Origin of the sequence: Acinetobacter sp. NEB149 (genome assembly GCF_012516415.1) — a bacterium.
Classification (GTDB): Bacteria; Pseudomonadota; Gammaproteobacteria; order Pseudomonadales; family Moraxellaceae; genus Acinetobacter; species Acinetobacter lwoffii_V.
In genome coordinates this window covers 3,056,584-3,114,254 of record NZ_CP051208.1, presented here as the reverse complement: position 1 = coordinate 3,114,254, position 57,671 = coordinate 3,056,584, and the positions used below count along the sequence as shown (strand labels likewise).

Here is a 57,671-nt window from a genome sequence, read left to right as displayed (position 1 = left end):
ACAGAACACAATAAAACCCAAAGAGAGAAGATGTTTGGGGGCGTAGGTAAAAGTATTGAACAATCAGAAAAAGTTCTGAGTCCAGTGCTAGGGCGTTTAAATTTATTTAAAAAATATCAACCTGCTGATACAAATGACTGGAAAAGTCAGGTACAAGAAGTAACTCAATCACAAAAGCCAATTCAGGCAAGAGTCATTCTTTATGTGATTGTAGTGTTGTTTATCTGTTTAATTATTTGGGCAGGTTTTGCTAAAGTCGATGAAATTACTCGTGGTGAAGGAAAAGTGATTCCATCTCAACAGATGCAAGTGATTCAATCGGTTGATGGTGGCGTGGTTGAAAAGGTGTATGTGCAGGAAGGTGAGCACGTCAAAAAAGGCGATCTATTGATTCGTATTGACCCGACACGGTTCACCTCAAATTTGAATGAAGTTAATGCCAAGATTTTTGCCTTGCAAACCAAAGTTAGACGTTTAAGTGCACAATTAAATGGCTCGGGCTATACCTCAGGCAGTGTCCCTGCGGGGGTTTCACCTGATGCAGCTGCAAACATTATGGCGCAAGAAAGCCAGTATTATGCGGAAAGTTTGCGCGAACTGAGCCAAAGAACGATGACCAATCAAGGTACGGTTTCGACTCGTCAACAGGAATCGCAACGTGCTCAAGCTGCACTCGGACAAGCTGAAAGAGCCTATCAACTTGCAGTGCGTGAACTCAATACCACACGACCTTTGTTAAAGACGGGTGCGGTGTCGGAAATGGACATTTTGCGCCTTGAACGTGACGTATCGAATGCCGATGGTGAACGTAAGCAGGCGGCAGCGAATTTAAGAGCTACGCAGGCATCTATTGGGGAAGCGCAATCACGCACTTCTGAGGCTGCGGTGAGTTTAAAAAATCAATGGCGCAATGAACTGGCAGAAGCGCAAGCTCAGCTAGTGAGTTTAAAAGAAAGTATTTCAGGCGTAGCAGACCGAGTGAAAACCACCGATATTCGTTCACCGACCAATGGTATCGTGCAGAAAATTTTCTTTAATACCATTGGTGGGGTTGTGAAACCAAGCGATCAAGTCGCGGAAATTGTGCCTTTAGATGGACAATTGATTGTTGAAGCAAAAGTGTCTCCGAAAGATATTGCTTTTGTACGACCAGATTTGCCTGCGGTAATTAAATTTACCGCCTATGATTTTTCAATCTATGGCGGAATGAATGCGAAAGTAAAACATATTAGCCCAGACACATTTACCGATGAGAAAGGCAATATGTTTTATATTGTCCGTGCAGTGACTGATAAACCAACGTTTGGTAAAGGATTATCCGTGATTCCCGGCATGACCGTTCAATTGGATATTATGACAGGGAAGAAAACTATTCTTTCTTATCTGCTTAAACCAATTCTTAAAGCGAAAAACAATGCCTTAACCGAGCGTTAAGTCGAATAAAAACCGAAATCTCTTAAAATCCCTCTTTTGAAAAGAGGGATTTTTAATTTATAAAGCAGATTTTATAAGTGTTAATTTCAGTTTTTACCCGATCAAATAAAGATCTTGTACTCGGTTTTAGTTTTTCCCGCTACCAAAGTGTTGCACCCAGTATGTTCGATGGGTTGTAGGATTTCGGCTACATGCGATCGCATAATCTTTAAATTGCGGTTTCATTAAGTTATCGCAATGTCCGGGACTGAGCGCCAGCCAATTTTCTAAAACTTGTTTTAGGTTGCTTTGACCTGTTGCTAAATTTTCCCCACCACCACCTTTGTATCCTGTTTTTTTAATACGAGCTCTCAGATTTTCACCACTTCGACCGACATGACTTAAAATCTGACGTTGCGAAATATCCAGCGCATGTGCAGTTGAACTTGTTTGTAATTGATTATTCCATTTTAGCGAGTGGGTAGCCGAGTAAGCTATTTTTCCACATTGTTGCGGTTGATGCCGAATCACGTTAATGGCATTTAAAACGGCTTGCTGATATTGTGGATTTTGAATGTCATCACAAGAGATTTTGTCAAAAGAGGCTAAAGTCTGTTGAGGATTTTTTTGAGTGGGTATCGTTGTTGATTTTGCAATGGTTTTACGCGGATTCAAATACCAAGTGCGACACATTTGTATTTAGTTGAAAAAGTTAGGTGTATTAGAATCATTAGACTTTTTCAACTCGCAATTGGAAAGCACACAATGAAGCAATACACCCAACTTTCTCAAGAAGAAAGATACGAAATTTATGCTGCTTTGAAAAGTAAATCTTCAATCTCCACCCTTGCCAAGGAGCTTGGACGTTCCCGATCAACCATTTATCATGAGATCAAAAGGAATACAGGACAACGTGGTTATCGGGCTAAACAGGCTGAGCATCTCTCAAGCCAACGACGCTACCGCTGTTTATCTCAGATGAATGACTTTGCTATATCTTACATCCGTTATCTGATTACTCTGGATTGGTCTCCTGAACAGATTGCCGGTGCTTTAAAGCATCGAGGGTGGCTCAATGTTCCATCGCATGAATGGATCTATCAGTACGTTTACCAGAATAAAGCGAAGGGTGGAGATCTGCATCGGCATTTAAGACATCAGGAAAAATATCGCAAACGAGGCTATAAAAATACAGACCGTAGAGGTCAACTCGTTGATAAGACAAGTATTCATTGTCGTGATGAGGTCATTGAGAAACGTCAACGCCTAGGTGATTTTGAAGGTGATACTGTAATAGGCAAGAATCATAAGGGGGCATTCTTAACCCTGGTTGAACGCAAGAGTCTGTATGTACATATCGTTCATTTGGGGCAAACGAGAACCACAGCTAAAACGATCTCGTGTGCTTTAGTATGTTTGCGTAGTAGTCATGCTTAGAGTGTGACCTTTGATAATGGTAAGGAATTTTCAGAGCATAGGCGGATAACGGAAGCAGGCATAGAGACTTACTTTGCAGATCCGTACAAGTCTATTCAACGAGCCAGAAATGAAAATACGAATGGTCTGGTCAGACAATATCTGCCAAAATCCCCATCGTTTGATCATGTTTCAAAAGAGCGGATAGAACAGATAGAGACTGCTCTAAATAATCGTCTTAGAAAGACACTGGGCTGGTATACACCCAGTGATATTATGGCTGGTTTTTATACTGTTGCACTTGCCGCTTGAATCCGCCAGATTAGATTAAAGTACAAAGCGCATTTAAGGGCTAATAGCTTATGGAGTAATCACCCCAGGTTAATTAACCCGAATCGCGGATAAGAAATAAACTTGAAAAATAAGAGGACTAGAGCCATCAGTTGAGTTACCAAACCTAAAGCTTTAGCCCCGATGTTCAATAGTAACGAATTATTCTGCGTAATTGATGATTTCTTTCTGAAATTTGAAGCAACTTATTGGAAATTTTCTAAATAAAGTCATCAGTCTATAAGAATTCGAATAGCCCAACTCAGCCTCTCAGAAATTAGTTTTATCGTCATTTGGTATATTTAGGACTTGGAAAAATTAGGCTTCATAGAAATGTCATAATTTAGAGATATTAATGTCATCGAACTGGATTAAAAAAGAACAAAAAACCCACAATAGAAAGCTGTTATGACTAAAAAAATATCCAGACGTGAACTGCTTAAGACCTCCATTGCAGGCTTCGGTGCTTTGTCTTTACCCATATCTTTGACCGCTTGTGGCAGTGATGAGGATGCTTCAGATCAAGCTCAGGCACATCCTAAAGTCGCTTTTAAACATGGGGTGGCCAGTGGTGATCCCTTACAGGATCGGATAATTCTATGGACACGCTTAAGTCCGGAAGATGAAAACCTGCGTTATCAGGTGCAGTGGGAAATTGCTGCCGATCAGGATTTTCGCCAGATAATCAATACTGGACAAGTTGAAACCAGTCGGTCGCAAGATTTCACGGTTAAAGTCGATGCGGATCGTCTATCGGCAGGGCAAACTTATTTTTACCGTTTTAAGTGTGCATCGGTATATTCATCTGTCGGTCAAACCAAAACTTTAGCCACGCAAAGCAAGCTGGTGCAATTTGCCGTTTGTTCATGTTCCAATTATCCAGCCGGATATTTTCATATCTATCAGGAAATTGCCCAGCAAGACCTAGATGTGGTGATTCATTTAGGGGATTACATTTATGAGTACGGGATGGGTGGTTATGCGACTGAACAGGCTGCAGCATTAGGCCGAAGTCTGGCTGCAGATAATGCTGAGGAAATCATTAAACTGGAAGACTACCGCAAGCGTTATGCCTTGTATCGAACTGATGCGGACTTACAAGCAGCACATCAGCGTCATCCATTTATTGTGGTCTGGGATGATCATGAGCTGACCAATGATACCTGGGAGCAGGGTGCGGAAAATCATGATGTTTCAGAAGGTGATTTTTTTGCACGTAAGCTGGCTGCTTTGCAGGCCTATTTTGAATGGATGCCGATTCGTCCAGTGTCTGAAACAGATCATTTGAATATTTATCGCCAGTTTAATTTTGGTGATCTGGTTCAGCTGAATATGCTGGATACTCGTATTTTGGCGCGTAACAAGCAATTGCAATATGCTGACTATCTTACCGCGACAGGACTAGATGCCAATAAATTTCAGACAGATTTGCTCAATCCGACGCGTACCTTGTTAGGACATACACAACGTGAATGGATACTGAAACAACTCAGCCAATCGAATGCCGTCTGGAATGTGCTGGGTCAGCAGGTGCTGATGAGCAAGATGCTAATTCCGGCCGAAATTCTGGCTGTTTTGGGGCAGATCACCAGTGGTCAGGCCACTGCAGATGTGTTGCTACAAGTGCGTCAGATGCTGACAGAACTGGTAGGCCTAAAAATACGCTATCTGCAAAATGATCCAACTTTGACAAAGGCAGAATTAGCCAGAATACTGACTGTTGTGCCTTATAATCTTGATGCCTGGGATGGGTACGTCGTGGAGCGTGAGGTGATTTATACGGCTTGTAAACAGCTGAATAAAAAACTGATTGTACTTGCAGGAGATACCCATAATGCCTGGAACTCCACTTTGAGAGATCAAGCCGGCAGTACAGTCGGGGTAGAACTAGCGACCAGTTCAGTTTCATCACCGGGTATGGAGAAGTATTTGCAGATTCCCTTAGCCCAGTTACAGGAATTTGAAATGGCATTTACTACGCTAATTGATGAGCTGAATTATTGTAATTTGAATCAACGCGGATACTTGAGTGTTGCATTTACCCCGGATCAGGTACAGGCGAACTGGATTTTTATCGATAGCATCCAGAATCGTAGTTATCAGGTTGATCAAAGCCGTGCGTATCAGCTTCAATTAGATCATGAATTAAATGAAATCAAACCGTTAAAGCAAACTGCCTAAGCTGCTTAGAGTTTAAATATCCGGGCCAATGCCCGGATATTTTTTTATAACATTTCATCCCTATAGCTATCAATATCCAGATGTTTGATCGTATTTGCAATACTGATGCTCATATTTTAGTAGCCGCGTATATAATCCGGCAAAGTGAATTAATTGCTGTTTTAGTTCGGCATACCGAGGATCATGGCTTGAATAAAAACGTAATTTTAGTCGTAGCAGGCAGGTTTTTTATAAGCCCAAAAACAGATTTTATGTAATGGGAACAAAAATCATGGCAGCCAAGGCCCAAGGAATTAAGAGCTTGGCTTTGTCCCTGATTCCGCGGATTTTAATTTGGGGATTTACGCATTGTTATGTGCATATCAACTCACCCATCAAAATAAGCCAAAAATTCTAATTATAGAATCAGTGGCTTAAACAGGATTCGGGTTAATTAAGATGTATGGTTTAATAAGTGCTGTTGTGCGATATACATGGGCTTATCCAAACTTGGTGTACATTGAATCCATGTTCCATCTGCTTGAAGCTCCCATGCACGGCGGTTATCTTGAAGATAATTCATTAAGCCATCTTGCAGAATTTGTTTACGAAGTTTTTTATCTTCGATTGGGAAACAGGTCTCGATGCGAGAGAATAAATTACGCCCCATCCAATCTGCACTGGCGCAATAAAGCTTGTTTTCGCCCTGATGGTAAAAATAATAAACCCGGGTATGTTCTAAAAAACGTCCCACAATTGAGCGGACTCGAATATTTTCAGAAAGCCCTTTCACTTGTGGGCGTAAGCAGCAAATTGAACGGACAATCAAATCGATTTGAACGCCCGCTTTAGATGCCCTATATAGGGCATCAATTAGTTGAGGTTCAGTTAAGGCATTTACTTTAATAATAATCTGCGCTTTTTTGCCTGCTTTGCTATTTTCAGTTTCAGTTTCGATGAGTTCAATCAATTGAGAATGCAGAGTAAATGGTGCATGAAAAAGTTTTTTCAATTTGACCATTTTCCCCATGCCTGTGAGCTCCTGAAAGACTTTATGGACATCTTCACAAATATCAGCATCACTGGTCAGTAGTCCATAATCAGTATAGATTTTGGCATTCATTGCATGATAGTTACCTGTGCCTAAATGAACATAACGTTTAATTTTGTCTATTTCACGACGCACGATCAGAATCATTTTGGCGTGGGTTTTATAGCCAACGATCCCATATACAACAACCGCCCCAGCTTCTTGTAATAGATTGGCAACTTCGATATTTGACTCTTCATCAAAGCGAGCACGTAATTCAATCACTGCTGTGACTTCCTTACCATTTCGTGCCGCTTCAGCAAGGACTTGCACAATTTCAGAATGTACACCACTCCGATAAAGGGTTTGTTTTATGGCTAACACATGTGGATCATGGGCTGCCTCTTTCAGTAGCTTAATGACCGGAGCGAAAGAGTGAAAAGGGTGATGTAATAAAACATCTCCGGTTTTTAATACCTCAAATATGGATTTTTTCCCATACAACACTTTCGGTAATTTTTGTACATGGGGAGGAAAACGTAACTCTGGCAAATTGAAGTTCGATATAAAGCGCGCCAGATTAAGCGGGCCGTCAATACGATAGAGTTGCTCTTGCTTAAGATCAAATTGTCCAAGTAAATAATCAATAATATTTTCAGGGCAATTTTTAGTCACCTCAAGTCTTACAGCCCGACCAAAGCGCCGTGAGGATAGTTCATCTTTTAAGGCAATTGCTAAGTCTTCAACATCTTCTGAGATAGTTAAATCTGCATTACGTGTGACCCGAAATTGATAACATCCAGTGGTGGTTACCCCTGGAAATAACTCATGAAGATGTTGCTGAATAATGGCTGAAAGTAGAATGTAGTGTTCATCCTCGCCAGAAATACTATTAGGTAACTTTACTAATCTAGGTAATGATCGTGGTGCGGGAACAATCGCCAAATCAATTTTTCGTCCAAATGCATCTTTACCTTCTAGGGTTACAATGAAATTTAGACTTTTATTCACTAGCCGAGGAAAGGGGTGGGCTGGATCTAAACTGATAGGTGTGACCACAGGTCGAACTTCATTATGGAAATAGTCCTTAATCCATTCTTTATGTTTTTCGAGGATGTCACCATACTGAATGAAATGAACACCATGTCCTTGCAGTTGTGGTAAGAGATTATAATTAAGTATTTTATACTGTTCTTCGACAGCTTCGTGTGCAAGTTTGGAAATGGTGGTGACTATATCTGAGAGGAGTGAGTTATCTGGACGAGCTCTAGCATGATCTGAAAGTTCAATTTGTTGCATTAAACTGGCAACTCGTATTTCAAAAAACTCATCCAGATTACTTGAAAAAATAATTAAAAAATTTAATCGTTCAAGTAAAGGGTATTCAGTATCTTTCGCCTGTGCCAACACCCGCTTATGAAACTCAAATAGTGAGAGCTCTCTATTTATATACTTTTTTAACGGATGTGATGAAGAGTTTGAAGACACATTTAAGGTAGTCATTTATGGCTCTTATAAAGTCAGATTGCAGCGCTGAAGGAAGCTAATAGAAAATTCTTTAAAGCCTTTGAAAGAGGTTAATTGACTCTTTGTAAATAAAAAAATGACTAATTCTGTAGAAAGGCTAAGAATTAAACTTTATTCAACTAAGCATTCTGTGACTGTTTCATGACATATTTATGACATCGTACTGTATTGTTATTTCATCTGGGTAATATTCAGACTTTTATCTGAATTTAGAAGAAAAGGGGCAACGTTGATTTAAACCGGGACAACTTGGGGGCTTAATGAGAAAAATTCTAGAAAAGCGATTTCACTAAAACTGTCATCAGTTATTCATAGTGATGTCATGTATAAAAACTAAGCTATTTTGAATTTTAACAACTGTTCAAAATCATTATGAATATAAAACCAAAAATATTGAGTTTAAGTTTAATACTTATGGGGTGCTCGTTTTCTGCACATGCACAATTAATGTTTAGTCAGTATATAGATGGTACATCTAATAAAAAGGGTTTGGAAATCTATAACCCTGACAGTTTAACAGGGCTTTGTTGCACAAACCTATCTGTAAAGGCTTTTTCAGCGATATAATTTTCAAATGAAGAAGCCTACACACAAAATCTACCGCACAACCAATTGGCCCGCATATAACCGAGCACTCATGAGTCGCGGAAATATTGCCATTTGGTTTGATCCTGCTACGCAATGGTATGCTCCATCAAAAGGCAAACAAGGGCGAAATCAAACCTACTCCGACGCAGCTATCCAATGCTGCTTAATGATTAAATCCTTATTCCGTCTATCTTTACGTATGGTCACTGGCTTTGTGCAAAGTCTGATTAAACTTTGCGGATTAAATTGGACCGCACCAGATTACAGTACGCTTTGTAGAAGACAAAAGCATATTGATATTGCAATCAGCTACCAAAAAAGTAGCGATGGGCTGCATCTACTCGTAGACTCTACAGGCATGAAGTTTCTAGGTGAGGGCGAATGGAAACGCAAGAAACATGGAGCTGAATATCGTCGCCAATGGCGTAAACTACATATTGGTATAGATGCCAAAACCCTACAAATACGCGCTATTCAGCTCACAACCAATAATGTCAGTGATTCACAGGTGCTTGGTGATTTACTTAATCAGATTCCACAAGATGAGCAGATTGACTCTGTTTATACCGATGGAGCTTATGACACCAAGCAATGCCGTCAGGTCATTGCAGATCGGCAAGCACATGCGGTGATTCCACCTAGAAAAAATGCGAAACCATGGAAAGATACAAAGAGTAGCTCGCTAGAGCGAAATGAATTACTTCGAACAGTTAAACGTTTAGGCAGGACATTATGGAAAAAATGGTCAGGCTATCATCGCCGCAGTTTGGTGGAAACCAAGATGCATTGCATCAAATTATTAGGCGATAAATTAATGGCAAGAAGCTTTCCTAGTCAGGTGAATGAAATTCATGCACGTGTAGCAGTCCTTAACAGATTTACGGAATTAGGTCGACCACTTACCCAAGTTACGCCTTAAATTTGGCTCAATTAGGGGCGCTTTGCATTTCAAATCTTTGTGCAACAAAGCCGTTTAACAGTGAACTTAGCTGATTATGAGATTCAACAATTTACTAATGGTTCAACCACGAAATCTGCGACTTTTCAATTAGAAGGTTCATTGGCAAGTAAAGCAAAATACATTATTGGTCGAACAGAGTTGCAGGCAGTAATTGGTAATAAAGTCAATCAAGTGGCAGGACTTGCATTTAATGGAGATGATACCTTGGTCCTGTTTTATAAAGGTACTCCAATAGACCGTTTTGGTCGTGTGGGAGAGGATCCAGGTACTGGTTGGGGAGTGGGTTTTAGTAGTTATCAAAATAGTTTGTCACGTACTAAAACTTCAAATAATGTAACTTCAATTGATCCTGCAACAGCATTTGAGTTAGAAAGCGAATGGTTTAAATGGTCTGATCGAAATGAGTTTTCCCAGTATTTAGATACAAGCGCGCCTATAACCTCCCCCGTTACTCCTATCAGTTGTAATACAGCAGATACGGCGATTGCGGACCTACAATCTGCCGCAGAAAATCAACCATATGTTGTTCGTGGTGTTATTACCGCAGACTACCGTTATGACAATGGTTTTTCTGGTTTTTATATACAAACGCCCGATAGTAAAGCCAAATCCAATTTAAGTAATGCTATTTTTGTCTATCTTCCTGCAAGTAGTAAAATCACTGGAGGAAAAGTAGGTGAAGAGGTTATTTTAAAAGGTCGTTTAACCTCATATCAAAACCAACTCCAAATAGATCAACTTGATCAAAATATTCAAACCTGTCATACACAAGCATCCAATACAGTCACGGCACAGGCACTTAATTTACCGTTTACCAGTTTGACGGAGATAGCAGGAAATGTACCTAAACGCTATCAAGGGATGCTGGTTAAAATCCCACAAACTTTAACGATAAGTGAAAATTACAATTACGGTCGTTATGGTGAGCTATCTTTAAGTTTAGGTCGCTTGTATATTCCAACTAATCTATATCCTGCAAAATCTGCTGAAGCAGTTGCATTAGCCCAGCAAAATCTGCTTTCTAAAATTATCTTGGATGATGGCTATAATAATCAAAATAGAACACCATTACTTCCGCAAAACTTCAATGCCATAAATACATTAAGAACAGGTTCTGAACTGAAAAATGTTGAGGGGATTTTAGAATATCGTTTTAATGCATGGCGAATTCAACCGATACAGGGGAAGGTACAACCTGAAATTATCAAGGATACTAATTTACGTCCTTCAACGGTGATTCCAAAAGATGTTAAACAAATTCGCGCTGCGGCTTTTAATGTCTTAAATTATGATAATGGTTCAGAAAAAGGTTTCCCAACAGAACGTGGTGCAAGCTCAGAAACTGAGTTTAAGAAGCAACATCAAAAAATTGTCAGTGCTTTAAAAACAATTGATGCCGATGTGTATGGGTTAATGGAAATCGCAAATAATGGTTTTGATGATAAAAGTGCAGTGGCATACTTATCGCAAGCCTTAGGTGCAGACTGGAAATATGTCATTCCAACCCAAATGACAAAATTAGGTACAGATGCAATTGCAGTTGCGATTATCTATAACAGTAAGCGCGTAAAACCTGTAGGTGAGCCTGCAGTTTATGATGATCAGACTGAAAAGAACCGTGTCACCATGGCGCAAAGTTTCCAATCTGTAAATGGTGGAAAAATATTTACGATAGTACCCAATCACTTAAAGTCGAAAGGCAGTTGTCCTACCGATAAAACTCTGGCCGATGCTGATCAGGGTGATGGTCAAGGTTGCTGGAATGCAACACGTTTAACTGCAGTACAAGAACTTATGCAGTGGATTGCAAAAAATCCAACACAAGTGGCTAAACCAAATTATTTGCTGGTCGGTGATATGAATAGTTATGCTAAAGAAGATCCGATTTTAGCATTAGAAAAAGCCAATTATAAAGTCTTGCTCAATGACGAAAAAATTGGACAAGGTAAAACAGCCTATAGTTATGTATTTGGTGTTGCAAGTGATGCCAATGGCAATGGGGGCGCAGGAAACCTAGACCATGCAATTGCTGATGCAGACTTATATCCAATGGTGAAACGCGCTTTTGCTTGGCACATCAATGCTGATGAGCCGACGGCCTTAGACTATAACGAAGAATATAAAACAGATGAGCAAATTGCAGCATTCTATAGCGATGATGCATTCCGTTCTTCCGATCATGATCCTGTAATTGTTGATATGGATTTAAACGAAAATATATCGAGTAATCCTGATACAGGAAAAATAAGCGGTGGCAGCATGGGGATCTGGTCAATGTTAACCTTAACGGGCCTCGTTTTAGTTTCCATGATACGCAGACGTAAATTTTGATATGAGTTCATCGACTGTAAATTAAGAAAACTGACGAAATAAATTTAATCTATAAGGGGAAATTTCATATTTCTCCTTATTTTATTGAGTGCTTAAAAAATTAGCCAAGCAATAATCAAACATATGCTTATTCAAAATTTATAATTTAAGCTTGGGGCATGAAATGAAAAGTTCCCTAATGGGATAACTTAACCATTTGTTAAAAAACAATTAGAAAAAATAGTGAATGTCATGAATTTTAAACAGCAGACCTACATGATGTTTGTTTAAATTATAATCAGGTGGGGTGGTCATGTCTTTTAATAATAAACTAACTAGGTATTCGGGTTTTACATGCAGTTTATTAGTTTCTAGTATGTTTTTAACTGGGTGTAATAATGATAGTAAAGAAAATACGAATATAACGCCTGTTATTCCTCCTAAACCGCTGGAAGTCAATTTAGTACATATTAATGACAGTCATTCACATTTGGATGAGGAAAGTACTATATTAACCTGAGTTCGATGAAATATTTTAGCTTTTTAGCAAGTTTTGGAAAGTTGGCTTATTTGGATTTAAGCAATAAGCCACTATAGCAGCCATAATATTCACCATAAAGTTATTCACCGAACGATGACGTGAATGGTCAATTTGATGTAAGTTTTTTAACTGATCATTCACTGTTTCGATCAATCCTCTTCTGCAAAGCAATTGTTTTTCTTCTTCAGTTTGGATGGGTTTATTTTTCATATTCTTGCGTGACGGGGTTAATAGTCTGAGCCCCCTTGCTGCTAAAGCTTCAGTTTTTGCTTTACTCAGATAGCCTTTATCGCCCAGTAAAATACCTTTTAACTCTTGGGTTAAAGATTCAAGTACAGCAACATCATGAACACTTCCCGATGTAATCTTGAGATTAATAATTTCACCCAAGTTGTTGATAACAATATGGACTTTAAATCCATAAAACCAACCTGTGCTACTTTTACCACGACCAGCTAAGCCTTTAAATACACGATGTCTTTTAATTCTAAGATTATGGCAAACGACCAATTTAGTCGAATCAATAATACAAATTCCGGTATCTTCTCCTTTAACTTGATGGAAGAAACTACTCAAAGCTTGCAAACAACGCGGCATAATTTCAATAAAACGATTGTAACTAAGAAGCTTGGGAAAAGCTGATTTCCAAAATGGGATGATCATATGACAATAAAAATATTTGAAAAATCTAAACCCGGATTTATGAAATAAAATGACAATGGTCATGACTTCAGACAAGCTTAAAGCTGACTTTTTCATTGTTGTTTTTTGATCAGAAATTAGAGCTTTCTCTAAAGATTCATTAAACTTTTTGCAGAAATCATCCAAGATACAAAATAATTCGGTAATATAGTCCATGAAAAAGCCTTGCTCTGAAATGTTTTGTCTTCGTAACCAAGATATTACAGATGCTAAGGCTTTTTTTTATTTATTTTTTATGTCGAACTCAGGTTATATTAATGCTTGAAACTTCGATGGGTAAACGTGAAGAAATACAAGTCTCTAATGGTGGTTTTGCACGCGTTGCTGCGTTGATGAATACTTTGGCAAGCACTGAGAAGAATCCAATAAAAATTCATTCAGGTGATGCCATTACTGGGGACCTCTATTTTACTTTGAAAGAAGGTGAAGCAGAGGCAGATCTCATGAATAGTGTTTGTTTCGATACGTTAACGCTAGGTAATCATGAATTCGATAATACGGATGATGGCTTAAAAAAATTTATTGGATTCTTAAATGATAAAGGTAATTGTGAAAATAAAACCCAAGTCTTGAGTGCAAATGTCGAGTTTGGAAAAACTTCAGCACTATACCAAACTAACCTTGTTAAACCTTATACAGTTATGGAAAAAGAAGGGCAGAAAATTGCTTTAATTGGTTTAACGATTGCCAATAAAACTAAAAATGCTTCTCGACCAAATCAAGATACTGTATTTAATGATGAAGTAGTTACTGCACAAAAATATATTGATGAGCTAAAACAGCAAGGCATCAATAAAATTATTGTTCAATCTCATTTAGGGTACGGGTTAGAAAAAGATTTAGCCACTAAATTGTCAGGCGTTGATGTCATTGTTGGCGGAGATTCTCATACCTTGCTGGCAGATGCGAAACTTAAAAGTTACGGTATAAGCCCAGAGGGTGACTATCCCACTGTATTAAAAAATAAAGATGGTGATCAGGTCTGTGTTGTACAGGCATGGCAATATAGTTATGTCGTCGGACAACTCAAAGTCAACTTTGATGCCGATGGTAAAATTGAAGCATGTGCAGGAAAAGCCAATGTATTGATTGGCGATGATTTTAAACGTACAGCTAAAGATGCTCCAGCATTGATGAGTACGGAACTAGATTCTATTAAGCGAGATATTGAAAATAGTAACTCCTTACGTATTGTACAGCCTGATGCTATAGCTTTAAGTATTTTAGAACCGTATAAAGTCGCTAAAAACTTATTAGGCAAAGAAAAAGTTGCCATTGCTAATGATAATTTATGCTTACGTCGTGTTCCAGGAATGACCAAAGATACATCACGTTCTAGTTTAGGTGATGTCTGCAATAAAGCAGATTTTATTAATCAGCATGGGGGTGATGTACAGCAGCTGGTTGCCGAAGCATTTCTACAGCAAGGTAAAAAATATTTTAATGCAGATATTTCAATCCAAAACGGAGGAGGGGTAAGGGTAGATCTGCCTCAAGGTGATATTACGGTAGAAAAAATTTATACAGTGCTGCCATTCAAAAATACCTTAGTACAATTAAATGCAACTGGCCAAGAAATTAAAGCAGTGCTGGAAGATGCCATGGATGCTGTTACGAGTAATAACACAGGCAGTTATCCATATGCGGGTGGACTACAATGGGATGTAGATTTAACTAAGGCAAAGGGTCAGCGTTTATCCAATTTAAAGGTTCGAAATGCACAAGGTCAATATCAGCCATTAAATATGAATCAGACCTATCAAGTAATTACCATCAACTTTCTGGCTGATGGTCAGGACTTTTACACAAGCTTTAAAGACATTACTGGTGAGCGTCGTATAGATGTGGGATTAGATTATGCAGAAGCATTTTTGCAGTATGTAGAAGGGTTACCTGGTGAAAAAGGGCAAAAGGCCTTGTCCCGATTGCCAGTTGAGCAATACAGCACGCAAAATTATAAAGAATAAAAAGGATTTATTGATAAAAGATAAAAATTTTGGCTCAGACCGATCCATAGTTTTAAAAAAAAGAAGCTCCATTGAGCTTCTTTTTTTTAAAACTATGGATTAGAGAAATATTACTTTTTAAATTTTCATTCAAATTAATTTAAAAGGGGAAATAACTATTCCGATTCGTAAAGCGTATATTTGGTCTATATAGTACAATGGAAGTTGATTACATAGTTTTTGCTGGAAAATCTAAGGTTTGTCGTAATTTTTTGAAAGACGTTAAGTGATATTTAAGAATCAAATAAACTATTTTCATCATAGTGAAATAATTTGATTTTATATTTAGTGCAAATAAATAATACTGAATAATTAGTGATACAGCGCAAATTGATCTGTTTAATTTGGGAGAGTTAAAGAGGTGGATCAGGAAATTTGAACAACACCTATAAGTGATATTTTGCTCCCCAAATGATGTTATAAACATCAATATATGGAGTATTTTATGACACGTAGACCAAGAAGAAATCATTCAAATGACTTTAAAGCTAAGGTAGCACTTGCTGCGATTAAAGCAGAAAAAACACTTGCTGAATTGAGTGCTGAATTTGATGTTCATCAAAACCAAATTATTGACTGGAAAAATCAATTGATTTCGGCTTCCTCGCAAGCCTTCGATCAATCAAAAGCTCCAGCAGAACCACCCATTGATCTAAAAAAACTACATGCAAAAATCGGTGAGCAGGCATTAGAAATTGATTTTTTAGAAGGTGTGTTGAAGAAACTGGGCCGCTTCAACCACAAAAGTTAATCGACGACTCACTTCAGATTTCAGTATCTAAGCAAGCTAAGCTACTGAAAGTCTCCCGTGGTTGTTATTACTATCGCCCAAAACCTGTGAGTGCATCAGATCTGAAGCTGATGCGCTGTATTGATGAATTACATATGCAATACCCTTTTGCAGGTAGCCGTATGATGCGTGATTTATTGAACCGTCAAGGACATCATATAGGACGACGTCATACACGTACTTTAATGAAAAAAATGGGCATTAATGCGTTATATCGTAAACCAAATCTAAGTCAGGCCAATCAAGCTCACCGTAAATATCCATATCTGCTCAAAGGATTGAATATTCAACGGAGTAATCAAGTGTGGGCAACGGATATAACATATATCCCTATGGCAAAAGGCTTTGTCTACTTATGTGCTGTGATTGATTGGTACAGCCGTAAGGTGCTTGCCCATAGCGTATCGATTAGTATGGAGGTTGCATTTTGTATAGAAACATTAAATGAAGCTATTGAAAAATATGGTCGACCTGAAATCTTTAATACAGACCAAGGCAGTCAATTTACCAGTGATGCGTTTATTGAAGTGTTAAAATCAAATGACATCCAAATCAGCATGGACGGTAAAGGTCGTTGGGTCGATAATGTGATGATTGAACGATTATGGCGGAGCGTTAAATATGAGGAGGTTTATCTCAAAGCCTACAGCAATGTTTTGGATGCGAAGAAGCAATTAAACGCATATTTTGAATTTTATAATTTGAAACGACCTCATTCGAGTCTGGACAAAATGACTCCAGATGAGTTTTACTATGACCAGCTACCACAACAAAATAAGGTAGCTTAACTAGAGCAGAATATCACTTATAAATAAGCTTTTAGTTGTTCAAACAAGTGGGACCACCTCTTTAAACAGATTTTTTTCTTGAAAAAAATATCTAATCCCTAGCCGAAATTGTTACGGCACTAACAGCCCCGTCAAGTTATTGAGCGGGGTTTTTCTTTTCTTATTGGTGGTACACATGGATGCAGTCAATGCAAAGAGAACCTTAAATAAATTACACAATGAGTGAAAGAGATATGAAAACTTTGAACCGACATTTATAAACAGCTAACAGGTGATCACTATTGATGATAATGATGCCTAGTATTTACATGCCTATGAAGAATATTTAATCCAATATTAACCAGGAATATCTATTTAAATACAAATAGAACAGTGGGTTAATTTTTTAAAAAAGTCGCTCTTGGTGTAATACAGTCATAGGCTTATGTAGGGTAGCAGGTGATATGTCATCTAACTCATTAAGCTGAACAGATCGTGGGCGGCCAATACACGCTAAGCAAAACTAAAATTGCAGAGCATGACCATCTTTTACTGAATAGAGCTGCAGACGAGGAAAATCCTCTAGAGTCGATGGATATTTATCTATTGATGATTTTACTAATTTGAAAAGTTGAGGCTGTTGTTTAACATCTAACTTTTTTGCAAATCTTGTCCAAGTAATTGCCAAAATTTGGCAGGAAATAAATCATTCAAATTATTTCACATTCAATAATTGATCCCACTTGAAGTAGTTTTGAGTTAGCCGATCTCTTGACATGTTCCAGGTTCTATTCGGTAACGTACTTGCTCCTAAAGCCAGCTTGGTTTTGCCAAACTTATGATGGATTTCCTCAAGTGAATCCATCAGGTTATTGTCTAAGCTTATTTGCTTCATGTCAGTGAACAGGTCATAAATATGGGAAGCTTTAGGCTCCAGGCACGTCAAGATCACGCCACATTTCTTAAAGGCAATATCTTTGGTATACAAGTCATCAATCATCGTGGTAGCAATTTTAGAGAACACTAACAGGTTGTCAGTAGGTTCTTGTAAAGTCACTGCAGCTGACTTGCTGTAATAAGGTCTATACGTGTCAAACGGGTTAGATTGTACGAAGCCAATTATATAACCACACAATAAATTTTCACCTCTTAAACGAGTAACTGCATCTTGCACATAGAGGCTCATAGCTTCTTTTAAGTCGTCAATATGGTAAATCTTTTGTCCAAAAGAACGGCTTGCAACAATCTGCTTTTTTGGTGCCCGCGTATGCTCTAGCTCTATACATGAAACACCCTGCAATTCCAGTAATGTCCTATGCATGACGATAGAAAACTGATCTCTGATCATCAGAGGCGAAGCCATAATGAAATCCATGACTGAGTGTATCCCCATGCTGTTGAGCTTTTGGCTGTGCTTCCTGCCAACTCCCCAGATTTCACTCACTTCTATAGCTTGGTACAGATCTTCAGCAGAGCAAGGATCCATTGAAACTAGGTTGCATACACCGTTCAGATAAACATTCTTTTTCGCAATGTGGTTTGCTAGTTTTGCTTCTGTCTTAGATCTGCCAATGCCAATACATACTGGTAAACCAAGCCAAGAAAAAATACGCTGACGAATGTGCTGGGTATAGTCAGTTAAGTCGTAATTTCCCGCATGGGCTGTCAGATCGAGAAAACATTCATCAATAGAGTAAATCTCCTGTTCTTTAGGAGAAACAAAGTCGGACAGGACTTTCATGAATCTGCGTGACATCTCTGCATACAGGGCATAATTGCTAGAAAGCACTTGGACCTGATGCTGTTCAACGATGTCCTTGATCTGAAATAGAGGAACACCCATCTTAATGCCTAGGTCCTTGGCCTCTTGAGAGCGGGCTACAGCGCAGCCATCATTATTAGACAGGACAATTACTGGTTTATCTTTTAGACCAGGGTTAAAGATGCGCTCACAACTCACATAGCAATTATTAATGTCTACTAAAGCGTAGATTTTCTGAGAATATATGGTCATTGGGCAGGAAACCAATAAAGAAATTAACGATTTCTAAATGACTTAATGACAAAAGTAACCACACCCCAAATCACCATTTCCTGGCCATCTTGCAGATGAATGTCTGAGCAATCTGGATTTTCAGCTTTAAGCCAACGATAATTATTTTCGATCATTAAGCGTTTTACAGTGAAATCATTGTCGATCAGTGCAATCACGATGTCTTCATGTTTGGCGTCAATACTTCGGTCTACAATCAGTTCATCATCAATCTCAATACCTGCATCTCGCATAGAAAGTGAAGCGACTTTCACCACAAAGGTTGCTGCTTCATTTCTAATCAAGTGTTCATTCATGTCTAGAGTTTTATCTACATAGTCTTGGGCAGGGGATGGAAAGCCAGCAGCGATTTTCTCAGCGGCTAAAGGAATTTTCATGTAGGTGGATGACTCTACAACAGAGATTGAAGCAATATCATTAAAGCACGGGTTTTCTGTCTTATTGAGATAGTTTTTAATCTCTATAATCTTAGAGAGGGGCACTCTTAATGTTTTTGTAGGCTCGTTATATTTCAGTTTTCTACCTGCACCTTCTCTGATTCCACCACGATTATTGTTCATAATCTACCTACTATTTGATTTTGTGACAAAATCAAATATTAACTTTAACTCTATGTAAAAACAATATAATTTGGATGAATGGTTAAGGTGAAATTATAAATTCCCGGAACTTATAGGCCTTATCTTTTGTTAATTCGCGGCATACTGAGTAACTTCTATTGAAGTTTAAGAGATCGTGGTCTGCCAATACAGGCTAGATGTAGACAAAACTTAAATGCTGCAAGAGCATGGCCATCTTTTACCGAATAGAGTTGCAGACGAGGAAACTCCTCTAGAGTCGATGGATGTTTACCTGTTGATGCTTTTGCTAATTTAAAAAGTTGAGGCTGTTGTTTACCATCTAACTTTGTTTGCAAATCTTGTCCAAGTAAGTGCCAAAATTTGGCAGGAAATAAAGCCTTAACTTGGGAGTAAAAATGTTCGAGTTGATCGATATCCTTCCAGCGGTAATGGATACCGGTATGTGATGCGGTCACTCGAGTTAAAAATACATTTAGGACGTATGCAATTTGTGCTGGATTTTTACGAGCTATTTTCTGTAGATGTTCAAAAAAATATGTCACTGTATAAAGCTCTTCAGCGCTATCAAGCATTGCTGGTTTTAAGTGGATTGAGCTATCAATACTAAATAAACGGGGATTCCCTTTTTTTGATTTAATGTCTGCTAAATTTAGGGCATTTTCATACCAATAATTGACAAGCTCTTCTGGTAAACACATTTTTTGAGATACAGCTTGAGGATCGTTGTGAATCTCTAATTGATTTAAGGTTTCATAAAAGCGTTGAAGTGAAATTTTAGAGCCTTCTGTGCCGGCGAAGAAAGCAAAAAAGTCATGGGATTGATTTGTTTGTACTGACAGTTCTGCAAGAATGTCAGTAGCATTACTCTGAAGCCAGTTTGTTTGATCATTCAATAATATAGTGGCTAGAACGGCCTGATTTTTCTCAAAATTAAAGTTTTTTTCATCCTTTGTTATTTTTAAATTTTTATACCTTGCATTGTAGCCCATGATTTTTTTAGCCAGTTCATTTTGCATATCTGAATGATGTTTCAGTAGTTTTTGACCAGCAATGAGATAACTTAAGTGAATATAACTTTTGAAAGTTTCAACGGGTTCTATATGTCCTAAAAGATGTGCGATAACAAACCAATGGTTTTGTCCATGCTCATTTTGAAGAAGTTCAGCTCGTATTTTTTGATACTCATCTGCACTATAGTCAGTTAGCTCTTGCACAAGTGGCGCATATTCACAGTTCAGTACAAGTGATAAATGATTCGCTGTCGTGTGACGAAAAGAGTGAAATGAATAATGATGTCCTTTAAACACCTGATTCATTATTAGTTTTAGGGGCACAGTGACAGTGTGTCGATTCAGTTTTTTATTTTCATTCAAGTTGCTGAATAAATATAAACTTTTCTTATTCTCTAAACGTTTTTCAACAACAAAATCGCTAAAAAATTGGTATTCATCGTCTTTAAGCAAAGCGTAGGCAGGCACAATCCGTTCCGCACTATCAGTTTTGAGCAGATGTTGATTTCCTTGTTTTTTTGAACCATAAGGTTGGACCCAGATGGAAAATTGATCTAAACCCTCGATATCTTTTACACGTAATCCCAGTATTTCATTGATACGCATACCAGTTCGGTAAGCTAAAATATAAATGATTTTTAATAATCTATATTGATGGTCTGAGATGGATTGATCATGTAAGAACTGATTTAACTTCTTTAATATGACCTGGAAGGCTGTGTGACCTATGATGCGTGCCCGTGGTCGATTTTGCGATGCAATAAATTCAAGTTCGAAATCTTCTGCTTGAAAAACAATTTGCTGGAAGGTGTGAAAACGTTTCAACATGCGGATCGTTTGGTCTTTAGATTTTTTAAACTCAGGTTGATCTGCTTCATCAGCAAGTCGTGTATTGCTAATGATTTGTTGATAGATTTTGTTCAGTAGATCATTAATGTCATCATCGGCATCGACGTATTGCAAGGCATGAGTTAAAAACGGTTCTGCAATCCGGGTGTAATATGTATAGATTGAACTATCTGCGAGTTTTTGATTGTCTTGAGATGCCTTCGTGTACTGAGTTGTATCAAAATCAAAAGTGGCTGATAATTTTTTTATTTGCTCTGAATTTGGTCGATACAGACTGATGAGCCATAAGATAATACGCTTAGAAAACTTATTAAACTGCTCTTGGTGAAGCAGGCAAAAATCAATAATAAGTTCAGCAATGGGGTGTTCCGTTGATGGTGTGCGAATAATTTTCAGCAAGTTTTTATGAATAAGTATGATATTTTCTACTGCTTCAGACGTATTGAGATCTGGTAGGGCTTTGGCGGTAGAAGAGACATTTTGTTCGATTTCATCACTTAATTGAGTTTTGAGTTTTGGGAATGCAAAATTTTCAAACTCATGTTCAGATAAACCACACGTGAGCGTGTTTTCTAACAAACATTGTGAGAGGGCAGGATCAATATCTGCATTGTGCAGTTGTACCCAATTAAAATTGGCGTAGTCACGTAGAAATTTGAAAGTCTTTTGGGTGTATGGATGTTTTATTTTTTGAAAAATGAGGTGTAGATAAGCATCCACGTCTAGACTGATGTCACGAATTTGCCTTGTGTTGAAGTGAATGAGCCAAAGTCGTGTGAGTTGATCTGGAACAAAATTACGCGATTTTCGAATTGTTTTCTCATCGACAAATAGATCGCCATAGCTTGGAGAAAATGGCTCTAAAAAGATGATATTTAAATCGCAAATTTTTTGGATTTTTACGGGATTCTTTAAATGTTCAAGTAATGCATTTAATGTTGCTGTTTGACTTAGTCCACCATATAGCATTGAGCAAAGCAGAATATTTGCAATAATTTCTTCATCAGAAAACGTCGAGCTATCTTGAGCAAGAATCCAGTAGTGCCACAGTTTTTCGAGGATGATGTCAATTTCATGACCGGCCTGGAACCAATCCAAAGTGAAAATTGGTTCATCACGTTTCATCTCGAAGGTAAGATAAGGTAGTGGGAGGTCTAGGTTATTGCTCTTATTGAGGTCTTTGATATATGTTCGGAAGAATTCATGTGCATATTTATTCCAAGCCAAATTTGGTGCTTTACGTTTAATAAACTCATAAATCGCAGGATAAGCTTGAATTAAGTCTTCAGTTGAGAATTTTTGTTCATCAAAGTATTGGCGGAGCTCATGTTCTGCATCAGCTCGTAGATTCTTTTCTAATTCATTACGTTGAAGTTGACGTCTGTCTTCTGCATAGCGTTTTTTTGAGATTTTTTTATTGCGTGAGGACATCAACTTCAACACCTGTAATTTTAAAATACGTTTTCATTTGCTCTAAAACATCTGCAATTTTGGAAAATTGAGAGAGCGATAAACTGGAAAATGGATGGGCTGCTTCTTGTTGCATAAGCTCATGTCCAAAAAGTGCCAAAATTTCAGGTTCAGAAACTTTATGAGTTAAAAATGCACGAGCTGTGTGGCGATGCCAGTTTGCATGATCAAGACCTAATTCTGGATGAAATTTTTTTACTGAAGATGGGCTTAACGGTATCCAGTCATTATTCTGAATGATTCCCAAGAGGGGGAGCTTACTCATTTTGATTTGTTGTATGACCTCACTTAAAGCTGGTTGACTCATCATGATTTGAATCAAAAAATATTCTAAAAAATTAAGGAATTTTTTTATCTCTTCAACTAAAAATGGGCAAAGTGGAATGAGGCGTCCAAATCCATTACGACCGCCTACTTCTTTGTCTGAAACCATCAAAATTTGGCGTTTTAAATTAAAGTTTTTAAGAAATCCAGGGAATTCAGCAACGGGGCGTGCTGCTGTAAAAAGAAGAAGGATATGCCATAACCAGATGTTGTAATGATTAAAGATTGAAATTAGGTCATCTTCGGCTTGTGAAAAAATATTAAATTTCAATACAGCAAAAATCTCTGTAATTACCTGTGGCTTGGGAGCTTTACGACTACCAAAATAAAGTGTTGAATCAGATGGTGAAGTGGTAACACCACTTTCATATTTACGCACTATATCCGTACAGAGTGATTTTAAAATATCGAGATATTGTGCGTGTAAACGCGGGATATTCTGATGACAATAAGAAATAGACGATGACTGATTTGCATCAATCCCTGCAACTAGGTCTGCAAGTTGTTTATTACCTGTTTTTTCAAGAACCGTGTGATGCAGTAGAGAACTCACCTTTACGACAGACAGTTTTGGAATCAGTAATTCTTGTCTTAATTTGCGTAAATATTGCTGTATATCATCGATACTAACCGAATCCATTTTGCGAAGATCCTCTATGAATAGATTCGGAATTGGAATGTCTAAATAGATAGTCTGATTGAGCAAGCTGTCCGAATACTTAAAATTGCGGTTCTCAAATATATTAAATTTACTGCGTAAGAAGAACTGATCATTTTTATGGAGCAATTCTTGGCGGTTATTTAATTTTTTAGCTCGCTTGCTTTCTATATATAACCACTCATTCACACTATTGCCTGTTAAAAATGCGAGTATCAGGATCAAAGCACTTTTATTTTGATGTTCAGAGTAGTCCACATGAAGTCTTTTCAGTAGATGGTTCACGCTAGATGGATTTGGGAAAAAACTACTCGACGTGAGTAAATGTTCTTTACGTTGAATATGTTTTGCAACGAGTGGTAGAACATAACTTTGAATCGTTTCTGAATGTGCTGCCAGTGGTGTGACATGAGTTGGATTGACAACAATTTGCCGACTAACTGGCTCATCAATTAACGTTTCTATATTCAGTGCTTTAGATTTAGCACTTTTTTTTATTTCTACACTTTCTTCAATGAATTGTTCTTCATCAAGAAATTGATGTTGAAGCTGTGTACCGATACTTGCACGTGCAATCTTCGCTTTGTTTTTTAAAACGTAGTTAAAGGTAACACGAATATCATTGAGTAGATTACGGTCAAACTCAGGCAATTCATCCTTATCTAATGTGATCAGATATTGAATAAATTGTTCTAAGCTCAGCGTTGGATCTTGAAGATAGGTATTCCAGAGACGTTGATACTCTTCTGTATTTTGATATTTTTTTTCAGTAACTAAATTTTTATTTGCATTCCTAAAGCGCTGAAATAAGCGCTTTATGGTATTGAAGTGTTCTGTGTGTGCTTGTTTAAAAAGCTCTGGTTTAAGCTCAGGAAGAGCAATTAAATAAATTGCCGCTTTTAAAACTAGAATATTCCAATTTTTTGCATGCGTCTGCGATTCAGGTAATTGCGCAATTGAATTGATGTATGACGTAATGGGTAAATCACTAATCTTAACTTTTTTCGTGAACGCGATTACCGGAGGTGTCGGCAGTTGCGAATCAAAGTCTACATCGATATCAAAGTAATCAAGATTGAGACCAACCAGAAAATTGTCAGTCTGTTGAGAAGACAATAGTTTAACCACAAAGTTGATATGTTGCGTACGTTCATATTGCTCATCACCAAACAGTTTTTCTAGTGTTTTTCGCAGTGAAATAGCTGGCAAATCAATATGCTCGTTTAGATTGTTCGACACTATGATCTCCAAATTTTTTCTGTACTTAGGCAACTATCAGAGTGATCAATGAGTTCTTTTGCACATCTGCTGTTGAGTGATAATTCATTAAAAATATGTGTGCGCTGTTGATTAATATTTTTAATCCGCTGATTCAGTTGATTTCGAGAACATGCAAGTAGTTGTGCTAGCAGTTCCAGACTCATTTGATGATGTGGCTTTAAAGATGATTCTTTGTTAAGGGTCAATAGAGTTTGACGTGAAAGATGTGTGTTAATTAAATGCAATGTTTTTTTGGGATTTAACGACAGAATATTAATTTTATTAGATTTGATGAATTGAATAAATTCAAGACTGCATAACTCTTTCAGAAATAATAATTCGTCATCTGAAAAAGATTGTTGATGATGAATAATTAAAGTGACTTCTTTGATATCATTCTTTAAGTAGCTAAGATATAAGTGAATATTATTAAAAACGGTGTAGCTATCGAATTCTGGAGTTTTCCAGACATGAAGTTCTTTTATACGATTAGAAATATCTAAATCTACTGCGAGATTTTTCCACATATTTAAGTAGCATAGATTGAAACCATAAGCGTGTGGATGAATGGTGATTCTGCTTTTTTTGAAATTTTTTACAGTACTTGTCTGTGTTGTTGGAAACTTTAAAAGTAGTTCAGATGTCAAATTCATAAATGCCATTGAATAAAAATAATACAGTAATATTCACGGATATTTAGAGTTTTTGAATATGGCAGGAGACATCATTTTTTCTTGTTTTTAAAGTTTATTTATTATTGAAAGTTTCAAATTTTCCTCCTTGATCGGATACTCACTATTAGTTAGCTATATTTGTGAGTTGGCAAAAAATATCATGTTTCTATTGTGATTCTCACATGACGGATTAGAATGAATAGGGTAAGGATAAGTACAGCTGATTATTACAATAACAATGCTCAAATTTTCCGTATCCACCTCTCCATTTAAATGCTATTGCGAAATCTGAAGCCCATTTTTTTCCCATTTACAAGAAAACATTTGGTTTCTATCCCAGTTGTCCGGATACAGTGAAATAAGAGTTTGATTCATTCATAGGACTGATCATTTGACTTATCTAGTGAAATATCAGTATGTTCTTTAACATAAGATATTGGCTTTTAGACAATGAATCAAACATCAAATTATTACAATCAACATGCTCAATCATTTTTTGAAAATACCTATCAGGTTGAAATGGAAAGTCTTTACGCACCATTTCTAAGATATTTGCCGGAACAGGCATTTATCCTAGATTTGGGCTGTGGCTCGGGGCGGGACACTTTGGCATTTAAGAAAAAAGGCTATCAAGTTGAGGCAATTGATTATTCTGCCGAGCTGGTTGAAAAGGCGAGAGAGCTGACAGGCATCGAGGTACGTCAGCAAAGTTTTTATGAGCTGAATGAAGTAGCTAAGTATGATGGTATTTGGGCCTGTGCTTCTCTTTTGCACTGTGAAAGAGATCGCCTGACTGAAGTGCTGGGGCGCATATTTAAAGCATTAAAGCCAAATGGGGTGTGTTACATGTCTTTTAAATATGGCGATACAGACCGTGAGAAAGAAGGGCGCAGCTTTACTGACTTGAATGAGCAGCAAGCTTACGACTTATTTAAACAAATAGATCAGGCTTTACTGTTACAGCAATGGATTACTGTAGATAAACGTCCAGACCGTACAGAAGAGTGGATCAACGTAATATGGAAAAAGCAATCACATGCTTTTGATTATTACCCGCAGCGTTTATACAAGCGTGCCGAGTTAATGAAAGAGCCCTCTTTGATTCCTGCAGAACACGGGATTTATTTTTGGTGGTTCAAAACAAATCCACCGGGAATCCCAACAAAAAACTGTATAACGTATCAAGAATATACTTTGTTGTATGTTGGCATATCGCCTGACAAAAAGACTAAACCAAATAGTAAATCAAACTTGAGAATACGGCTTAAAACACACTTTGCAGGTAACGCAGAAGGTTCAACGCTAAGACGAACATTGGGCATACTTCTGGCTGAGATGAGTGGGTATCCGCTTAGAAGAGTAGGGTCAGGTAATCGCATGACTTTCACGCATTCAGGTGAACAATGGCTGGATGCATGGCTTGAAGATAATGCATATGTGTCCTGGATAATTTGTGAAGAACCTTGGAATGTTGAGGAAAAGGTTTCTGAACAAACGATACTGCCACTCAATTTGAAAGGTAATCAGCACGAGTTTAAAGAAACCCTTTCAGCTATACGTAAAAAAGCCATTCAAAATGCGAAAATGATGGAAATCGCTACGGAAGCAGGATTACAAAGACAGGTGAAGCTTCAACATGTGGCAGGATGATCACTTTATAGAAAATAATAAACCTACACCCAACGAGCAGCTGAAATTCTTGAAGCATATTCAGCAGATATTGCAGTCAGGGACTTTTACTTCGACATATAAGTTTGCTTTGCTGATAAGTATCACGCGTCTGGCGATTGAACAGGGTCAAGATACCGGTGCTGCCTTGCATTTGGAATATCAGGATATTGCTGAAAAGTTTATTGACCTGTACTGGAAACAGTCACTGCCGTTTCAGTTTAACCAGTATGAGCCTTTTACTATTCATCAAAGCACTGGTAAGCAGGCAAAGATCATCAGTGAAATTCAGAATGCACAGCAACAATTCAAGACTTTGGCCGCGTTGAGAAAGGATGTACTTTACTGGAACAGGCTGAAGCGAACAGTTGCGACAACGGTAAAGCAAATGCCGGTAGTATATTTGCAGAATCTGAATGGTCAAACGGTAGAATTTCTCTATTGCCTTGAAGACTCCAAACAGTCCCTCAAGCTTTTACCCAAAGTGATGTATTGTTTAAGACAGTTTAGTGAAATTATTGAAGAGCTTTGCCAGAAGCGCTGGATTGATTTTGTCCGGCTGAATAAGCAGAACCTGGTTGTATTAGATGGGTTACCTGACCTAGATGAATTCATGTTTGCACCGAGTCGTAACCAACTAGGACAGGTCGCAGACTTTCTGATTGATTTGCAAGAATGCCAGTGTTTTTATTGCGGTAAAAGCCTAAAAAATCTAAATATGCAGTGGATCATTTTATTCCATGGTCTTTATATCCTGCCGATACCGGACATAACTTTGTCCTGGCGGATGAAAAATGCAACTCACAAAAAAGTAATTATTTAGCATCACAGCAATTCTTACATCAGTGGCAGGAGCGTAATCATCTGCATGATCAATCTATTATTCGAGAGATTTCTCAATTAGGTTTTCTAACCGATCTGCAACGTTCGCATCGGGTTGCCGACTGGGCGTATAAGCAGGCAATAGAGAATGAGTATTTAGTTTGGTTGGGGGGAAAAGATAAAAAGATATTAGCCCAAGTGTATTAAAGAATTTATTTTCAATAGATATATTTAAGTACTTGAATGTAATAAAGATATAAAGTACCTTAGTAGTGCTTTATATCTTTGGGTGTGTGCATTTGTTCTAACCTTTCTAAGACGGTAGCAGAGAACGGTTGCCAATAGTTCCATGAACGATATTTTTGATCAAAACGGCCACCACCTTCATTCCGCCATTGCTTTAGAATTGCAATGATTTCGGGGTTGTAAATACAATTCACGGATAGCATTCCACTCGAAAATTTGCGAGCACGTACCCATATTCCATTGATGGTAAATTGATAATCTTCCCAAGATGAAACATTAGGAGTCGTGTTTGTTGCGAGTTGTTCAGTTGCTTCAAGTGGATTTTTAGATATTTTCCCTTCAACTCCATTTTTAATCACTTTAGGGGCTTGAGGATAAAGCCAACTTTTATGATCCAGACTTTCAAGGATCAGTTTCTTTGCTTGTTCACTTGGTATTACAAGTTCAGTCTGTAATAAGCTCGATAAATCAATCTCTAATGTATTAACGTTCATTGATTCAATGATCTTGAGTTTATTCTCATCAATAAAATGTGTGACAGCAATTTCAATAAATACTGGTTCATCATTGTAATAACAGGCTAAATCAGGACGAATTAACCCTAAGTGAAATTCAGGAATAATTTTGTCAAATGTCCACCATGCAGCTTCATTGTCTTCAGTATTTGGGACCGCAGGAAGCATTAAACCCATAGATTCTAAAATGACTTCTTTGGCGTATTTGTGTAGTACAGATTCTGGATTAATGTTACAGCTCTCCTTATTGCTGGCATGTGCAAAATGATGCTCTTTGATATCACCTTTGCGTGCAATGACAGTTTCACCGCATTCAAAACATGTACATTTACACGCTAAGCCACGTTCAACATTTTCTATTTGGACCAGATTATTATTTTCATTGAGAGCAACATACATAGTCATGAGTACAAATCCTTTAGCAAGTTAATTTACTCTCCTACTATGACTGTGATTTAATCGCTAAAACACCGTATTAACAGGGGTAATACGGGTAAGTGGGGTGTATAAGTGACTGAAATAGAAATAAAAGTACTAAAATTATTTTATGGCTTACTAGTGAGCCAGCCTACGATCAACAGGGCGTATGATTGTTTAAAGGTGTTATTTGAAAAAACAATTGAGAGTTATAAGAGTGGTTTTGAAGAGAAAGTTACTTACTCCAGGCAGCAATTGAAAGTTGCTGTTGATGGAAAATTGTCAGCGGAAAGAATGGATTCTAAAGAACTTGGAAAATGGATCAATGACTCACGATTAAATGATTTTTTAAAGTGTGTTATTCACCGGCACAGTGCAGTGTTTGATGAGCTTGGATACATCCCATTTGTAAATACAAATGATACTAAGGGTGGGAAGGGGAATGAGCGAATATATTGGTTGGAAATAAAAAAAATTACAGCTAAAGTTGATGAAGATAATCAGAGTCCTGAAGATAATATTGTTCATTATGAGCGAAATAATCCTGCCGACATTCAACTGTCGTGGTTTTATAAATTCATTTTTAAAAATGGCGAGTTAAAAAATAAGAGCTTGAGAGGACTGGTAATGATTACCGTACTCTTTGGTAGTGTGATTGGCTGGGCTATTTATGTTTTTATTTTTTCATTGGTATTGGTTAGTGATGAACAATCTTTTACATCGTTGGACTTATTTTGGATTAGTTGTCTGATTTTCTTTTCATTTATTATGTTTAAGTACTGGGCAATTCCGTTATGGAATTTACCAGAGCATCGTGTAATTAAAGCCCCTATGAGTTTTATTTCATTCGCTGAAGATCATGCTGATCTTGAAATGTATCGGGATAAAGAGAGAAATCAAATTACTCGGGTGACAAAGTTTAAAGGTACATGCCCGATATGTGCTTCTGATGTCCTCTTAAAAAGTGGGAAACCAGATCAAAAGATGCCTTTAGTGGGACGGTGCGTTGAGAGTCCTTTTGCCCATGTGTATAGTTTTGATCGTGTGACACTGAAAGGTGAGCAACTAAAATAAATCATAATTTACATGGGTAAATTGTTATATGTAAATGTGATTTTTAAAAATAAGTGGGCGATTGTACGGCCACTACATTTAAACATGAAATTTTTGAAAAGTAAGAGGGTTCGGATTGACCCCACAAACTTGATAAGAGACGGTCTTATTTTGATAGCTATTCAAAATGTTTAATTATTACAGGCCTGTCTTATCTAAGTCTTATGCTTATAGTAAGATTCTCATTTATCTAAAAAATATTGTCTATGAAAAAAATTGCTGTTGTTGCTGCCGTAATCAAACATGAAGATAAAATTTTATGTGTACAAAGAGCACCATCTAAATATGATTATATTTCTTTGAAATATGAATTTCCTGGTGGGAAAGTTGAGCAAGATGAAACGCCAGAGCAAGCAATTATTCGTGAAATTCAAGAAGAGTTAAACATGGAGATTGTAGTAGATTCACATCTTATTACGGTCGACTATGACTATCCTGATTTTAGTATTTCTTTAAATACATTCTTATGTCATAGCAACGATAAGGATTTACAGTTATTAGAACATGTGAATTATCAGTGGTTGACTATTAATGAACTAACTACTCTCGACTGGGCAGCAGCAGATTTACCTATTGTTGATGAGTTGCAAAGAAAATGATTCTAGATGCATTGAGTAAAGGGTTAATTACAAGCTTCATTGATCAATCTTCCTATTCAGAAGATATTTATCAAACTAAGTTGGTACAAAATAATTATCCATCAGAAAAAGTGATCAATACCTTTGAAGGTGAGCTGGAACACTGCACACGGTTTTGGTTCACTACAGCTTTTCTAAGTATGAGTGGTTTTAATACCCTTTATTCTCTGCTTGAAGATTTACAACGCAGAAATATTCCTGGTCGAGTTTTAGTTTCTCAGTATCTTAATTTTACTCAACCAGAGGCTTTAAAAAGACTAAAAAGCTTTAAAAATCTTGAAGTTTGTATAGATATACAATCTGACTTGCATGCGAAAACCTATGTATTTGAACATAAAGATCATATGAGTGTGTTATTAGGGAGTAGTAACTTAACCGCGAATGCACTGAATAAAAATGAGGAGCTTAATATTTTTATTCGGGCCTTGCCTCAAAGTAAAATTATGCGAGATATTTTGCTCAAAAAGCAGACTTTATTCGACGCTGCACAAGAGTTGACCGAAGAATATTTAGCACAATATAGTGAAATATATCAGGCTCAAAATCAATTTGTTCAGAAACTACCACAACAGAACATAAAGCTTTCTAGTTCAATTACACCTAATTTAATGCAACAAGAAGCTTTGAGTAGTTTGGAAAAATTACGAGAGGGCAATGTTACTAAGGCTTTGCTCATCTCTGCAACAGGTACAGGAAAGACTTATCTTTCAGCTTTTGATATACGCAATTTCAAAGCAAAAAGTATACTTTTTATTGTGCATCGAGAAAACATTCTTATTGATGCTCAACAGGCTTTTAAAAATGTATTTGGTGCTGATTTTAAATCTGCTATTTTCTCAGGATCAAATCGAGATATAGCCGGGTATGACAATATTTTTGCCACTATACAGTCTTTGTCTAGAGATCATCATTTAACTCAATTTTCACCAGAAGCTTTTGACTATATTGTAAAAGTCATCGTTCAGGTTCTGCTAGCTATTTAAAAATTTTAGAATATTTCAAACCCAAATTTCTTTTAGGTATGACTGCGACTCCAGAAAGAAGTGATGGTATCGATATTTTCAAAGCATTTGATTACAATATAGCCTATGAAATTAGGCTTAAAAAAGCCATGGAATGTAATCTCATTTGTCCTTTTCACTATTTTGGAATTTCAGATTTAGAAATAGATGGTGAGCTGGTTGATGATAATACTGATTTTGGTCATTTAATTAGTGATGAGCGTGCTCGAAAGATTAAAGAAGCTTCAGATAAGTTTGGTACAGATAACGGTGAATTAAGAGCCTTAGTTTTTTGTTCTAGTGTTAAGGAAGCGAAAGAGCTTGCAGGGAAAATGAATCTCTTAGGGATTCAAAGTATAGCTTTAAGTGGCGAAAATAGTACGGAACAGCGAACAGCTGCGATCGAGTCAATCAGCTCGGCAGATAACCATCGTATTGAAATGATTTTTACGGTTGATATTTTTAATGAAGGGATTGATATTCCTAAAATTAATCAAGTGATTTTTTGATCCTAGCCAAAATAATGGACAGCATTTCCCTCTAAAGATAACGTAACGTTAACTTTGGAGATACAAGAATGGCTAAACGTTTTAGTCCTGAATTTAAACAGCAAGCAATTGATTATGCACTTTCAAACTCACATGAATCTATATAGTCAAATCATTATAAAACCAATACAATGGTGCAATGAGTTATTCAGAACATTTTAGACGTAAAATTTTAGCTAAACTTGAGGAAGGTTATTCTATTCGAGCGGTAGCTGCACAATTTGAAATTAATAAAAATACCATTGTTGAATGGAAAAAACGTATAGAGATTAAAAAAACTCGTGTACGTAAACCTTCTAAAATTAACGATGATGCTTTACGTGAAGATGTTGAAAAGTATCCTGATGCTTATCAATATGAACGTGCTGCACGTTTTAATTGTGGTGTTTCATCTATTGGTGCTGCATTAAAGCGCTTAAATATTACAGTTAAAAAAAGACGTTAAGCCATCCTAAAGCAGATACAAAGCTTAGGGATAAATTTATTCAGCAAGTGAATGAATTAGGAACAAACCACCCGATTATTTATGTGGATGAAAGTGGTTTTAAGTCACATGATTACAGACCTCATGGCTACTCACGAAAAGGAGTACCTTGTTTAGGGCAATATAATTGGCAATTAAAGAATCAGACCAATGCCATTGGAGCAATCTATGAGGGTAAGTTATTTTCAGTCGGTTTATTTGACTGCAAAATCAATTCAGATGTTTTTCATTTTTGGATTGAGCAATTCCTCATACCAACATTACCAGAAAATAGTGTAGTGGTTATGGATAATGCAGCATTTCATAAAAGAGCAGATATTCAGGAGTTATTGGAACAACAAGGGCATAAAATTCTTTGGCTTCCTGCATACAGCCCTCATTTAAATCCTATAGAACAGATGTGGGCATGGGTTAAACGTAAGCGTAAAGAATGGTTGATCGACTCAGTCGATGAGTTATTTGTATTAGTTCAGACTTGATCGGACATTCTTCTTGAAAAAGAGAAAGTTACCCGTTTTGATAAAGGTGTCGAAATCTTAATCAAACAAAGGTAACTTTCTTATGTTGCATACTAACAATCAAATTATCAAACACAAAGTAGGCTTACTCAATTTAGCCGAAGAACTTCAGAACGTTTCTAGAGCATGCAAAGTGATGGGTGTCTCTAGAGATACTTTCTATCGCTATCAGGAGTTAGTACAGTCTGGTGACATTGATGCATTGATCAATAAGTCCCGTCGAGTGCCTAATCTAAAAAACCGTGTAGATGATGCTACAGAGCTAGCGGTCATTGATTTCGCAATTCAATATCCAGCTTATGGTCAGCATCGTACCAGTAACGAATTGCGCAAGAAGGGTGTATTTGTTTCAGGGAGTGGTGTTCGCTCTATTTGGCTCCGCCATGATTTGGAGAACTTTAAGAAGCGTTTAAAAGCTCTCGAAGCTAAAGTGGCGCAGGATGGTATCGAACTAAATGATCATCAGATTGCTGCACTTGAGCGTAAGCATGAAGATGATGTGGCATGTGGTGAAATAGAAACAGCTCATCCAGGCTATTTAGGTGCGCAAGATACCTTTTATGTCGGGAATCTCAAGGGTGTTGGACGGATCTACCAGCAAACATTTATCGATACTTATAGCAAGGTCGTTCATTGCAAGCTCTATACAACCAAAACACCAATTACAGCGGCTGATTTACTCAATGATCGTGTATTACCTTTCTATCAATCCCAGGATTTACCAATGCTTCGCATTCTTACAGACAGAGGAACCGAGTATTGCGGGAAGGTGGAACAACATGACTATGAGTTGTATCTAGCCCTCAATGACATTGATCACACGAAGACAAAAGCAGCTTCACCACAAACGAATGGGATCTGTGAACGCTTCCATAAAACAATACTGCAGGAGTTTTATCAAATTACATTTAGGAAAAAGGGCAGAGTAAAACTTGAAGTGCGACATAAACCACCTAATTAATTTAAAGGGTTTATGGAGTATATAAAATTGTCATACCATCATCTTAACTTTGAAGATCGTACTGCATTAATGCTTGAGTCAAGAAAAGAAGGCTTTTCAGCCAGAAAATTTGCTGAACTCATTAAAAGACATCCTAGTACGATCTATCGTGAGCTTAAAAGAAATAGCATCAATGACGTTTATCAAGCTCGATATGCTTCTGATAACACCTTCGCTAGACGTAGACGTGGTTACAGAAAACTCAAAATTGATTCAATCCTCTGGAAATTTATTGTTGAAGCGATTCGTTGTTTATGGTCTCCTCAGCAAATAGCAAAGCGTTTAAAGACATTTCCTGATTTGGATCAAACAATGAATGTAAGCCATACAACGATTTATTCAACGATACGAGCATTACCAAAGGGTGAGTTGAAAAAAGACTTATTATCCTGTCTGCGTCATGAAAATAAAAAGCGAAAAGCTAACGGTGAACCTAAAAAAGATTCTATATTACAGGATATTAAAACTATTCATGAGCGCCCAACCGAAGTTCAAGAAAGAAAAATACCGGGTCATTGGGAAGCCGATTTAATTAAAGGTAAAGACAATAAAAGTTCGATAGCAACACTTATTGAACGAAATACACGACTCTGTATCTTGGCAACATTACCTGATGCAAAGGCAGAATCAGTGCGCAAGGCTTTAACTGAAGCTCTGAAATATTTACCTGCAGAACTGCGTAAAACGTTGACCTATGACCGTGGACGTGAGATGTCAGAACATAAAATACTCGAAGAAGATTTAGGCATAGATGTATATTTTTGTGACCCACATTCACCCTGGCAAAAAGGCACATGCGAAAATATGAATGGTTTAATTAGGCAATATTTACCTAAAGGGATTGATTTAAATCAGGCAGATCAGCATTATTTAAATCAAGTTGCCATGTCACTGAATACTCGTCCTAGAAAAGCGTTAGATTGGCTTACACCATTAGAGAAATTTGCTCAGCTTGTTGATTATCATAAGACTTTTGAAACTGTCGCACCTCATGTTTGAATTCGCCAAGCTTTATAGCACACTAGAAGAGTTGCAGACGGATCTAGACGACTGGCTGAAATTCTATAATACTGAACGGACTCATCAAGGAAAAATGTGCTGTGGTCGTACACCATTTGAAACTTTACTTGATGGAAAACAAATTTGGGCTGAGAAGAATTTAGCTCAAATTTAACCTGACAGGCACAATAAAAAATGGGTAACTGTCAGATCAGGTTTGAGCTAGTACAAGTTATTTCAAGTTTTTTTCGAATCCTGTATGAATAATAAAGTAGTTTGACTATAGAACTGATTACCGAATTGACTCGTCTACTCAAAACTTTCGAAATAATATTCTATAAAAATACTCTTCTAGGACGATTTTATCGCTTGTCTATCTGCTTCATTTTGATAAAGATCTAATTTCATCTTGATCCCTGTGATTGGAGACTGCGACTTTATAAAAAGCAGTTTTATAGCTTTTCAATATGCATCCACCTGGTTGAGAGGTATAAACATCAGGTCTTGTAAGTGGAAAGTAAAATACTGGTTTCTGTATTGTAAATGCCTGCAATATTCCTGACCTGACCCAAGATCAAATCAAAATTGATTAAACTATCTGCCTGAATTTCGACTAATAAATCCCATTTTCCATTGGTTGTATGCAGGGTTTGTATCGCAGGATTGAGTCTTAACTCTTTAATCACAGATGTGGCTTTGTTTCCCTCTACCATAATACTCATCCAGGCCTGAACTTTGTTGGGGCTGGCATTGGGTTTAATCCTTACCGTATATCCTGTAATGATTCCTGTGGTTTCCATATATTCAATACGTTTTTGAACTGTAGCTCTAGACGTTCTGGTTTTTTGAGCGATTTCAGTAATAGAAATACGTGAATTTTCTCGTAGTAATCCCAGTATTTTGCTGTCTATTTCGTTCATATTGTATTTCTCAATACTCAAATTGATAAAAATTGGATCAAATTAATCATTTTAAAAACTTTTTGTGATCAAATTGATTGTAGATAATAGCTCTACACCTAACAATGCAGTGATTTACGTTGATCAAATAATTTTAACGAATTATTGCATTCAGGCTAGAAACAAAGTGCGATTTTACTAAAAATAGTTAAGGAAAACTGATGTCTGAAGCTGCTAACTCTACTAAATACGATCCTTGGCAAACTTATCTAACTCAAATTGATCGTGTTGCTCCTTATTTAGATTCAAGCCTGGGCAATTATGTGAATACGCTAAAGCGTACCAAAAGATCATTAATTGTTGATGTGCCTATTGTTATGGATGACGGTAGTATTCAGCATTTTGAAGGCTACCGTGTTCACCATAATTTATCTCGTGGGCCAGGCAAAGGTGGTATTCGTTATCATCCAGATGTCGAGCTAAAAGAAGTAATGGCTTTGTCTGCGGGAATGACGATTAAAACAGCCATTTTAAACTTACCATTCGGTGGTGCAAAAGGCGGTATTGCTGTTGATCCGACTAAACTGTCTTTACGAGAATTAGAACGTTTAACGCGTCGTTATACCAGTGAAATTAGTCCATTAATTGGGCCACAAGTGGATATTCCTGCACCTGATATCGGTACCAACCAGCAAATTATGGGCTGGATCATGGATACCTATTCCAGTATCAAAGGACATACTGTGACAGGTGTGGTGACAGGCAAGCCTCTACATTTAGGTGGTTCATTAGGCCGAATTCGGGCAACGGGTCGCGGTGTATTTATTACAGGCTCCGAAATTGCAAAAATTATCAAGTTAGATATTCAAAACTGTAAAGTCGCAATCCAAGGTTTCGGTAATGTCGGTAATGAGGCGGCTTACTTGTTTAATGAGGCCGGTGCGCAGGTGGTTGCGATTCAAGACCATACCGGAACTATTTACGATCCTGAAGGCATTGATATCCGTGCATTACAACAATATGTTGCAGAACATCAGGGTATATATGGCTTCCCTCAGGCAAGCGTAATTTCCAATGACGAGTTCTGGACTGTACCAATGGATATTTTGATTCCTGCGGCTCTAGAAGGTCAAATCACTGCGGAACGTGCACAGAACCTCAGTGCAAAACTGATCCTGGAAGCGGCGAATGGTCCAACACGTCCAGAAGCAGACGATGTGTGTATAAAACGAAATATTACTATTGTTCCTGATGTGCTTTGTAACGCCGGTGGTGTAACTGTCAGTTATTTCGAATGGGTACAAGATATGGCGAGTTATTTCTGGAGCGAATCCGAAATTAATGAACGCCTCGATAAATTAATGGTAAGTGCTGTTGCAGATGTTTGGAAAACATCAGTAGATAAAAAATGTAGCTTGAGAATCGCAGCTTATGTTTTGGCATGTGAGCGTATTTTAAAAGCACGACAAGAACGTGGCATTTTCCCAGGCTAAGCCTAGACCAACCTTAACTTCCTTTTTGAAGCAGAGCTGACATGAATACGAATTTTAAAGCAGATATCACCAATAATCCTGTAACAAGACAGAACTTTAATGACTGGATGGTGCCTGTTTTCGCACCCGCAAATTTTATTCCAGTACGTGGTAAAGGATCTCGGATCTGGGATCAAAATGACAAGGAATATGTTGATTTTGCAGGCGGTATTGCTGTGAATTCACTCGGACATTGTCATCCGGTTGCAGTGTCTGCATTAATTGATCAAGCACAAAAATTATGGCATATCGGTAATGGCTATACCAATGAACCTGTTTTAGAACTGGCAGGCTCAATGGTTGAGAGTACCTTTGCAGATAAAGTCTTTTTCTGTAACTCAGGTGCGGAAGCAAATGAAGCCGCGCTGAAACTGGCACGTAAAGTCGGAACTTTAAGCGGTAATCCGGAAAAGAATGAGATTATTTCTTTTGAAAGTTCATTCCATGGCCGTACGTTGTTTACCGTGACAGCAGGTGGACAGCCAAAATATTCGAAAGACTTCGCACCTTTGCCAAAAGGCATTCAGCATATTGCTTTTAATGATTTAGATGCAGCAAAAGCAGCAATTGGTCCAAATACCTGCGCGGTTATTGTGGAACCGATTCAGGGTGAAGGCGGTGTGATTCCTGCTGATGTTGAATTCCTGAAGGGTTTACGTCAACTGTGTGATGCACAGGGCGCAGTTTTAATTTTTGATGAAGTGCAAACAGGGGTAGGGCGTACCGGTGCGTTATATGCCTACATGAACAGTGGCGTCACTCCTGACATCTTAACTACAGCAAAAGCCTTAGGTGGTGGTTTCCCAATTGGGGCGATGATGACCACGGACCATTTTGCCAATATGTTTGCCGTAGGTGATCATGGCACGACTTATGGCGGCAATCCTTTGGGCTGCGTAGTTGCAGGTGCAGTATTTAATTTTGTCAAGCAAGAGCATGTTCTGCAAGGCGTGAAACAGCGTGAGCAGTATTTCCTGCAACGCCTGAATGAGATCAATAGCAAATATCCATTATTTAAAGAATGCCGTGGTCAAGGTCTGCTGCTTGGTTGTGAATTGAAAGATGAATATAAAGGTCAGGCGAAGCAGATTGTAAATCTGGCAGCGGAAGAAGGCTTGTTGGCTTTGGTTGCTGGGGTCAGCGTGGTTCGTTTTACTCCCTCCTTGATCATTCCAATTGAAGATATTGAAGAAGGTTTAAATCGTTTTGAAAAAGCTTTAGCCAAGTTTCAATAATATTCAAAGGAAGTCTATATGATGATGCGTATTCGCTATGTTCAACCTGGGGATCTAGAAGACATTTACCAGTTGGCAGAAAAAGCCGGCTTTGGTCTGACGTCTTTACAGCCGCATCGTGAAAAGCTGTTGGCACGTATCCAGCGTGCCTGCGATACAGTCCAGGGTCTGACTAAAAAAGCGGACCAGGTCTATTTATTTGTACTAGAAGATACGCAGATAAATAAAGTTGTGGGTTTGTGCGGCATTGAAGTGGCTTTGGGTTTAAGTGAGCCTTGGTATAACTTCCATGTGGGAACACAAGTACATACCTCAAGTGCTTTAGGTGTATATAAGGCTTTGCCTACTTTGTTTTTAAGTAATGACCATACCAATTGCAGTGAATTATGTACGTTGTTTCTGGATCCGGATTACCGTAAAAACTCGAATGGTAAGTTCTTGTCTAAAATTCGCTTTTTGTTTATTGCGGCATTTCAGTCTTTGTTTGAAAAGAAAATTGTGGCAGAAATGCGCGGCTTTTCAGATGAAAAAGGCGAGTCTCCATTTTGGGATGCGGTCGGTCACAAGTTCTTTAATATTGAATTTAATAAAGCCGACTACTTAAGTGGCACAGGGCAAAAAGCGTTTATTGCCGAATTGATGCCACGTTACCCACTGTATATTGATATGTTGCCCGAAGAGGCACAAGCGGTGATCGGTAAAGTTCATCCAAATACAGTTCCTGCAAGTAAACTCCTGTACGAAGAAGGCTTACGTTATCAAGGTTATGTAGATATTTTTGATGGCGGTGCAACGCTGGAAGCCGATGTTGAAAACCTGAGAGCAATGAAGCAAAGCCAGTCAGTTCAGGTCAAAATTGTTGATCAGGTATCTTCAGCACTGTCGAGCGGTCCGATGATTGTCGCCAACGATGATTACAATGACTATAAAGCTATTCTAGTGGCGCATTGTCCTGAAAATGCAGTATTGCAACTCACTGCAAGTGAGGCTGCTCAGTTAGAGGTTCAAGATGGCGGTCATGTCCGCTTGTTATCTGTAAATGTAAGTGGAGAGAAAGCATGTCTTTAGGTTCGGTTTTTATTCAAGGTCAATGGCGTGCGGCACAAGGTCAACCCTTTGTGAAAACGAATCCAGTGGGCAAGGCACAAATTTGGGCAGGCCAAGAAGCGACTGCTGAAGATGTGCAACTGGCGAGTGAATCTGCACGTCAAGCATTTCCACAATGGGCAGTCACTCCACTTGAACAGCGCATACAAATTGTAGAAGAGTTTGCGCGTTTGCTGAAAGAAAACCAGCAGCATCTGGCAGAAGTAATCAGCCAGGAAACCAGCAAGCCGTTGTGGGAAACCTTAACTGAAGTCCAGGCGATGATTGGCAAAGCCGCGATTTCAATTCGCGCCTATCAGCAACGCACCGGTGAAAGTTCAACCGACATGCCGGACGGAAAAGCGACTTTACGCCATCGCCCGCATGGGGTGCTTGCTGTTTTTGGACCTTATAATTTTCCTGGTCATTTACCCAATGGTCATATTATTCCAGCCTTGCTGGCAGGCAACTGCATTCTGTTTAAGCCGAGCGAATTAACGCCGTGGACCGCAGAAGAAACCCTTAAGTTATGGCAAAAAGCCGGTCTGCCAAACGGTGTGATCAATCTGTTACAAGGCGGACGCAGCACAGGCGAAGCTTTGGCCAGTGCCACAGATGTCGATGGGATCCTGTTTACAGGCAGTGCCAATACCGGCTATCACTTACACAAGTTGATTGCAGGGCAGCCAGAAAAAATTCTGGCTTTGGAGATGGGTGGTAATAATGCCCTGATTGTCGATGATGTAAGCGATATTGATGCTGCAGTTCATCTCGCGATTCAATCTGCATTTGTGTCTGCAGGTCAACGTTGTACGTGTGCGCGTCGCATTATTGTTAAACAAGGTGCCGTGGGCGATCAATTTATTCAACGCTTTGTTGAGGTAGCGAAAAATCTCAAGATTGGTGCATGGAATGATCATGATCAACCGTTTATGGGCGGTGTGATTTCATCTCAGGCAGCGCAGTCATTACTTGAAGCTCAGCAAAAACTGCTTGCTTTGGGTGCAACCCCGCTGGCGGAAATGCAGTTACTGGCTGCAGATAGCACCTTGCTCAGTGCGGGGATTTTGGATGTTTCCAAAGTAACGGATATTCCAGATGAAGAATATTTTGGTCCACTGACAAAAATCTATCGTTATCAGGATTTTGACGAAGCATTAAAGCTTGCGAATCAGACACGTTTTGGTTTGGCCGTTGGCTTGATTTCTCCAGATCGGGAATTGTATGAACGTTTACTGATCTCTGCACGCGCAGGTATTGTCAACTGGAATAAACCTCTGACCGGCGCATCCAGTGCGGCACCTTTCGGCGGTATCGGGGCGTCAGGTAACCATCGTCCAAGTGCGTTCTATGCTGCAGATTACTGTGCATGGCCAATGGCTTCTTTAGAAACTGAAACCATTGAATTACCAGAAAAATTATCACCAGGTATCAGTTTCTAATTTGGAGTAAGTGTATGTTGGGATTTGAAGTTAATTTTGATGGTTTAGTCGGTCCTACGCATCATTATGCGGGACTTTCTTTTGGCAATGAAGCTTCATTCAAAAATCAAAAATTGATTTCAAATCCCAAGCTTGCTGCAAAGCAGGGTTTACAAAAAATGAAAGCAATGGCGGATATGGGGCTGAAACAAGCTGTTTTACCGCCACATGAACGACCAATGCTTTCAGAATTACGCCGTTTAGGCTTTGGTGGTCAAGATAAACATTTAATTGAGCAGGCATATCGCCAAGCACCTGAACTTCTATCCGCTTTATATTCAGCCTCACCGATGTGGGCCGCCAATGCAGCGACTGTCAGTCCATCGGCAGATACAGCAGACCAAAAAATTCATTTCACGAGTGCAAATTTGTGTTCGAATTATCATCGGTCAATTGAACATTTAACAACACAACGAATATTGAAACGTATTTTTCAAGATGAACAATATTTTGTCCATCATGAAGCTTTGCCAAGTGTCCCTCTATTTGGTGACGAAGGTGCAGCTAACCATTTACGTTTTGCTCAAGATTATGCTCATTCTGGGATTGAAGTTTTTGTTTATGGCCAGCATTTTTTCAAAACAGACCAGGTCCGTGTCAGTAAATATCCGGCAAGACAAACTTTAGAAGCATGCCAGGCTGTTGCACGTTTGCATCAGCTCGATACAGAAAAAACCTTATTTTCCAACAGAACCCCGATGTAATTGATTTGGGTGTTTTTCATAATGATGTCATTTCTGTAAATAATAAAAATGTATTCCTGGTGCATGAAAAAGCATTTTTAAATCAGAAAATAATGCTGAATGAATTGGCAGAAAAATTACAACATCAAAATCAGAGCCTTGAACTGATTCAAGTGCCAGATCAATGTGTCAGTGTCAAAGATGCTGTGCAGTCTTATTTATTTAATAGCCAGATTGTGAGTCGTCCCGATGGGGGCATGAGTATCATTCTTCCAGAAGAGGCTCGTGAAAATCAGGCCGTTTGGAATTATGTACAGCAGACTTTATTACAAGACAGCCAGATCGATGATGTTCAAGTATTTCATTTAAGAGAAAGTATGCGTAATGGCGGCGGACCTGCTTGCCTTCGTCTACGTGTTGCGATGAATCAAGATGAACTGGCGGCTGTGCATCAACCGGTTTTATTGACTGACAGTTTATGCAACAGCCTCAACCAATGGGTAGATCGTCATTATCGTGATCGATTGTCAGCACAAGATTTAATCGACCCCCAACTCATATTGGAAAGTCAAATTGCGCTGGATGAGTTAAGTCAGATTCTGGAGTTGGGAGCGATTTATTCATTTCAATTTTAACTAGAGAGATGTATGTAACTTATGGAAGATTTTTTAAAGTTAACCCTAGATGGTTCTGAACCTGAGATTAAAAGCGGACATAACAAATTTCTAGAATGGCATTGGCTTGCTGAAGGTATTTTACAATTCATACCGAAAGTGGCTCATAAAAAAGCCATTATTCTTTCAGCAGGAATTCATGGCAATGAAACTGCACCGATTGAAATATTAAACCAAATATGTAGTGATTTAATTCAAGAAAAATTAGCATTAAAAGAACAGGTTCTGGTTATTTTTGGTCATCCTGCTGCCATGCGTGTGGGACAGCGCTATCTAGACAATGATTTAAACCGCATGTTTTGCGCTGAATTAAAATCTCCAGTAGATGATCTGGAAAATAAGCGCGCGTTACAGCTCGAACAGTCAGTTGAAAAATTCTTTCATCAGCAACCGCACGACGTATCTTTCTATCATTATGATTTGCACACCGCTATTCGTAGCTCTCTCATGAGTACTTTTGCACTGATTCCATTTCAAAAACATGCCTATGATTCAGAATTATTTTCTAATTTGGCTGCCGCAAAGCTAGATGCAATCGTGCTTCATAGTAGTGCAGGAAAAACATTTTCTAGCTATACCAGTGAATATTTTGGTGCACATAGCTGTACTTTGGAACTGGGCAAAGCCAAACCATTTGCTACAAATAACTTATCTGACTTTAAATCGACCGATTTAATGTTACGTGCACTGATTTGTGCTCAAGAAAATAATAATAATTTAAAAAATAAAATTCGATATTTTAAAGTAATCGATAGCATTATTAAAAAAGATGATGACTTTAAGTTAAATGTAGACAAAACAGCACCGAATTTTACTTTATTTAGCAAAGGACAAATAATAGCCGAACAGAATAGTGGAAATTATGTTGTTAATCTGGAAAAGGTCTGGATATTATTTCCAAATCCTGAGGTAAAAAAGGGACTTAGGGCAGGATTATTAATAGATGAAATTCATTATACCAATGAGGTATTTTCTTAATACCTCATTGGTATTATAAGGATATATCTTTATTATTAGACTTCTTGCGTTAGTCAAATTTTAAGTAGCCGAAAGCTATATTTTATGAGGTTTTAGCCAATTCAAAAAATAGATAAAACTATACTTTCGCAAGAGGTCTATTATATAATTAATTAGAACTTTATATGATGATTTTATAGGATATTGATTCTTATTATTTTACTTATTTAGATTGAATTTATTGGGATCATATCCTGATTACTTTGTTCTAGTATATAAGTATTCATATGGACTTATTAAAAAATGGAGAATAATTTTTATTGGCATAATAAATGCATAACATTTTCGATATATCTGGATTGATTTTATTATCGGTCTAGGTTGGCATGATAATCATTGTATTATATTTGTTAATTGTATTTTTGAATATTTTAAATATATTGACTTTATTTTAATTTGATTAATCTTGCCTCTCAAATATAGAGAATAAGTTTTGCTTTTTATTTTTCAATAAAATTTATTATTGGCAAGGATTATTTATAACTTAGGTTATAAATTGGAGTAGTCATTTATGACAAATAATGAAGGTAAGCCATTTCTAAAAGGAGAACTTCTTGGCAGTCAGCATATGACTGATCAAGATGAGGAAAAATTACAGCGATCCTTAACCAATCGGCATATTCAAATGATTGCGATTGGTGGCGCAATTGGTACAGGTTTATTTATGGGGTCAGGAAAAACACTCAGTGTTTCAGGTACCTCCATTATTTTGACTTATATCATTATTGGTTTTTTCTTTTTTTTCGTGATGCGAGCGATGGGAGAGTTATTACTTTCTAATACCAACTACAAAACCTTTGCAGATTTTGCCACAGTATATTTAGGACCGTGGGCTGGATTTTTCATCGGCTGGTCCTATTGGTTGAACTGGATTATTACCGCCATTGTTGATGTGATTGTCATCGGGGGTATACCCAATTTTGGTACCCTGACATACCGGTCTGGATTCCGGCTTTTGGCTCCTTGGTCATCTTAACCTTACTGAATTTTGTTGCAGTAAGAATCTTTGGTGAAATGGAGTTCTGGTTTGCCCTAATCAAGATTATTGCGATTGTTTTATTCTTATGCGTTGGTTTATACCTGATTTTGATTAGCTTTGTATCACCGAGTGGTGTTCAGGCATCTTTAAGCCATGCAATTGAAAAGGGTTCGATGTTTCCCTATGGTGTTATGGGGTTTTTAGCCGGTTTCCAAATCGCAGTCTTTGCCTTTGTCGGGATTGAGTTGGTGGGAACCACAGCAGCAGAGACCAAAGATCCCCATAAATCATTACCACGTGCGATTAACTCTATTCCTGTCCGAATTTTATTGTTCTATATCGGTGCCTTACTATGCATTATTGCAGTTACTTCATGGTCACAGGTTTCACCGGATAAAAGTCCATTTGTTGAAATGTTTACGTTAGTGGGTTTGCCAGTTGCCGCAGGTGTAGTGAATTTTGTGGTAGCAACCTCAGCATTGTCTTCTGCTAATAGTGGTATTTTTGCAACCAGCCGTATGCTGTATGGCTTGTCAGTCGACAAGGATGCGCCAAAAAGTTTCAGCAAATTGTCTAAAAGCAAAGTACCACTGAATAGTTTGTTCTTTTCAATGTTTTGCGTTGTGATTGGGACATCTATTTTATTTATTGTTCCAGATGTGATGACGGCATTTACCATTGTTTCCGCACTCACGTCCATTTTATGTATTTTCACTTTTGCACTCATTATCTTGTCTTATATCGCTTACCGTAAACAAGCACCTGAAGTACATGCTGTGTCTGCCTATAAAATGCCAGGTGGTGTACCGATGGCCTGGATTACATTTGCTTTCTTGTTATTTACTGTGGTGATTCTCGCATTGGATCATGACACCTTGATTGCACTTCTGGTTTCTCCAATCTGGTTTGGAGGATTATTTATAGCGTATCGTTATAAGCGTCGTAAAATTTTAATTCATACAGCGTTGGTGCAGAATCAGATCGAAGCTAAAAAAATAAGCTAAGTATTTTTTGAGTCAAGCTTGATTGATATTTACTATTCAAAACTGAATGGTAAATATCAATGAAAATTATTATAAAAAAGATGATGAGTCGGTAATGCTCCCTAAAAATAATTGAACTTAAAAGTAGAAAATCGAATAGCCTTGATCTAAGGAGATTTTCTATGAAAACATCTAAATATTCGGACAGCTTAATCATGAGTATTTTGAAGCAAGCTGAAGCAGGTACTCCAGTGCCTAATCTATAGTCAAACTACTTTATTATTCATACAAGATTCGAAAAAAACTCGAAATAACTCATCGACTGAGTCGATCAACCATTCTTTACGCTTACGTTTAACCCATGCCCACATGTGTTCTATAGGATTTAAATCAGGGCTGTATGCAGGAAGCCAAAGAATTTTATGCCCTTGTTGTTCCAATAACTCCTGAATATCTGCTCTTTTATGAAATGCTGCATTATCCATAACCACTACACTATTTTCTGGTAATGCTGGTATGAGGAATTGCTCAATCCAAAAATGAAAAACATCTGAATTGATTTTGCAGTCAAATAAACCGACTGAAAATAACTTACCCTCATGGATTGCTCCAATGGCATTGGTCTGATTCTTTAATTGCCAATTATATTGCCCTAAACAGGGTACTCCTTTTCGTGAGTAGCCATGAGGTCTATAATCATGTGACTTAAAACCACTTTCATCCAGATAAATAATCGGATGGTTTTTTTCTAATTCATTCACTTGCAGAATAAATTTATCCCTAAGCTTTGTATCTGCTTTAGGATGGCTTAACGTCTTTTTTTAACTGTAATATTTAAGCGCTTTAATGCAGCACCAATAGATGAAACACCACAATTAAAACGTGCAGCACGTTCATATTGATAAGCATCAGGATACTTTTCAACATCTTCACGTAAAGCATCATCGTTAATTTTAGAAGGTTTACGTACACGAGTTTTTTTAATCTCTATACGTTTCTTCCATTCAACAATGGTATTTTTATTAATTTCAAATTGTGCAGCTACCGCTCGAATAGAATAACCTTCCTCAAGCTTAGCTAAAATTTTACGTCTAAAATGTTCTGAATAACTCATTGCACCATTGTATTGGTTTTATAATGATTTGACTATATGCCGAGAACATGGCATGAGTTCTGCCACTTTTTACAAATGGAAGTCCAAATATGGCGGCATGGATCTTTCCATGATGACTCGACTTAAAGAGCTAGAGACAGAAAATGCCCGCCTAAAGCGCATGTATGCGGATGAACGTCTTAAAGCAGACATTCTTCAGGATGCACTGTCAAAAAAGTTATAAGGCCAACGCAACGCAAGTCACTTGCTCAACAAGCCGTTGAGCAATATAAGATATCAGTGAATAAGGCCTGTCTCATATTCCAAGTCAGTCAAACCTGTTATCGCTATATAGCTCAATTGAAGGAGCAGAATATGGTTATTGCAGATTGGCTGATTAAGCTCACCAATGAGAATAAGACTTGGGGATTTAAGCTTTGCTTTTTGTACCTGCGTAATGTCCAAGGCTACCCTTGGAATCACAAGCGTATTTATCGCATTTATAAGGAGCTTGAGCTTAACCTTCGGATTAAACCCAACAAACGCATTAAACGGATAAAGCCTGAAACTCTTGCAGTACCAGAAGCGCAGAATGAATCATGGTCAATGGACTTTATGCACGATCAACTCAGTGATGGCCGCAGTTACCGTGTGCACAACGTCATTGATGACTATAACCGTGAGTCATTAGATATCTTGATTGACTTCTCCTTACCCGCCGAACGAGTACTTCGAGGGTTGGATCAACTCATCGAATGGCGAGGTAAACCAAAACGAATCCGAAGTGACAATGGACCAGAGTACATCAGTGATTTAATGGAGGCATGGTGTAAGCAGCATGAAATTGAGCATGTATTTACCCAGCCTGGCAATCCACAACAAAATGCGTATGTAGAACGCTTCAATCGGACAGTACGTTATGAATGTTTAAATCAATATTTATTTCGAGAACTTGAAGATGTTCAAGACTATACAACAGCATGGCAACACTTTTATAATCATCAACGACCTCATATGTCAGTTGATGGTAAACCACCTAAATTTAAACAATGATAAAGGCTTCGGTTTTTCTACTCATTAACTCAATTAAAAATGGGGGTATTACCATAAGGATCTGGTTTTAGATTATTCATATAAGTCATTACATCTTTTGCTTGATCCGAAGTAATCAAGTCACCAAGATCTTTTAAGCCTTTTTTCATTTCTGCTTCCGTGACTGGCTTGCGGTTGATAGCCTCTTGTCTTGATTTTTCCATTTGGCGTTTATTTTCCCTTTCGCGCATCTGATTTTCATAGCCACGTTGAGCCTGAATCGTCTGAACTCGCTGTGCATCCTGCGTTTGTCGTTCCATCAAACGCTGTGTTTCCATATGCCCTCTGTTAATCACCTCTTGAGCATCATATGCAAAGACAGCTGTAACTGGAGATACTAGAATACATGCAAGCAAGATTTTAGGTGGTGTTTCAAAAAGTATGCTGACATTAAATGAAGCCATTATTGATGTAAAAAAAGGTTAAGTCGAAAGCTTTAAAATGGTTTTCAATCTTTTTTGAAAAATTACAACTCCTTCTAAAACCGCGCCTAATTCGATGCCTTATTTTGCAATTATTACCTTCAATACCTACAGTAAAAAATTTACCAATACTTTGCTTGCAGTTTTTAAAAGCAGTGATGAAACTGTCCCAATGATCACTTGCAATTCGGGTGTAGTGAATACCTAATTGTTTAAGCTTTGTCTTCAATCGTTGAACTGTAGCTAAGTCTCTTTTACCCCAAACATAAGCAACAATCTCACCTGTTTCTCGATGGTAGGCGTAAATAAGCCATTGTTTATTATTTTTATTTCCCACGAAAGTCCAAAACTCATCAACTTCAAGAGACTCATAATGACTTTGTTTAGGCTGAATTTGGTAGGTCGATTCGGTTAAAGTACGTAAAACTTTACCGATACTGATTCGCTCAACTTCAGCGATATCTCGTATACCACTACCTCTGACCATCAACTGTAATATTTTTCGAGTAATGCCTGAATTACATCCTAGATAGCTCAGAGCATGGTCACCAATAAACTGACGTTTACAGTCTTTGCACTGATAGTTTTGTTTCCCATCTACTTTGATGCCATTTTTCTTTATACTGTCACTGAGGCAGGTTGGACATTTGATTTCTAGAGTTATTCGCATTTCTCTATTTTATCAAAATTCAACCTGCTTTGTTTCAGCATACTTTTTGAAACACCACCAGATTTTATTTAAAGATTTCATATTCATTTTTTCTCATAATTTAGTTGTTAAACAACCCTTCATTATGTGTGAAAGGGTAGTACATATATTGACAGATATACGTACTATTCAATAAAGAAATTGGTACTCAGCTAGACTTTTTTCAGTTTAATGACGCGATAGGTAGCTTATCAAAATTTAAACCAAGTGAAACACAGCATTCACTTATAGATTACCGCCTACTCTCCTAATAAAGGAGTTAAATATTTGACGTTTAAGTGGTTTATAAAGAGGCGGTTCATTTGAACCGCCTCAGATATTTAATAAATGTTATTGAACCGCTGATCCTCCCAATAACACGGCACTACAATTAAATTGTTTTCATGCAACCGTGACCATAATCGGACACCTAAATCCCGCTGTATATTCTGAAGTGTGAAATTGGAAATTAGCAGCGTGGACTTCATGTTGTCGTAACGGCTATATAAGACCTTATGCACCATTTCTAGGCGTTTCTCATGCCGGTCATGCAAGCCATATTCATCAATCACCAATAAATCAAAACCGGAGAAATGCTCGATAACTTCCTTTTCAGAGCGTGAAGCATCTGACCAGGTGTCCATCATTTTTTGAGCAATTTCTGCACTGGTATAGTAGCGTGCAGATTTTGTACTGTTATGTAGAATGTTGCGAATAATTGATGCACTCAGATGGGTTTTGCCTGTACCTGGTGTACCAATCATCAACATGTTCGGGTTGTGGTCAGAAATAATCTGCTGTGCAAAAGCCTGGCATAGCTTGATGGCATTGTCTTGTGCAGGACATGCAACTACATAATTCTTGAAGCCACGATCCAGGTAGCGTTTATTGAGCCCTGAGTTTTTGATTTTCTGTTGTAGCAATCGCTGTTGCAGTTCATCTGCATAGGCTGCATGTGAGTGATGGACGTTTTCTTTTGCACACAATTTACAGAGCCTGTGGCCGGCAATTTCCATCAGGGGCATATGATGGGTAGGGCAGAGTGTTTCTGTTGTTTCTACGTGAAACTGGAGCGTTTTAAGCATGGTATTCATGATCATTCTCCTAAATCCATTTTGAATTTTCTAAAAAACTCTCATTTTTTTCTTCAAAATTTGAAGATGAAGATGAAGATGAAGATGAAGATGAAGATGAAGATGAAGATGAAGATGAAGGGCATGGTTCAAGCATGACTTGAGTAATACTCGGGCTCTTCTCAGGAGCTGCTTGAGCATTTACTTTTCGTTGCTTAGCTGATGCTTGAGCATTACTTGCGGATTTTCCCCAACGTGCTTGAGCTGCATTTTTAGCTTTATCAGATTTCATTTGCTGATTTTGCAATGCCTGGCTTTTTAAACTGGTTAAAAAACTTGAATGAATTTGCTCAGATTCGATTTCAAACAATTCCAGGGCTATTAGCGTATTCAACAAAGTTTTAGCCTTGGTATGTTGCGATAATTTTGTGATGCTACATACCGTAGCTAGGTCGTGAGGAATAGCACCATTTTTCCAGAAATCCATCATTAACAGCAGTGCCGCACCAATTTGTTCTGCTGTCATTCGTGCAAATTTCGCCTGTAAGTCGCCGATATAGAGTGGCATCCAAATTGAAATATGTTTATGCATGTGTTCACCTTTTTTATAGGTATAGAGGGCTAAGGTCATCAATCAGATGACCTTGTATATTTATTTGATCAGGGAGCTAAGCTCATTAACCGGAGGCGAGCCTGTTGAGCCAAGTCATCGTAATGGGCTTGCCCTTCATCCAGCATTCGCTGTAGCCACAGTCTTAACGCCTGGTGATCATCGAAGCATTTGTTGATCTCCAACAAAAACGCCAGATTGTGCAGTTTGGGAATGTGTAGCTCATGGATTAATTCACGAGCCACCATATCTGCTTCAGGACTGACGACCACACCACCAAAGAAAGCTTTACTATTCATGTGCAAGCTCCTCTGTATTTAGTCGCTCCAACATGGCTTCAAATGCACTGCCATCACGACGGGTAACATTGGGGATGTAACGGCTATAGACCCGGAATAGCATTTCAGTCGTTGAATGTCCCAATTGACGTGCGATCCATTCCGGATTCTCTCCTGCCGACAGCCAGAGCGTTGCTGCTGTATGACGTGTTTGGTAGGCTCTTCTAGTCTTTAATCCTAGAAAGCGCAAGATCGGATGCCAGACACGTTTATTCACCAGACGATAATCGAGAGGTCCACCGTCACGATTACAGAATACAAACTCTGATTTACCATTATTTAAGCTTTTCTGTTGCAGAAAAGCTTGGTAAACCCGGTCATTCATCTGGATCGTGCGGTCAGAGCCATAAGTTTTGGTTCCACCAAGAACACCATTCACTAACGCTTCTCTGATATGGATTTCACGACGCTGTAAGTCGATATTTTTCCATTGCAGACCATCGATTTCACTGGTACGCATACCCGTAAAAAAGCGAATGGTGTAATAGGGGCGGAAGTCTTCACGCACCGTGGTAAGAATTTTATGCACCTCTTCCAGAGAAAAAGGTGTGACTTCAATCTTGCTTTCCTTCAGATTGTTAATATTTTTATAAGGCGACTCAAACTCGTATCGTTCAGCCGCATCATTGAGTATCATACGTAAAGGCGTCATGATTTGATTAATCCGCGATGCTTTCAGACTTGTTTGATCTTTTCCGTGTGTCACTTTGGCGAGGGAAGCACGGAAGTTCAGCAAGTCTGACTTCTTGATTTTCGAGAGAACCTGATTACCAAAAGCAGGAATCAAATAATTTTTAATAATAATTGAAACCTTTTGTTGATAAGAAGTTCTCCATTCAACTTGTTTTTGTTTAAACCACACTTCAGTAAACTCTTTAAAAAGAGGAACCTTAGTTTGTACAGCGATTTGCTGACTTCTTTTTTCCTTAAAATCATCGACACGTTTACTTTTTGGAAAGTACTTTTCGTATTCAAAAGTGCCCAGTGTGATTTCTGCCTCAAGCTGTTCGAGACGTTTTTTCAAAATGCGACGGTTATAGGCATTGTCTTCAAGATTGGTTGTTTCTCTGCAACGAATGCCCATGTAGCGAAAGTCGGCAATCAGTTTGCCACTTCGTTCCCGGATGGTAGCCATCAGTTAAACCTCCTAAGCCTTATTGCAAGGCATCCATGCTTAAACCAGTGAATTTAAGCATTTCAGTTTCAATACGTTCCCAAACAAAAAGAATTTTGCGGCCACCAAAAGGACGGATGTAGTGAACACCTTCAATGAAGACACTGTCTTTCAGCTGGTTGCGAATGGTACGAGCGTCGTACTGGATTTTTTCAGCCAGTTGCTGGGCTGTGAGATAGGTATATGACATAATTGTATTCCTAGCGTAATTCATCGGATGTAAGGAATTTTTCATCCTTAGACCTAAAATAACCTCAAATTTAATTAAATGCAATTAAATTTTCATTGTATTAGAGGAAAAATTAATGGTTATTTGTAAGCTACCAATATTGTTGGCTGAAAGAAAAATGCGTGTAGCTGACTTAATTCGTGGCACAGGCATTAATAAGACAACTTTGCATAAGCTTTATAATGGCGAATTGACTCGAATTGATTTGGAGACCATCGATCGAATTTGTGATTATTTGGATGTACAGGTAGGGGATTTATTTGTTTTTGAAAAAGACAATAAAGAACAATCTGTTAGTGAATAGTTTGGTCACAAATGGTCACATCAAAAAGTGAAATGGTCACAAATTATTGATCATTTGGTAAAAAATACCTTGTTTGGAAGAGAACAGGGTGATTTTTTGCCTTCAAAAAAGCTCTGAAAGTGGTGATCGATTGAGGACATTTAAGGTCAATTGAGACCATCTTTATGGTCGTGGGCACGCCATGGTCACATCTTGGTCACAAAATACAAATTACATTAAGAATATTTTTTATTGAATCGAATAACAAAGGAAGGGGAATTTTCAAAAAATATAATAAAATCAATAAGAAAAAAGCCCCCATCTTGCGATGAGGGCTTTTTGAATCTGGAGCGGGAAAGGAGACTCGAACTCCCGACCCCAACCTTGGCAAGGTTATGCTCTACCAACTGAGCTATTCCCGCGGAGTCTATAAAGTTTTTTAAATGAAAAAACTAAATGAAAAAATTTTGAGCGGGAAAGGAGACTCGAACTCCCGACCCCAACCTTGGCAAGGTTATGCTCTACCAACTGAGCTATTCCCGCATGCCGTGTATAATACAGCATGCAAAAATGTGGTCAACACCTTTGTTAAAAATCTTGCATCAATTGCATAAAATAAAAGCAAAATGCTGTAGATTAGACAATAAATAACCAATATTCATATAGAAATCGATGAAATTTCACCACAATCAACGGATTGCACCTGAACAGATTACCGAAATACTCGGCAGAACAAGGTATACTGGGATTATATTTTTGAAGATTGGAGTCAGGCCATGAGCTTAGAACAACAACTGAAAGATCGTTTGGCGCAATTATCCCCAACCCATTTGGAAGTGGTGAATGAGTCTTCGGGTCATGGTGGTTATTTCCCGGGAAAAGAATCGCATTTTAAAACCGTGATTGTGAGTCAGGCATTTGCCGGTTTGCGCCCCGTCCAGCGTCATCAGAAAGTTTATGCTGCTGCGGGTGATCTGCTGTCAAAAGACAAGATTCATGCGCTGGCCATTCATGCATTTTTGCCTGAAGAATGGGCAGGTCAGGATACGACCAGTCCTGCTTGTGCACACGCACCTAAAAACTAAGAGGAAATGATGGAAACCCAACTTTTAGTCAAGATTATCCATATGTCGGTAGCAGGACTGGCGATTGTCGCCATTCTTGCCCGTGCCTTGACCTTGTTTGTCGGCACACAGGGAAATATGCCTAATCCGTTAGCACGTACAGCGCTAGTCGCTTTACAGCATTTAGCTATCACGGTGATTGCACTGACCGGTATAGTATCGCTCGTCCTGAAAGACTTTGATGTACAGCCTTGGTTCTATGCCAAAGTCATTTTATTTTTGGTGCTGGTGTCCTCGCTAGGCAAAGCCTATAAAAAAGATGATTCGATCTTGCTGTCGCAGCGTCGGGCTGGCTTAGTTATTGCTGTAGTTTCATTGGTGTCTATTCTGGCTTTGGTGATGATCAAGCCGAATTTTGGCTAAAAGCAGGCTGGCTGTGATGATCAGCACAGCCAGTCCATGCAAATAATTAGAAAATACAAATGTTGTAAAAGTAATTAAAAATGTGAGGAGGGGGACATGCGTACACGTGTGGTATTTAATCAAAAGGGTGGGGTAGGCAAGTCGAGTATTACTGTCAATCTGGCAGCGATCAGTGCACATCAGGGTTTAAAAACCTTATTGATTGACCTGGATCCGCAGGCCAACTCTAGCCAGTATGTGCTGGGTGATGATGCGACGTATTCTAGTAACAAGCCGGCACTCGAACCGAATATCGAAAACTATTTTGAAGATGTACTCGGTAATCAGCAAAGCAAGGGCTTGCTTGGTAATGCGATTGGCTCGATTTTAAAAAGTCGTAGCAAAGGTCTGGAAAGCTATGTGCATCAATCTTCTTTTAAACATCTCGATGTCATTCCGGCTAGCCCGACACTGGGTGCATTGGCCTATGCACTGGAGTCCAAGCACAAGATCTACAAGTTACGAGATGCCTTACAACAACTGTCAGGATATTATGATCGGGTGTTTATTGATACACCGCCTGCATTCAATTTCTTTACCCTCTCTGCTCTCATTGCGGCGAACCGTGTGCTGATTCCCTTCGACTGTGACGTGTTTTCTAAACGCGCCCTGCAGACCCTGATTGAAAATGTGATTGAAACTCAGGATGACCATAATGAAGGGCTGGAAATTGAAGGTATTGTCGTCAACCAGTTTCAGGCACAGGCTAAGTTACCGCGTGAAGTGGTACAACAGCTCAAAGATGAAGGGTTGCCGGTCCTCGACAGTATGTTGCCACCGTCGATCTTGATGAAAGAATCTCATCAGAAAAATCAGCCTTTGATTCATTTGGCTACTGATCATAAATTGACTCAGGCCTATCAATCGTTGTTCAATGAGATAGAGCAGAATTAAGATCGAGTTAGCTATGAAACTTGTGAAAATAAGCCTGAGTATTGCTGCACTTGCATTACTGAGTGCCTGTGCAACGCCGGTAAAACCGACTTATGTGTCGCCAACCCTGTATCAGACTTTGGGTTGTTCACAACTACAGGGTGAATATAACCGTATTCAGCAGTATATCGACAATGGCGTTGAGCCACCGAAACGTACAGGCGTCGGTGTGGGCGTTGGTCTTGGCGGTGGCTGGGGCAGTCGCGGTGGCTGGGGTATTGGCCCGAGTGTTTCAGTCAATATGGGACAGTCATCCGATACCAAAAGAACCGAACTGGCACGGCTTTTAGGCGAGCAGGAAGCGATTGTACAGGCCGCGCGTTATAAGAACTGTCCGATCATCGTTCGGCAGGCGACGCCTAAATAAATCATTCAACATTAAACGGATGAATGCTGACTTCGGGTCGGCATTTTTTTATTGCTTTCACCAAGAATAGGGCGGTTTACATTAAGATAAAACTCACGGGAAATTGACCAGACTGTATATAAATCTGAAATTTATAAGCTTGTTATCACACTCTCATATTGATTAAGCTACAACCTTGGCCCGGAAAAGTTCATTGCGATGATTGAAAATTGGTTATTTGTTTTAGGACTCATTGCTGTACTGATGGTTCCAGGGCCCGCCAATGCCTTGGTGGCTAGTTCTGCTCATCAGCAGGGGCAGGCCAAAACCAGTCTCTATCTTCCTGCCATTTTGCTCGGCTATTTTTATGCCATTAATGTATGGGCCTTGGTGATTCATCTGGCGTCACCGATCTGGCCAAATTTTAAAGGCTTGGTCTATGTGCTGAGTACCATCTGTGTGGGCTGGATGACCTTGCATTTATATAAGGCCCAGCAGTTAGAACGCTACAGCAAGAACCATCCGCAGATTCGCCCCTGGCAAATGTTTACAACTACCCTAAAAAATCCTAAAGCAGCATTGTTGGCCTCTGGAATTTTACCGATGGAAACCTGGCAAAGCCCGACCAACTTCGTTCTGGTTTTTGCTGCCTTTAGCTTGAGTACCGTTCCGGTCGGGATATTCTGGATGGTCTTTGGTCAGGCCATATTGACCAGTCCATCTGAAAAAATAAAAGCCGGCCTCATTTATAAAGGCGCGGCTCTATTTGTCCTGCTTTGTCTCATCCCACTCTTGATCAAGCTCTGGGATTAAACGCACAGGCTGTAAAAGAATCTTAATGTAAAAAGTTCTTAAGCTGTTTTACTTTTTTTGAGCTTTTGTTGAATAAAGCCAATCACACCTGGCAATACACTTAAAATAATGATGCCAAAAATTAGATAGGTGAAGTTGTCTTTGACGATCGGCATATTGCCAAACATATAGCCCAAAATGACAAATGAGCTAATCCAGGCAAATGCACCTACTACATTATAGGTCAGGAAATATTTGTAATTCATGCTGCCAGCACCGGCGACAAAGGGTGCGAAAGTACGGGCAAAAGGAACAAAACGCGCAAAAATAATGGTTTTACCACCATGTCTGGCAAAGAATTGCTGGGTCGCCAATAAGTGTTTTTTATTGATGAAGCGCGATTCAATCTCGAAAACCCGAGGTCCAATATATTTGCCAATATGATAATTCAGGGTATCGCCCAATACTGCCGCAACAAACAAGAGCGGAATCAGCACCCAAGGATCCATCGCACCAGTAGAGGCTGCCAGTGCACCTGCTGCAAATAGCAAGCTGTCACCGGGCAGGAACGGCATCACCACCAGACCTGTTTCTACAAAGATAATTAGGAAAAGAATGGCATAAATCCAGATCCCGTAATTGGTGATAAATTCAAGCAAGTGATCATCAACATGCAAGATAAAATCAATCAGTTCCATGAGCCCAGTACAAGCAAAAGTGTGGTCAAATCCTAACAGCCCAGGGCATGAAAGTCAGTACCAGAAAGTAAAATAATTAACGCTCCATCCATCTTCAATTGAGCAAAAATTTCTCTTACATATTATCTTCAGATTTTTATAAAAACATGCTTAGTTGGATTAAATCTTGAGCTTAAAAATATAAAAATGACAGACCAAACAAGGCATCCGAAGGGACGCTTTGTTGTGCTAGAAATATAATGCAATCAACTAAATGTATACCTAATGCGAATTGTGTGCTTAATGCGCTGAAAAATGTTAGAATACGGCGCTTATCTTTCGTTTGCCTTTCATAGTTGTTCGTCATGACTACCAATACTCAAATTACTGAAGATCGTATCCTGATTCTGGATTTCGGTTCTCAATATAGTCAGCTC

The 57,671-nt window shown here is 38.4% G+C and carries 45 protein-coding genes, 2 tRNA genes and 15 pseudogenes (2 of these 62 only partly in view); 38 read left to right on the top strand and 24 right to left on the bottom strand.

Annotation, left to right across the window (positions count from 1 at the left end):
• Window positions 1-1,434, top strand: partial view of an HlyD family type I secretion periplasmic adaptor subunit gene (locus HGD77_RS15065; RefSeq protein ID WP_004644817.1) — the 3' portion only. It extends 6 nt beyond the left edge of the window; 1,434 of the gene's 1,440 nt are visible here — the last part of the coding sequence; its start codon lies off the left edge, out of view; its stop codon occupies window positions 1,432-1,434.
• A 126-nt stretch (window positions 1,435-1,560) separates the two neighbouring features.
• Here HGD77_RS15065 and HGD77_RS15060 read toward each other — a convergent pair whose 3' ends face one another.
• On the bottom strand, window positions 1,561-2,088 hold the full coding sequence (locus HGD77_RS15060; RefSeq protein WP_228761446.1) for a CAP domain-containing protein: 528 nt from the start codon (window positions 2,086-2,088) through the stop codon (window positions 1,561-1,563).
• 90 nt (window positions 2,089-2,178) lie between these two features.
• Here HGD77_RS15060 and HGD77_RS15055 point away from each other — a divergent pair.
• From HGD77_RS15055 to HGD77_RS15045, 3 genes and pseudogenes are all read left to right on the top strand, one after another.
• Window positions 2,179-3,141: pseudogene (locus HGD77_RS15055) on the top strand (IS30 family transposase).
• 162 nt (window positions 3,142-3,303) lie between these two features.
• A pseudogene (locus HGD77_RS15050) lies at window positions 3,304-3,459 on the top strand (IS982 family transposase); the annotation flags it as partial.
• Window positions 3,460-3,567: 108 nt separating this feature from the next.
• Window positions 3,568-5,340, top strand: a complete 1,773-nt coding sequence (locus tag HGD77_RS15045) for an alkaline phosphatase D family protein (protein ID WP_004280933.1) — start codon at window positions 3,568-3,570, stop codon at window positions 5,338-5,340.
• Window positions 5,341-5,384: 44 nt separating this feature from the next.
• Here the strand turns inward: HGD77_RS15045 and HGD77_RS17190 are convergent.
• A pseudogene (locus HGD77_RS17190) lies at window positions 5,385-5,597 on the bottom strand (hypothetical protein); the annotation flags it as partial.
• 70 nt (window positions 5,598-5,667) lie between these two features.
• Between HGD77_RS17190 and HGD77_RS17270 the strand changes: the two are divergent.
• Window positions 5,668-5,757 (top strand): annotated as a pseudogene (locus HGD77_RS17270) (IS982 family transposase); the annotation flags it as partial.
• A 16-nt stretch (window positions 5,758-5,773) separates the two neighbouring features.
• On the opposite strand, the gene ppk1 reads toward HGD77_RS17270, so the two are convergent.
• Entirely contained in the window at window positions 5,774-7,852 is a 2,079-nt protein-coding gene (gene ppk1, locus HGD77_RS15035; protein ID WP_005105077.1) for a polyphosphate kinase 1, read from the bottom strand.
• A 396-nt stretch (window positions 7,853-8,248) separates the two neighbouring features.
• Here ppk1 and HGD77_RS17265 point away from each other — a divergent pair.
• From HGD77_RS17265 to HGD77_RS17185, 4 genes and pseudogenes are all read left to right on the top strand, one after another.
• Window positions 8,249-8,395, top strand: a pseudogene (locus HGD77_RS17265) (hypothetical protein); the annotation flags it as partial.
• A gap of 55 nt (window positions 8,396-8,450) precedes the next feature.
• A complete protein-coding gene (locus HGD77_RS15030; protein ID WP_000743272.1) occupies window positions 8,451-9,383 on the top strand; it encodes an IS5-like element IS17 family transposase in 933 nt (310 codons plus the stop codon).
• A gap of 57 nt (window positions 9,384-9,440) precedes the next feature.
• Window positions 9,441-11,756, top strand: a pseudogene (locus HGD77_RS15025) (ExeM/NucH family extracellular endonuclease); the annotation flags it as partial.
• Window positions 11,757-12,048: 292 nt separating this feature from the next.
• Window positions 12,049-12,249, top strand: a pseudogene (locus HGD77_RS17185) (bifunctional metallophosphatase/5'-nucleotidase); the annotation flags it as partial.
• 21 nt (window positions 12,250-12,270) lie between these two features.
• On the opposite strand, the gene HGD77_RS15015 reads toward HGD77_RS17185, so the two are convergent.
• Window positions 12,271-13,134 carry an IS982 family transposase gene (locus HGD77_RS15015; protein ID WP_004729973.1) on the bottom strand — a complete coding sequence of 288 codons (864 nt, stop codon included), beginning with the start codon at window positions 13,132-13,134 and terminating at the stop codon, window positions 12,271-12,273.
• 50 nt (window positions 13,135-13,184) lie between these two features.
• Between HGD77_RS15015 and HGD77_RS15010 the strand changes: the two genes are divergently transcribed.
• Both HGD77_RS15010 and HGD77_RS15005 read left to right on the top strand, forming a co-directional pair.
• Entirely contained in the window at window positions 13,185-14,945 is a 1,761-nt protein-coding gene (locus tag HGD77_RS15010) for a bifunctional metallophosphatase/5'-nucleotidase (RefSeq protein WP_415877832.1), read from the top strand.
• Between the two features lie 484 nt (window positions 14,946-15,429).
• Window positions 15,430-16,562, top strand: a protein-coding gene (locus tag HGD77_RS15005) for an IS3 family transposase (protein WP_227548722.1) whose coding sequence is annotated in 2 segments (ribosomal slippage) — window positions 15,430-15,682 and window positions 15,682-16,562 — 1,134 coding nt in all. Because the reading frame shifts where the segments join, the coding sequence is not laid out codon by codon here.
• Window positions 16,563-16,947: 385 nt separating this feature from the next.
• On the opposite strand, the pseudogene HGD77_RS17260 reads toward HGD77_RS15005, so the two are convergent.
• The 6 genes and pseudogenes from HGD77_RS17260 to HGD77_RS14980 form a co-directional block, all read right to left on the bottom strand.
• Window positions 16,948-17,246: pseudogene (locus tag HGD77_RS17260) on the bottom strand (hypothetical protein); the annotation flags it as partial.
• 10 nt (window positions 17,247-17,256) lie between these two features.
• Window positions 17,257-18,555 (bottom strand): Y-family DNA polymerase, encoded by a 1,299-nt coding sequence (locus HGD77_RS15000; protein WP_086044321.1) that lies wholly within the window; start codon window positions 18,553-18,555, stop codon window positions 17,257-17,259.
• Between the two features lie 23 nt (window positions 18,556-18,578).
• Window positions 18,579-19,154 carry a LexA family protein gene (locus tag HGD77_RS14995; protein WP_005105086.1) on the bottom strand — a complete coding sequence of 192 codons (576 nt, stop codon included), beginning with the start codon at window positions 19,152-19,154 and terminating at the stop codon, window positions 18,579-18,581.
• A 155-nt stretch (window positions 19,155-19,309) separates the two neighbouring features.
• Window positions 19,310-22,465, bottom strand: a complete 3,156-nt coding sequence (locus HGD77_RS14990) for a site-specific integrase (RefSeq protein WP_086044322.1) — start codon at window positions 22,463-22,465, stop codon at window positions 19,310-19,312.
• Window positions 22,449-24,725, bottom strand: a complete 2,277-nt coding sequence (locus HGD77_RS14985; RefSeq protein ID WP_121980147.1) for a hypothetical protein — start codon at window positions 24,723-24,725, stop codon at window positions 22,449-22,451. The genes HGD77_RS14990 and HGD77_RS14985 overlap by 17 nt, the downstream gene beginning before the upstream one ends.
• Complete coding sequence (locus HGD77_RS14980) at window positions 24,725-25,399, bottom strand: hypothetical protein (protein WP_085064821.1); 675 nt, start codon at window positions 25,397-25,399, stop codon at window positions 24,725-24,727. The genes HGD77_RS14985 and HGD77_RS14980 overlap by 1 nt, the downstream gene beginning before the upstream one ends.
• A 471-nt stretch (window positions 25,400-25,870) precedes the next feature.
• Here HGD77_RS14980 and HGD77_RS17180 point away from each other — a divergent pair.
• From HGD77_RS17180 to HGD77_RS14970, 3 genes and pseudogenes are all read left to right on the top strand, one after another.
• Window positions 25,871-26,449 (top strand): annotated as a pseudogene (locus tag HGD77_RS17180) (class I SAM-dependent DNA methyltransferase); the annotation flags it as partial.
• Between the two features lie 54 nt (window positions 26,450-26,503).
• Window positions 26,504-27,070 (top strand): GIY-YIG nuclease family protein, encoded by a 567-nt coding sequence (locus HGD77_RS17255; RefSeq protein WP_323848103.1) that lies wholly within the window; start codon window positions 26,504-26,506, stop codon window positions 27,068-27,070.
• Window positions 27,057-28,117, top strand: a pseudogene (locus HGD77_RS14970) (HNH endonuclease). The gene HGD77_RS17255 and the pseudogene HGD77_RS14970 overlap by 14 nt, the downstream one beginning before the upstream one ends.
• 59 nt (window positions 28,118-28,176) lie before the next feature.
• Here HGD77_RS14970 and HGD77_RS14965 read toward each other — a convergent pair.
• The gene (locus HGD77_RS14965) at window positions 28,177-29,076 is read right to left on the bottom strand and encodes a competence protein CoiA family protein (RefSeq protein ID WP_085064818.1); all 900 of its coding nucleotides are present in this window, start codon (window positions 29,074-29,076) and stop codon (window positions 28,177-28,179) included.
• Window positions 29,077-29,181: 105 nt separating this feature from the next.
• On the opposite strand from HGD77_RS14965, the gene HGD77_RS14960 reads away from it, so the two are divergent.
• From HGD77_RS14960 to HGD77_RS14920, 9 genes and pseudogenes are all read left to right on the top strand, one after another.
• Window positions 29,182-30,162 (top strand): hypothetical protein, encoded by a 981-nt coding sequence (locus tag HGD77_RS14960; protein WP_085064817.1) that lies wholly within the window; start codon window positions 29,182-29,184, stop codon window positions 30,160-30,162.
• Window positions 30,163-30,407: 245 nt separating this feature from the next.
• Entirely contained in the window at window positions 30,408-30,800 is a 393-nt protein-coding gene (locus tag HGD77_RS14955) for a (deoxy)nucleoside triphosphate pyrophosphohydrolase (protein WP_085064816.1), read from the top strand.
• Entirely contained in the window at window positions 30,797-31,822 is a 1,026-nt protein-coding gene (locus HGD77_RS14950; RefSeq protein WP_085064815.1) for a DEAD/DEAH box helicase family protein, read from the top strand. Before HGD77_RS14955 ends, HGD77_RS14950 begins: the two co-directional genes overlap by 4 nt.
• A 38-nt stretch (window positions 31,823-31,860) precedes the next feature.
• Window positions 31,861-32,349: a DEAD/DEAH box helicase gene (locus HGD77_RS14945; RefSeq protein ID WP_085064814.1), complete on the top strand. Its 489-nt coding sequence runs from the start codon at window positions 31,861-31,863 to the stop codon at window positions 32,347-32,349.
• Window positions 32,350-32,527: 178 nt separating this feature from the next.
• Window positions 32,528-32,833, top strand: a complete 306-nt coding sequence (locus HGD77_RS14940) for an IS630 transposase-related protein (RefSeq protein WP_000122230.1) — start codon at window positions 32,528-32,530, stop codon at window positions 32,831-32,833.
• A 47-nt stretch (window positions 32,834-32,880) separates the two neighbouring features.
• Window positions 32,881-33,351 carry an IS630 family transposase gene (locus tag HGD77_RS14935; protein WP_228761445.1) on the top strand — a complete coding sequence of 157 codons (471 nt, stop codon included), beginning with the start codon at window positions 32,881-32,883 and terminating at the stop codon, window positions 33,349-33,351.
• An 82-nt stretch (window positions 33,352-33,433) separates the two neighbouring features.
• Window positions 33,434-34,309 (top strand): annotated as a pseudogene (locus tag HGD77_RS14930) (IS481 family transposase); the annotation flags it as partial.
• Between the two features lie 111 nt (window positions 34,310-34,420).
• Window positions 34,421-35,389 (top strand): IS30 family transposase, encoded by a 969-nt coding sequence (locus tag HGD77_RS14925; RefSeq protein ID WP_228761480.1) that lies wholly within the window; start codon window positions 34,421-34,423, stop codon window positions 35,387-35,389.
• 7 nt (window positions 35,390-35,396) lie between these two features.
• Window positions 35,397-35,564: pseudogene (locus HGD77_RS14920) on the top strand (IS481 family transposase); the annotation flags it as partial.
• Between the two features lie 322 nt (window positions 35,565-35,886).
• On the opposite strand, the gene HGD77_RS14915 reads toward HGD77_RS14920, so the two are convergent.
• The gene (locus HGD77_RS14915) at window positions 35,887-36,309 is read right to left on the bottom strand and encodes an Lrp/AsnC family transcriptional regulator (RefSeq protein WP_085064714.1); all 423 of its coding nucleotides are present in this window, start codon (window positions 36,307-36,309) and stop codon (window positions 35,887-35,889) included.
• A 200-nt stretch (window positions 36,310-36,509) separates the two neighbouring features.
• On the opposite strand from HGD77_RS14915, the gene HGD77_RS14910 reads away from it, so the two are divergent.
• From HGD77_RS14910 to HGD77_RS14880, 7 genes and pseudogenes are all read left to right on the top strand, one after another.
• Entirely contained in the window at window positions 36,510-37,781 is a 1,272-nt protein-coding gene (locus tag HGD77_RS14910) for a Glu/Leu/Phe/Val family dehydrogenase (protein WP_085064713.1), read from the top strand.
• A gap of 41 nt (window positions 37,782-37,822) precedes the next feature.
• Window positions 37,823-39,055, top strand: a complete 1,233-nt coding sequence (locus HGD77_RS14905; protein ID WP_165353935.1) for a bifunctional succinylornithine transaminase/acetylornithine transaminase — start codon at window positions 37,823-37,825, stop codon at window positions 39,053-39,055.
• A gap of 21 nt (window positions 39,056-39,076) precedes the next feature.
• Window positions 39,077-40,123 (top strand): arginine N-succinyltransferase, encoded by a 1,047-nt coding sequence (gene astA / locus HGD77_RS14900; protein WP_086044925.1) that lies wholly within the window; start codon window positions 39,077-39,079, stop codon window positions 40,121-40,123.
• Window positions 40,114-41,583: a succinylglutamate-semialdehyde dehydrogenase gene (gene astD, locus HGD77_RS14895; RefSeq protein WP_085064712.1), complete on the top strand. Its 1,470-nt coding sequence runs from the start codon at window positions 40,114-40,116 to the stop codon at window positions 41,581-41,583. Before astA ends, astD begins: the two co-directional genes overlap by 10 nt.
• Window positions 41,584-41,597: 14 nt before the next feature.
• Window positions 41,598-42,940, top strand: a pseudogene (astB, locus tag HGD77_RS14890) (N-succinylarginine dihydrolase).
• Between the two features lie 21 nt (window positions 42,941-42,961).
• The gene (gene astE / locus HGD77_RS14885) at window positions 42,962-43,957 is read left to right on the top strand and encodes a succinylglutamate desuccinylase (protein ID WP_085064710.1); all 996 of its coding nucleotides are present in this window, start codon (window positions 42,962-42,964) and stop codon (window positions 43,955-43,957) included.
• 550 nt (window positions 43,958-44,507) lie between these two features.
• A pseudogene (locus tag HGD77_RS14880) lies at window positions 44,508-45,979 on the top strand (amino acid permease).
• A gap of 245 nt (window positions 45,980-46,224) precedes the next feature.
• Here HGD77_RS14880 and HGD77_RS14875 read toward each other — a convergent pair.
• Together HGD77_RS14875 and HGD77_RS14870 are read right to left on the bottom strand one after the other, a co-directional pair.
• Complete coding sequence (locus HGD77_RS14875; protein ID WP_004781677.1) at window positions 46,225-46,719, bottom strand: IS630 family transposase; 495 nt, start codon at window positions 46,717-46,719, stop codon at window positions 46,225-46,227.
• A 47-nt stretch (window positions 46,720-46,766) separates the two neighbouring features.
• On the bottom strand, window positions 46,767-47,072 hold the full coding sequence (locus HGD77_RS14870) for an IS630 transposase-related protein (protein WP_000122230.1): 306 nt from the start codon (window positions 47,070-47,072) through the stop codon (window positions 46,767-46,769).
• A gap of 34 nt (window positions 47,073-47,106) precedes the next feature.
• On the opposite strand from HGD77_RS14870, the pseudogene HGD77_RS14865 reads away from it, so the two are divergent.
• A pseudogene (locus HGD77_RS14865) lies at window positions 47,107-48,104 on the top strand (IS3 family transposase); the annotation flags it as partial.
• A 29-nt stretch (window positions 48,105-48,133) separates the two neighbouring features.
• Here HGD77_RS14865 and HGD77_RS14860 read toward each other — a convergent pair.
• The 7 genes from HGD77_RS14860 to HGD77_RS14830 form a co-directional block, all read right to left on the bottom strand.
• Complete coding sequence (locus HGD77_RS14860) at window positions 48,134-48,547, bottom strand: hypothetical protein (protein WP_168730936.1); 414 nt, start codon at window positions 48,545-48,547, stop codon at window positions 48,134-48,136.
• On the bottom strand, window positions 48,534-49,235 hold the full coding sequence (locus HGD77_RS14855; RefSeq protein WP_001223318.1) for an IS1-like element ISPa14 family transposase: 702 nt from the start codon (window positions 49,233-49,235) through the stop codon (window positions 48,534-48,536). The genes HGD77_RS14860 and HGD77_RS14855 overlap by 14 nt, the downstream gene beginning before the upstream one ends.
• 359 nt (window positions 49,236-49,594) lie before the next feature.
• A complete protein-coding gene (locus HGD77_RS14850; protein ID WP_085064707.1) occupies window positions 49,595-50,347 on the bottom strand; it encodes an ATP-binding protein in 753 nt (250 codons plus the stop codon).
• A 10-nt stretch (window positions 50,348-50,357) separates the two neighbouring features.
• The gene (locus tag HGD77_RS14845; RefSeq protein ID WP_168730935.1) at window positions 50,358-50,918 is read right to left on the bottom strand and encodes a DUF1376 domain-containing protein; all 561 of its coding nucleotides are present in this window, start codon (window positions 50,916-50,918) and stop codon (window positions 50,358-50,360) included.
• Between the two features lie 68 nt (window positions 50,919-50,986).
• Window positions 50,987-51,235, bottom strand: coding sequence for a hypothetical protein (locus tag HGD77_RS14840; protein WP_004905625.1), 249 nt, complete (start codon window positions 51,233-51,235; stop codon window positions 50,987-50,989).
• Window positions 51,228-52,409 carry a site-specific integrase gene (locus tag HGD77_RS14835; protein ID WP_168730934.1) on the bottom strand — a complete coding sequence of 394 codons (1,182 nt, stop codon included), beginning with the start codon at window positions 52,407-52,409 and terminating at the stop codon, window positions 51,228-51,230. The genes HGD77_RS14840 and HGD77_RS14835 overlap by 8 nt, the downstream gene beginning before the upstream one ends.
• A 19-nt stretch (window positions 52,410-52,428) precedes the next feature.
• Window positions 52,429-52,638, bottom strand: coding sequence for a hypothetical protein (locus tag HGD77_RS14830; protein ID WP_000122748.1), 210 nt, complete (start codon window positions 52,636-52,638; stop codon window positions 52,429-52,431).
• A 115-nt stretch (window positions 52,639-52,753) separates the two neighbouring features.
• Here HGD77_RS14830 and HGD77_RS14825 point away from each other — a divergent pair, with 115 nt between their 5' ends.
• A complete protein-coding gene (locus HGD77_RS14825) occupies window positions 52,754-52,981 on the top strand; it encodes a helix-turn-helix domain-containing protein (RefSeq protein ID WP_004895349.1) in 228 nt (75 codons plus the stop codon).
• A 325-nt stretch (window positions 52,982-53,306) separates the two neighbouring features.
• On the opposite strand, the gene HGD77_RS14820 is transcribed toward HGD77_RS14825, so the two are convergent.
• A tRNA-Gly gene (locus tag HGD77_RS14820) sits at window positions 53,307-53,382 on the bottom strand.
• 48 nt (window positions 53,383-53,430) lie between these two features.
• Window positions 53,431-53,503: transfer RNA gene (locus HGD77_RS14815), tRNA-Gly, on the bottom strand.
• A 233-nt stretch (window positions 53,504-53,736) separates the two neighbouring features.
• Here HGD77_RS14815 and HGD77_RS14810 point away from each other — a divergent pair.
• From HGD77_RS14810 to HGD77_RS14790, 5 genes are all read left to right on the top strand, one after another.
• Window positions 53,737-54,045: a BolA family protein gene (locus HGD77_RS14810; RefSeq protein WP_004280957.1), complete on the top strand. Its 309-nt coding sequence runs from the start codon at window positions 53,737-53,739 to the stop codon at window positions 54,043-54,045.
• 9 nt (window positions 54,046-54,054) lie between these two features.
• Window positions 54,055-54,447: a SirB2 family protein gene (locus HGD77_RS14805; RefSeq protein ID WP_005265414.1), complete on the top strand. Its 393-nt coding sequence runs from the start codon at window positions 54,055-54,057 to the stop codon at window positions 54,445-54,447.
• A gap of 96 nt (window positions 54,448-54,543) precedes the next feature.
• Window positions 54,544-55,380: a ParA family protein gene (locus HGD77_RS14800; RefSeq protein ID WP_071851250.1), complete on the top strand. Its 837-nt coding sequence runs from the start codon at window positions 54,544-54,546 to the stop codon at window positions 55,378-55,380.
• A gap of 13 nt (window positions 55,381-55,393) precedes the next feature.
• Window positions 55,394-55,786, top strand: a complete 393-nt coding sequence (locus tag HGD77_RS14795; RefSeq protein WP_005105109.1) for a hypothetical protein — start codon at window positions 55,394-55,396, stop codon at window positions 55,784-55,786.
• A 198-nt stretch (window positions 55,787-55,984) separates the two neighbouring features.
• Entirely contained in the window at window positions 55,985-56,578 is a 594-nt protein-coding gene (locus HGD77_RS14790; protein WP_004732653.1) for a hypothetical protein, read from the top strand.
• 38 nt (window positions 56,579-56,616) lie between these two features.
• Here the strand turns inward: HGD77_RS14790 and HGD77_RS14785 are convergent, their stop codons facing one another.
• Window positions 56,617-57,255 (bottom strand): DedA family protein, encoded by a 639-nt coding sequence (locus HGD77_RS14785; RefSeq protein ID WP_004644839.1) that lies wholly within the window; start codon window positions 57,253-57,255, stop codon window positions 56,617-56,619.
• 344 nt (window positions 57,256-57,599) lie between these two features.
• Between HGD77_RS14785 and guaA the strand changes: the two genes are divergently transcribed.
• Window positions 57,600-57,671 carry the 5' end (the start) of a glutamine-hydrolyzing GMP synthase gene (gene guaA, locus HGD77_RS14780; RefSeq protein ID WP_168730933.1) on the top strand. The gene runs 1,497 nt beyond the window's last position, so 72 of the gene's 1,569 nt are visible here — the first part of the coding sequence; the start codon lies at window positions 57,600-57,602; the stop codon falls past the right edge of the window.

What these genes read in the sequence shown, in the direction of transcription:
- HGD77_RS15015 (WP_004729973.1), bottom strand. Translation starts at nt 13,134, where the DNA reads ATGGACTATATTACCGAATTATTTTGTATCTTGGATGATTTCTGCAAA.
- HGD77_RS15030 (WP_000743272.1), top strand. Translation starts at nt 8,451, where the DNA reads ATGAAGAAGCCTACACACAAAATCTACCGCACAACCAATTGGCCCGCA.
- HGD77_RS14840 (WP_004905625.1), bottom strand. Translation starts at nt 51,235, where the DNA reads ATGAATAGTAAAGCTTTCTTTGGTGGTGTGGTCGTCAGTCCTGAAGCA.
- ppk1 (WP_005105077.1), bottom strand. Translation starts at nt 7,852, where the DNA reads ATGACTACCTTAAATGTGTCTTCAAACTCTTCATCACATCCGTTAAAA.
- HGD77_RS14845 (WP_168730935.1), bottom strand. Translation starts at nt 50,918, where the DNA reads ATGCATAAACATATTTCAATTTGGATGCCACTCTATATCGGCGACTTA.
- HGD77_RS14915 (WP_085064714.1), bottom strand. Translation starts at nt 36,309, where the DNA reads ATGAACGAAATAGACAGCAAAATACTGGGATTACTACGAGAAAATTCA.
- HGD77_RS14940 (WP_000122230.1), top strand. Translation starts at nt 32,528, where the DNA reads ATGAGTTATTCAGAACATTTTAGACGTAAAATTTTAGCTAAACTTGAG.
- HGD77_RS17255 (WP_323848103.1), top strand. Translation starts at nt 26,504, where the DNA reads ATGAAAGAGCCCTCTTTGATTCCTGCAGAACACGGGATTTATTTTTGG.
- HGD77_RS14955 (WP_085064816.1), top strand. Translation starts at nt 30,408, where the DNA reads ATGAAAAAAATTGCTGTTGTTGCTGCCGTAATCAAACATGAAGATAAA.
- HGD77_RS14990 (WP_086044322.1), bottom strand. Translation starts at nt 22,465, where the DNA reads ATGTCCTCACGCAATAAAAAAATCTCAAAAAAACGCTATGCAGAAGAC.
- HGD77_RS14805 (WP_005265414.1), top strand. Translation starts at nt 54,055, where the DNA reads ATGGAAACCCAACTTTTAGTCAAGATTATCCATATGTCGGTAGCAGGA.
- HGD77_RS14965 (WP_085064818.1), bottom strand. Translation starts at nt 29,076, where the DNA reads ATGACTATGTATGTTGCTCTCAATGAAAATAATAATCTGGTCCAAATA.
- HGD77_RS15045 (WP_004280933.1), top strand. Translation starts at nt 3,568, where the DNA reads ATGACTAAAAAAATATCCAGACGTGAACTGCTTAAGACCTCCATTGCA.
- astD (WP_085064712.1), top strand. Translation starts at nt 40,114, where the DNA reads ATGTCTTTAGGTTCGGTTTTTATTCAAGGTCAATGGCGTGCGGCACAA.
- HGD77_RS14995 (WP_005105086.1), bottom strand. Translation starts at nt 19,154, where the DNA reads ATGAACAATAATCGTGGTGGAATCAGAGAAGGTGCAGGTAGAAAACTG.
- HGD77_RS14910 (WP_085064713.1), top strand. Translation starts at nt 36,510, where the DNA reads ATGTCTGAAGCTGCTAACTCTACTAAATACGATCCTTGGCAAACTTAT.
- astA (WP_086044925.1), top strand. Translation starts at nt 39,077, where the DNA reads ATGATGCGTATTCGCTATGTTCAACCTGGGGATCTAGAAGACATTTAC.
- HGD77_RS14905 (WP_165353935.1), top strand. Translation starts at nt 37,823, where the DNA reads ATGAATACGAATTTTAAAGCAGATATCACCAATAATCCTGTAACAAGA.
- HGD77_RS14785 (WP_004644839.1), bottom strand. Translation starts at nt 57,255, where the DNA reads ATGGAACTGATTGATTTTATCTTGCATGTTGATGATCACTTGCTTGAA.
- HGD77_RS14800 (WP_071851250.1), top strand. Translation starts at nt 54,544, where the DNA reads ATGCGTACACGTGTGGTATTTAATCAAAAGGGTGGGGTAGGCAAGTCG.
- HGD77_RS14835 (WP_168730934.1), bottom strand. Translation starts at nt 52,409, where the DNA reads ATGGCTACCATCCGGGAACGAAGTGGCAAACTGATTGCCGACTTTCGC.
- HGD77_RS14980 (WP_085064821.1), bottom strand. Translation starts at nt 25,399, where the DNA reads ATGAATTTGACATCTGAACTACTTTTAAAGTTTCCAACAACACAGACA.
- astE (WP_085064710.1), top strand. Translation starts at nt 42,962, where the DNA reads ATGGAAGATTTTTTAAAGTTAACCCTAGATGGTTCTGAACCTGAGATT.
- HGD77_RS15010 (WP_415877832.1), top strand. Translation starts at nt 13,185, where the DNA reads ATGCTAAGGCTTTTTTTTATTTATTTTTTATGTCGAACTCAGGTTATA.
- HGD77_RS14830 (WP_000122748.1), bottom strand. Translation starts at nt 52,638, where the DNA reads ATGTCATATACCTATCTCACAGCCCAGCAACTGGCTGAAAAAATCCAG.
- HGD77_RS14945 (WP_085064814.1), top strand. Translation starts at nt 31,861, where the DNA reads ATGACTGCGACTCCAGAAAGAAGTGATGGTATCGATATTTTCAAAGCA.
- HGD77_RS14855 (WP_001223318.1), bottom strand. Translation starts at nt 49,235, where the DNA reads ATGCGAATAACTCTAGAAATCAAATGTCCAACCTGCCTCAGTGACAGT.
- HGD77_RS14860 (WP_168730936.1), bottom strand. Translation starts at nt 48,547, where the DNA reads ATGGCTTCATTTAATGTCAGCATACTTTTTGAAACACCACCTAAAATC.
- HGD77_RS14795 (WP_005105109.1), top strand. Translation starts at nt 55,394, where the DNA reads ATGAAACTTGTGAAAATAAGCCTGAGTATTGCTGCACTTGCATTACTG.
- HGD77_RS14950 (WP_085064815.1), top strand. Translation starts at nt 30,797, where the DNA reads ATGATTCTAGATGCATTGAGTAAAGGGTTAATTACAAGCTTCATTGAT.
- HGD77_RS14790 (WP_004732653.1), top strand. Translation starts at nt 55,985, where the DNA reads ATGATTGAAAATTGGTTATTTGTTTTAGGACTCATTGCTGTACTGATG.
- HGD77_RS14850 (WP_085064707.1), bottom strand. Translation starts at nt 50,347, where the DNA reads ATGAATACCATGCTTAAAACGCTCCAGTTTCACGTAGAAACAACAGAA.
- HGD77_RS14870 (WP_000122230.1), bottom strand. Translation starts at nt 47,072, where the DNA reads ATGAGTTATTCAGAACATTTTAGACGTAAAATTTTAGCTAAGCTTGAG.
- HGD77_RS15000 (WP_086044321.1), bottom strand. Translation starts at nt 18,555, where the DNA reads ATGACCATATATTCTCAGAAAATCTACGCTTTAGTAGACATTAATAAT.
- HGD77_RS14810 (WP_004280957.1), top strand. Translation starts at nt 53,737, where the DNA reads ATGAGCTTAGAACAACAACTGAAAGATCGTTTGGCGCAATTATCCCCA.
- HGD77_RS14925 (WP_228761480.1), top strand. Translation starts at nt 34,421, where the DNA reads ATGCTTGAGTCAAGAAAAGAAGGCTTTTCAGCCAGAAAATTTGCTGAA.
- HGD77_RS14825 (WP_004895349.1), top strand. Translation starts at nt 52,754, where the DNA reads ATGGTTATTTGTAAGCTACCAATATTGTTGGCTGAAAGAAAAATGCGT.